We start from the raw sequence: 57,671 nt of genomic DNA, 5'->3' as shown, positions 1-57,671 counted from the left end.
CTGGTCCGATAATATATACTGATCTTACAGTTGCTGTCGCAGAAGCGTTCGGGTGAATCATTCCGTAAGCCTCTGCAATCTTCCTGTCCTTATCTGCGATAATCGGAAAATTAACTTCAACATGCTGAGTCTCATTAATATCTTTAACCCAGCCTTTATGATCTTCTATGTCATCTACGCTCAGCGCCAGCACCTTCACATTTCGCTTATCAAACTCCTCTTTCAGAGCTGCCGTTTTACCTAATTCAGTAGTACACACTGGGGTATAATCCGATGGGTGCGAATAAAGCACCACCCAGCTATTACCTGCATAATCGTAAAAATCGATATTTCCTTCTGTTGTAACCGCTTGGAAATTGGGAGCGGTATCACCTAATTGTAGACTCATTATATCCTCCTAGTTTAATTCATACAAAGTATATCAAATTAATCGACTTTTATTGACAATAACAAATTTAAGTCGCTAAATATTTAAGTCGCCTGTTATACTAATGTAAAAACTGCCCATCTAATCTAATTACGTTGTTAACTGCAAAAAAGCCTTATTCATTAGAATTCATCTTTCAATTTGATATATAAGCGTTCGAATACAATAAAATTCTCCATGTAAATTCGATGTCTATCCTGATCGGGGTAAAACTCGGCAATAGGGAAATCACTTTCGTCCCAAAGCTTAAAGCCGTCTATGAGACGTAATGCTTCCATCCCAACAATTGCCGCTCCCATTGCTGAACTTTCCACCGTCCTTTTGACACATACTTTTTTATTGAAAATATCTGATAACATTTGTATCCAAACACCGGAACGGGCAAAACCTCCGCTTGCTAAAAGCAGGTCAATCGCACCAACAGTTTCTTCCAGCGCTTTTCCTATACTATACATACCAAAAATGATTCCTTCCATAATTGCCCTAATGAAATGAGCCTTGCGATGATGCATCTGTATTCCAAAAAACACTCCTTTAGCTTTTGCATCCCAATAAGGGGCACGCTCTCCGGCTAAATAAGGCAGAAAAATAAGGCCTTCAGACCCTGCGCTTATGGTGCTCGCTTCTGCCGTGAGTAAAGGAATAGTAATATTAAGTGGCTGCTCATTATCGGAAATAAATCCATTTTGAAACCATTGAAGTATATTACCTCCGTTATTAACAGCCCCACCTAAAACAAAAATTTCCGGGGAAATGACATAACTGAAAATACGACCTTTTGGATCCGTAGAAGGTTCCTCAGATACGAGACGGATAGCACCACTGGTACCTATGGTAACAGAAGCAAGTCCAGCCGTTACAGCGCCTGCTCCTAAATTTGCCAAGCAGCCATCGCTCCCTCCTACTATGAATGGAACATTATCGTCTATTTGCATGAGATCTGCATAATATGGAACCAGCCCGTGTAAAATATGGGTGATGGGAACCAATGTAGAAAGTTGCTCCGGAGAAATCCCCGCAACTTCAAGCGCAGGAGCGTACCACCGCTGTGTACGTGTTTCTAATAATCCGGTTGCAGATGCTATTGAAAAGTCAATCACGTATTGTCCAAACAATTTAAAGAAAACGTATTCCTTTATGGAAATAAATTTATGTGCGCTATCAAAAGTATCTTTCATATGGACTTGCATCCAACCTATTTTGCAAAGGGGTGACATCGCATGAATGGGCGTTCCAGTGTTCATATAAATATCGTGTCCTATTGAGCTGGCTTTGAGGTCAGCAGCAAAAGGTTCACTTCTTGTATCAGCCCAGATAATACAATTTGTTAAAGGTGTTCCCTTTTGATCTACCACTATAAGGCCGTGCATGGCACTACTGAAACTTACTCCTAACAAAGAGGTCACTGAAAATCTTTGTTTCATTAATAGGCAAACCTGTGTTATACATGTCACCACAGCATCAAATAAACATTCGGGCTCCTGCTCACAATAGGTTGGTCCAGAAGATATAATAGGATACGTTACGCGGTATTCTACCAAGCTTTTACCAAATAAATCAAAAGCAATCGCCTTTGTACTTGAAGTTCCTATATCTACCGCAACTATATATTTCATTTATTTATTTTTAACATTAGCTCCTTAACATTAGCATGAGACTTTTATGTACCAACAGGCTTGTCTCTCCTTATCAAAAGTACCATCAGGTAATAAAAATAAGAGAAATACATCATTTACCGTTCTTTTAGAAAAGAAAAAAACTTTGTGTCCAAGAAGCAGCACCACCAAAAATGTATCAAAGATTATTTTTTTTGACATATTCATTATCCAAAAAACCATTTTCACCAGTAACTTCGCAAAGTTTTGTTCAAACACATATAATATCAAATGATGCAAGAGACGCAGCTGCTAAAATTAGAGCTAGCAATACGACCCTATAAGGAACAAATAGTTAACCATCCATTATACAAAGCTATTAAATCTATAGACGATTTAAATATCTTTATGGAATACCACATCTACGCGGTTTGGGATTTCATGTCGCTGCTTAAGGCTCTCCAACGAAATTTAACCTGTGTAGATCTACCTTGGTTTCCGACAGGTGACGCAGATACCCGATATCTCATTAATGAAATAGTGACGGGGGAAGAGTCTGATATTGACCATAAAGGAAGACGTAAAAGTCATTATGAGTTATATTTGGAAGCAATGGAACAAAGCGGCGCTGATAGAAAAGGCATGTTAGCTCTTGCACAACAATTAAAGGCAGGAAAAAACCTGGAAGAAGCGCTCGAAGATAAGCAGATACCCAACGCTGCAAACCTATTCATCAAGCATACATTCGATACTATCCGAAGTAGTAAAACGCATGTACAATCAGCGGTATTTACTTTTAGTAGAGAAGATCTGATCCCCGATATGTTTATCGCTATTATAAACGATCTAAATGCACAATTCCCGAAAAGTATCAGTATTTTTAAATACTATCTGGAACGACATATAGAAGTAGATGGGGACCATCACAGCAATTTAGCCTTGGAAATGACAAGCAAATTGTGCGGCGACTCGGACGCCAAATGGGACGAGGCCATAACAGGAGTAAAAGAGGCCTTATCTGTGCGTATCCGTTTATGGGATGATGCTTTAGAAGATATCCTGGCAAAAAGAACCGTGGAAATTTAAACTTCCAGCACTAAACCATCATACGCTAAACTCATATTGCTGGGCAGTTCTGTCAACACCTCTTGATGAAGCCCCAGTCGGTGACTAATATGGGTAAAATAAGTTTGGTCGGCATTAATTTGTTTGGCCAAAGCAATAGCTTCGTCCAAAGTAAGATGAGAAATATGTGGTTCTTTTTGCAAAGCATTCAATACCAACACTTTTGTTCCCCGTACCTTTTCCAAGGAAGCATCAGGAAGCGTTTTTACATCTGTTAGATAGGTGAAATCTCCAAATCGATAGCCTTTGATGGGTAACTTGTAGTGCATAACATCAATAGGTTGTACTTGAGCGTCTCCTATAGCAATGAGCTGATTACCTACATCCTTTAAGTTAATTTGCGGTATACCAGGGTATTTGTGTGGAGCAAAAATATAATAAAACTCACGTTTCAATGCGTCTTGCACTAAATGATCTCCATAAACGTCTATCGCCGTTCCTTGAAAATAATTGAATGCACGCACATCATCCAAACCTGCAATATGGTCTTTATGGGCATGTGTGTAAAGAACGGCATCCAAATGCTTTACTTCTGCTCTTAACATTTGATAGCGGAAGTCAGGGCCAGTATCTATCACCAACGTTTTCCCTTGTACATGAATTAAAATTGAGGAGCGAAGACGTCTATTGCGGGCATCATCTGACGTACAGACACGGCAATTACAAGCAATTACAGGTACCCCCTGAGATGTTCCGGTTCCTAAAAATTCAATTATCAAAGCGTTTGTTTTATTGTATAATAAAATTGCTTCTGCTTTTCATCAAGCTTAGAAGTATCTGGATCGATCGTTTTTAGCAAATCAAGCAAAGAATTTATTTTCACTTCAATATTAGAAAATCGATTTACAACAATAACCTTGCTGCTTTGCAACATGCAAGAACCAGTTCTAAAATTACCTTTTTCATAGCGAACTTTATAACCCATACGCTTAAACAAGGCTTCCAGTTTATCTAACGTATTTTGTGTAAAAGGCAACAATTTTAAAACGCTCTAGTGATTGTTAAATATACTATTTTGACTACCAATATTCCTCTAGATAACATTATGAAGTGTAATTATCTCAAATCTACCAATTCCATTCCGGGATAGTCGCCCTTGTCAAATATAAAAGTTTTCGCTGCAAATTGTTGATTAGGGTTTAATTTCACGATGGTATAGGTATACCTTGCTCCACTCTTATCAAAAACAGTGGCATCGTAAATCTGACTAATGGCCTTATCAATTCTCAATCTAACTTTAAAAAACTGTTTTTTACTATCTTCTGGTGTAAGTTCAATGACACTCAATGTCTTGTTGTTAACTTTTTCGTCTTGAGCTGAGGCGTATTTAAAACCTTTTCTATAGAATGTAAAAATATTTGTTGGTGTTAACGATTCTACTTCTTCGTTATTTACATTAGTTAACTGTACTTCCTGTTCTTCTTTTAACACCGTCCATTGTACCTTACCATCTGAAATCATTTCCTGATCCTGCATAGAAATACGGTACCTATTTGATTTCGGTTCTAAAAGCAATTCCCCCTTGTCATTTACCGTTACCTGCTGTTGATGGTTAGTCCCTTTTATAGCAAAATCAATTTTCACCGTACTATACGACTGGTATTTTTTGCTGACAGCGTTTAATAATTTTTGCGCTTCAGGATCATGCTGTGCAAAAGCCATCATAATACAAGAAACCAGTGTTACAACTGAGATTATACGTTTCATCTGTTTATTTTTTTTATCCAATGGTTAAGTACCTAACAAAGGCAGTATCCTTCGAGGATTCATATCCAAATAGATCAAAAATCCTTTTTACCCAAAGTCTCCAAAAACTGTTCCAAGGAATATTCATCCGGGTAAAGTACTTCCCTGGCTTTGCTACCTTCAAAAGGACCTACAATCCCCGCGGCCTCTAACTGATCGATAATACGTCCAGCACGGTTATAGCCCAGTTTTAATTTTCGTTGAATCAATGAGGTAGAACCCTGTTGATGCAACACAATCAAACGAGCGGCGTCTTCAAACAGGGCATCGCGGTCATTGACAAGATCAACGTCCCCTAAACCACTACCCTCTCCGTTTTCATCAATGTATTCAGGAAGCATAAATGCTGAAGCATAACCACGTTGTGCACCAATAAACTCCGATATTTCTTCTACTTCTGGGGTATCAACAAAAGCACATTGAATACGGATCAGATCACTCCCGGTAGAAAGTAGCATATCTCCCCTACCTATCAGTTGGTCGGCACCCCCCGAGTCTAAAATTGTCCGGGAATCAACCTTTGATAGCACCCTAAAGGCTAACCGTGCAGGAAAGTTGGCTTTAATAGTACCAGTGATGATATTCACTGATGGTCTTTGCGTGGCAATAACCAAGTGGATACCCACGGCACGGGCTAATTGGGCGAGGCGCGCGATAGGAGCCTCCACTTCCTTTCCTGCCGTCATCATTAAATCCGCAAACTCATCCACGATAAGCACAATAAACGGCATAAATCGATGTCCATCTTCCGGGTTCAACCTTCTGTTAATAAATTTGTTATTATACTCCCTTAAATTCCGTACCTGCGCATTTTTTAATAAATCATAGCGCTGATCCATCTCCACGCATAGCGAATTAAGCGTATTGATAACCTTTTTGGTGTCTGTTATAATGGCATCTTCCTCACCCGGTAATTTGGCCAGGAAATGGCGTTCGATTGTTTTAAATAGCGACAACTCTACCTTTTTAGGATCTACCAGCACGAACTTTAATTCTGCTGGATGCTTTTTATAAAGTAATGAAGTAATTATCGCGTTAATACCTACAGACTTACCTTGTCCGGTAGCTCCAGCTACCAATAAGTGAGGCATTTTAGCCAGGTCGGCAATATATACCTCATTTGATATGGTCTTACCCAAGGCAATAGGCAGGTCCATATCAGTATGTTGAAACTTCTCAGTAGCCAAAACCGAACGCATGGCAACCATCTCAGGTTTGGTATTAGGCACCTCAATACCTATCGTACCTTTACCTGGCATAGGTGCAATAATACGGATACCCAAAGCAGCCAGACTTAACGCAATATCATCTTCTAAGTTTTTTATCTTCGATATTCTTACTCCCGGCTTTGGTATAATTTCATAAAGCGTAACGGTCGGACCGATAGTAGCCTTTATTTTATCAATTTCGATATTATAATTGGCTAAGGTATCTACAATTTTATCCTTATTAGCCTCTAATTCTTCGTTATTAACCACAATCTTGCCCGACCCATAATCTCGTAAAAGATCGAGGTGAGGGTGTTGGTATCCCGAGAGATCTAATTTTGGATCGTACTGACCAAACTGTTCCACTAAGGTATCCGCTGCCGTTAATGTCTTTTCTTCCTTAACCTCCTCCACCATTAGATTAGGCGTCTCCTTTACCGCGTTCGACGGTGTGCTTTTCTTCGGTTCTTCCGCTTCCGATGGCATTGCTTCAAACTCAAAAGAAGGGCCTTTCTCTGGTTCAGCTGGCTCTTCGGTTGCACTTTTCGGTTTGACCGCTAAGTTCTGCGACAGTCTTTGTCCATCTTCCTCGATAGCTTTTTCTTCATTTTTCAATTGATTTCGATGAAAATCTGTCTGTTGATCCTGTTCTTTTACATCCATATGAATCTTTTCATCTTCCGAATCCAAAACTTCTCCATCCTCTTCATGAAGCATTACTTTCTTTTGCCGTTCTGGTAGCTTAAAATCAATATTAAAAGCAATTATCAATACTGTTAAGCCAACAAATAATAATAAACCACCAACGCCTGCCGAACCAATTTGGGCTTCTAATATCCTATTCGACCAAAACCCAAATGATCCCTCAAGAAAATGAGGATAATCTGTTATAAAACCATGAAAGAAACCAATGGTAACCGAAATAAAGAGCAAGAGAAAAAAACCATAGCTAAAAGTTTTATCTAAAGGCAATAATTTCACTTTAAACAACAATCGATAGCCTATCACAAAAAAAACACCAATAAACAAAAAAGAAGCTATGCCAAACCATTCAAAAATGAACTGATGAGCTAATAATGCTCCCAATTTCCCGAGCCAATTCTCCACCATTGCTTCCTTGAAGCCCAATATTTCCAATTCCTCACGTGTCTTGAACAAAGTCGACCACCCACCGTTAGCTGCAGAAACATAACTTTGGTCGTTTTGCCATGTAAACAGATAAGAAGTAAAAGCTATCAAAAAATAAAGTGATAACACCAAAAAAAACAGTCCTGCAATTTTTACCGCTTTACTTGTTTCAAAGTTTACTTTCTTTGAAAACAAACCTCCTTCACTTGGTTTTTCCTTGCGAGGCGATCTGGAAGAAGCCGAGTTTTTAATTTTCGCTTCGTTTCTCATCGCACTGGATCTAAACTGATTACCTTTTAAAGACATTAATCTATAATAATTCGTTGGTACAAACTTATGGATTTTTTCGGACGAAGAACCATTCCATTATTTAAAAAAATATCAAACGCTGTAGCACTTTCTGCCAATAAACCGTTAAACAACTAGCTATATAAAAAATATTAGTAAATAATGTTGCTTGTGTGAATGTATGAATATACACCTTTTATTTAAAAAATTTAAAAACAACTATCGATACATTTTTTTTATCGTCCTATTGCTTTCATTAAGTGCTTGTTTAAAAGATAATGACGCGCAACATGGAAGCATTCCCGGAACCTTAGTATCCATAGTCCATGCTTCTCCCGATGCGGGACCACTTGTAATGGGCATCAATGGTAGTAGAATAGATAATCAATCGTTTAACTTTGGTAACCGTATCATTTATCAATTATTATACCCGGGATCTTATCAGTTTCAAACAAACCGGGCAGCAGATAACAAAGCGCTAGACATTAAGCATTGGAGTCTTCAGGCTGGCATGTGTTATACCATCTTTGCGACAGATCGGGTAGACTCACTCGAATTATTAGGTGTTCGGGATTTTGAATACGGAGATCAGCCTTTAGAAAACCACTCAAAAGTGAGGTTTATTAATTTATGTCCTGATTCTCTTTCATTGGACTTAGAAGCGAGCAGTATAGACACTTTATTGGCCAATAATAAAAAATTTAAGGAAAACACCCCATTTGGTGATATTCCAGCCATCGACAGTAGTGCGGTCTATAGGCTCAACATACTAAATCACGAGAGCAACACCTCTTTGACGAGCCTGGAATTCAGGCCAAAAGAAGGAAAATATTATACCATAATGGCCAGTGGCTTTATGGAAACCGAGGATGATGCGCAAAAATTCAAAGCATTTATTCTCGAGCACGATTAGGTTGATTGAAGTCCATCGCTTTCCCCTTAAGATGGACTGCCGCCCTATCCCTGGGGCGGCTTTTTTTTGATATACGCGCTATTTTAACTATATTTGCAATCTTCGTATTAGGGGCCTTACGTATTAAGTAAAGTTCCGTCTTAAAGTTTCACCATTTAACTCCGCGAAAGATTGAAAAAAATTAGTGTGATTGGGGGCGGCAGCTGGGCCACTGCTTTAATTAAGATTTTTGCTGAAAACAAAATTGATATAGCCTGGTACCTACGAAAAAAAGAATACGTTGACAGCCTCTTAGAATCTGGAAGGAATAAGAATTACCTTAGTTATCTCCAACTTCCTATGCAACACATATCTGCTTCTCACCACTTAGATGAAGTAATCCAACAAGCTGAAATTCTTCTCTTCGCTGTTCCAAGTGCCTATTTAGCGGGAGTCGCGAGCGAAATAACTCCTGGGGATGTCGTGAATAAGAGAATCATCACTTCAATTAAAGGCACCTTAAATGGACAACATGTTTTGCCTTCCTCCTACCTAGCGGATCGCTTCGGAATAAGCATGGATCAACAAGCCATCATAGCGGGCCCTTGTCATGCAGAAGAAATTGCCATGGAACGCAAAACCTATATCACTATAGCGTCAAGAAACCAGAAATTTGCTCAGGAACTCCAACAATCCATCAATTCTTCCTATCTGGTAACACATACTAGCAATGATCCTATTGGTATAGAGTATGCTGCTATTTACAAAAATATTATCGGTATAGCCTGTGGAATAGCAAAAGGACTTAACTACGGCGATAATTTTCAGGCGGTGATTGTTTCGAATGCGATCAATGAACTGTCGCAATTTCTCAACTCCTTAAAACTAGATTCCATTAAAATAGCCACATCCGCCTATTTAGGCGATTTGCTGGTAACCGCCTATTCTAATTTCAGTCGTAACAGAACTTTCGGAGAAATGATTGGAAGAGGTTACTCTGTACAGCTGGCTAAATCACAAATGAGCATGGTTGCAGAAGGATATAACGCCGCAAAAGGAATTTATGAGGTAGCAAAAAAAATACGGGCGCATACACCTATTGTCTCTACAGTATATCGTATTTTGCATAATCATATTTCTCCCTACGTTGAATTTAAAATACTGGAAAGCCAGCTGCTGTAATACCTAATCTTCTATTGCAGCTTTAAAATTAAAACAAAAACAAATTTACCTTAAAAAAAAACAATATGATGTTACTTGCTACAGATCTAGACGGAACGTTTTTAGGTGGAAAGAATGTAGATCGATTAAACTTATATCGACTCATTCAAAAACACCAGGATATACGCCTGGCGTTTGTAACAGGCAGAGGGTTAGAATCGGTCATGCCGTTATTAAACGACCCTATCATCCCCAATCCTGATTATATTATATGCGACGTGGGTGCTACTATATTAAATGGTAGAACAATGGAGCCTATAGAACCTATACAGTCTCAAATTGAAAAGAAATGGCCTGGCATATTTACCTTTCGTGACGAACTACAGCACATCGAGGGCCTACAATTTCAAGAAGTACCGCAGCAGCGCCGATGCTCGTTCTACTATGAAAAGGATACCGACATCAAAGCTATCGAAGAAATTGCTGCTAAATACGGTTGTGATGTACTCCTATCAGCCGGACAATATTTAGATATTCTTCCCGGTGGAATTAACAAGGGGGAAACCTTAAAACAATTAGTTAAAACACTCAACTTTCCACCAGACATGGTATTGGTTGCCGGCGATACGATGAACGACTTGTCTTTATATGAAACTGATTATAAAGGCGTTGTCGTAGGAAGAGCAGAACCACTTCTGATAGATGCAACCGCACAATTAAAAAACACCTATCATGCAAAAGCAGAAGGCGCGGGAGGCATTTTGGAATCAATGTTACATTACCCAGCGTTTAAAAGTTATTATAGAGAAGCAAAAAAGGCAAAAAAAAGCAAGCAGGCGGGAGAACCTCAGCTATTGATGGTATACCACCGCCTACCATTTGATAAGGAAATTATAAATGATGAAGAAATAAGAGTTCCTCCCAAAAGTCCTAACGGCATTATACCTTCTTTACTGGGCTTTTTCGAGAATGGACGGCCAGGAGTTTGGGTTGGAGAAGAGGAAGAAAAGAATAAACATACTAGCCGCGCCGTTAAAAAACAATTCATTGATGAGAAAAAATATCCCAACTTAACAGCTTCAATTATATCACTTCCTAAAAAGGACATCGATCTTTTTTACAGAGTGTTCTCTAAAGAGGCCTTTTGGCCAACCATTTTTTCATTTATCGATCGGGCGAAATTCAATCATGAACATTGGGCACATTATGTAAGGATAAATAAGCTATTTGCCGAGCGCGTAGCTGAAGAAGCTGACCAAGGAGCACTTGTTTGGGTACATGAATATAATTTATGGATGGTACCTGCCTTTTTACGACAATTACGACCCGATGTTAAAATAGGTTTCTTTCACCATACAGCCTTTCCCCCTGCGGATATATTCAACATCATCCCCTGGCGTCGGGAAATAATAGGAAGTCTATTACAATGTGATTTTGTAAGTTTTCATATTCCGCGATACGTCGAAAATTTTGTAGATGTATTGCGTAGTCATTCTCCAGTAAACGTGATAAAGAAAATCAATGCAGCAAAACAATTCCTCACGTATAGCTGCGCCTTGGGCATCGATCAAATGACCAAAGAAATAGAGGTTGGCAACCGGCGTATAAGGCTTGGCGCGCAACCCGTAGGAGTCAATATTAAAAATATCACACGCATCTATCATCAGAAGAAAACACAACAACGTATAGAAAGCCTGAAAAAAAGAACACAGGGTAAACACATCGTCTTATCTGTTGAACGACTGGATTACGTCAAAGGACCTCTAGAAAAAATAGAAGCATTTGGTGAGTTTTTGGAAGAGTATCCGGAGTTTCATGGCAAAATAGAACTTATTAATATCTGTACCCCGCCCTCTCAGGGAATGAAAATCTATGAAAAAACGCAAAGAGAGCTGGAGCAGGCTGTTGGGGAAATAAACGGCAAATATTCAAGTCTAGAATGGACACCTATACGATTTTTTTTCCGATCGGTGCCCTTTGAGGAGGTAATCACTTACTACGCCATCGCCGACATCGCATGGATAACTCCACTACGAGACGGGCTTAACCTTGTTGCCAAAGAGTACGTAGCCGTTCAAGGACTAAATAAAGATGCTAACGGCGTACTGGTTATCTCAGAATTTGCGGGCGCATCGGTGGAACTTCCCTACGCGATCCTGACCAATCCTTACGATCCGAAAAACATGAAGGAAAGCCTGTTACAGGCTCTTACCATGGAGGCTGGCGACCGCAAATTACGCATCCAAAGGCTCTATGAGACTGTGAGCCATTATGACATTGAACATTGGGGCAAAGAGTTCATCCACGAATTGGAAGCTGCGGCAAAAGCATAAATAAAAGCAGGCTTTGTAAAATTATTTTGCATAAGCTTGCTTTTATTAATTATTAGCTTTACCTTTGCGCCTTCCTTAGGCAATGAAGCCTAACGTTTTTTGAATTTCATGAACCCATTTAGTCAATTGGGAATCCGTCATGATGTTGTTAATGCCGTTACAGAGTTAGGGTTTGAGAACCCAACTCCCATCCAGGAGCAAGCTATTCCAGCACTCCTTACAGGCAGCAGCGATTTTGTCGGATTGGCCCAAACAGGAACCGGCAAAACCGCAGCATTTGGCCTGCCGTTGTTAGAATTATTAGACTTTTCGCAAAATCTGCCCCAGGCACTGATACTTTGCCCTACGCGCGAATTATGTTTGCAAATCGCTAATGATTTAAAAAAATTCTCTAAAAATATCGATAATGTGCACGTCGTAGCAGTATACGGTGGAGCTAACATTAGCGATCAATTACGTCAGATTCGCCGTGGTGTACAAATTGTTGTAGCAACACCAGGACGGATGTTAGATATTATTGGCCGCAAAGCAATCGATTTTTCTGGAGTACGCTACGTAGTATTGGATGAAGCAGATGAAATGCTCAACATGGGCTTTCAGGAAGACATTAATAATATCCTTTCAACAACTCCCGAAGAGAAAAAAACTTGGCTGTTTTCTGCCACAATGCCGGCAGAAGTTCGTCGCATTGCGAAGAACTACATGACTGATCCTTTTGAGCTTACCGTTGGTACGAAAAATACCGGTAATGTAAACATCGATCACGAATATTATGTGGTTAAACCGCGTGATAAATATGCAGCCTTTAAACGTATTGTAGATTTTAATCCAGAAATATTTGGAATTGTTTTCTGCCGTACTAAAATTGAAACGCAGGAAATTGCGGAGGCCCTCATAAAAGATGGTTATAATGCTGACGCCCTGCACGGAGATTTGTCGCAACAACAACGTGATAAAGTAATGAAAAGATACCGCGAACGGAGTCTTCAGTTACTTATTGCTACCGATGTTGCAGCACGTGGTATCGACGTTAACAACGTTACCCATGTGATTAATTTTTCGCTACCAGACGAAATTGAGAATTATACCCACCGTAGTGGGCGAACAGCACGTGCAGGAAAAACAGGTGTTTCAATTGCCCTAATTACGGCGAGAGAACTTGGAAAAATACGTCAGATAGAACGTGTAATCGGCAAACAATTTGTAAAAGCTGAAATTCCCAGTGGATTCGACGTTTGCGAAAAGCAATTATTTGCATTAGTTCATAAGGTAAAGGCTGTAGACGTCAATGAAGATCAAATAGGTCAGTACCTTCCTAGAATTATGGACGAATTTGCTGAATTCAGCAAGGAAGATGTTATCAAACATTTTGCGTCGATTGAATTCAACCGCTTCTTAGATTATTACGAGAATGCTCCTGACTTAAATGCTGCGGCAATTGAGTCGAAAAGTAGTGATCGTGGTGCACGTGGTGATAAATTTGGACGTAATGGTTATAAATCGGATTACACACGTTTGTTTATCAATCTAGGCTCCGTTGATGAGTTTACCAGAGGTGACATGCTTGGATTTATATGCAACAATGCGCAAATCAGTGGCAAGTCTATAGGTAAAATTGACCTTAAAGGTGTCTATACATTCTTTGAGGTTGAAAACAGCATAGCCGATAAAGTATTAAATGGCTTTAATCAAGCAGATTTTAACGGCCGTTCGGTAAGGGTAGAATTAGCAGGTGATCGTGATGGCGGTGGCGGCAGCCGTGGCAGAAGTAGATCTTCTAGAGGTGGAGATGGCGGCCGTAGAAGTGGTAGCCGTGATCGTAGCGACAGTGGGTTCCGTGATTTTTCGGGCAAACGTCGCGAAAGAAAAGGCGAAAAAAAACGCTGGTAATCGGCCACAGGCTACTCCGATAGTCATTCATTGGAAATAGCTATAAAACATGAGTTACTTATTATGCATTAAGAGTAGGATACAAATCCTCATACTTAACACATAATAAGTAACTCATTTTCTTTAATACCCTAAAGCTACGTCATCACCTCTAGGATCGGCACCTCCTTGTAATGAGCCGTCTGCATTCACTAAAATCGCGTCAACCCGCCCTATACTACCTCTTGGCGTAAACTTGTAGTGTTTTGCTTCCAGTCTTTTTCGTACATCAACTCGAATTGCATCCTGCTCAACGTAAACTTCATCTGGCATCCATTGATGATGAAAACGCGGAGCACTGACCGCCTCCTGCATATCTTTGCCGAAGTCTATTACATTCAAAATGGTCTGAAACACAGACGTGATAATGGTAGACCCTCCCGGTGTACCTACAACCATAAATAACTTATTATTCTTAGTAAGAATAGTGGGAGTCATAGCGCTCAACATGCGTTTGCCTGGCTCTATGGCATTAGCTGCACCACCTAGCAAACCATATAAATTAGGCACCCCCGGTTTTATAGAGAAATCATCCATTTCATCGTTCAGCAAAAAACCGGCGCCTTTTACCACTACTTGCGAACCATACGAGTTATTCAGCGTCGTAGTAATCGCCACAGCATTACCCTCTTTATCTACTATCGAAAAGTGTGTGGTTTCCTCGCTCTCATATGTTTTAGGGTCACCCGCCTTAACCGCGCTGCTGGGCGTTGCCCTCGAAAAATCTATGTCACGCATTCGCTCTTGCTGATAATTACTATCTAACAATCCTGTCAATGGAACGGGATAAAAGTCAGCATCGCCCAAATGTTCCGACCGATCAGCATATACTCTACGTTCGGCTTCCACCATTAATTGAACTGTCGAATCACGCTGAAAACCCCATCGAGATAAGGGATATGGTTCAACCGCTTTTAATAACGAAACTAGCGCTACCCCCCCACTGGATGACGGGGGCATCGAAATAACCTCGTGATTACGATAACTACTAACTATAGGCTCCCGCCATTTCGCTTGATAGTTTTTCAAGTCGTCCGTAGTAATGATGCCATTACCCCTCCCCATCTCTTCTATAATTAAAGATGCTGTTCTTCCTTCATAGAAACCCGCCCTTCCTCGATCTTTAATCAATCTAAGCGTACGTGCCAATTCCCTTTGTACTAAGCGATCGCCTTCCTCCCAGTGGCCTTTCTTTTTTATAAGGGCCGTTCCCAGTGGGTTAAAGCGCTGAAAAATTTCTTTTCTCCTGTTGAGTTCGTCAGCCTGCATAGCGGTTATCGGGAAACCTTTCCGTGCTAGATCAATCGCTGGTTGCAGAAGATCTTTCCACGGCAACCTAGCAAATCGTTCATGTGCTTTCACCATGCCGTCTACCGTTCCAGGTGTTCCCACAGATAACTGCCCATCTAGACTTAAGCGCTCAATAGGATCCCCCGATGCATCTAAATACATATCTCGACTGGCTTTCTCAGAAGCCGTTTCCCTGAAATCCAGCGCAGCCCGTTCATTATTCGAAGAACGATAAACCATAAACCCACCGCCGCCGATATTACCCGCATTCGGGTAAACAACGGCAAGCGCAAATTGAACAGCGATAGCTGCATCTACGGCATTCCCTCCTTTTTTAAGAATATCAACACCTACTTCCGAAGCCAAAGGGTGAGCGGAGACAACTAGCCCATTTTTGTAACTGACAGGAGTTTGCCCATAAGCAGCAACTGAAATAAAAAAAGACAGCAGAAAGAGCTTTGTTTTTGTAACAAATAGTTGATCAAGTAATTTTTGCTTCATATAACACTGTTTTTAAACCATTATGTTAATAACTCGGCGAGCAGTTTCATCTCAATATGTGGCGAATGTTTTTCATATAATATGGCATATACGGCTCTACAAATAGGCATTTCTACCTGATAGGTTTTATTTATTTGATGGATACATTTCGAGGCATAATATCCCTCCGCAATCATATTCATCTCTAATTGTGCCGATCGAACAGTATATCCTTTACCTATCATATTCCCAAACGTACGATTGCGGCTAAACTGAGAATAAGCAGTTACTAATAAATCCCCTAGATAAGCAGACTCGTTAATATCCCGGTTAATTGGGTGAACATTTGCCAAAAATCTCGCCATCTCCCGAATAGCGTTCGAAATCAGTACTGCCTGAAAATTATCTCCAAACCCTACACCATGACAGATGCCACTTGCTACCGCATAGATGTTCTTCAGCACTGCGCCATATTCTGTTCCATAGATATCGTCAGACAGAACGGTTTTTATATACCGGGTATCTAATAAATCAGCAAAAGTTGTGGCCGTATCCAAGGAGTCCGAGGCAATGGTTAGATAAGACAATTTTTCCAATGAAACTTCCTCCGCATGACAAGGGCCGCTGATCACTGCTATATACTCAATTGGAACACCGAAAGCTGATTGTAAATAATCTCCAACAAGCTGATTTTCGTCGGGAATAATGCCTTTAATGGCACTGATAATATATTTACCCTTCAGATCTTCAGACTTTACTTCATGCATCGCATCTTTCAGAAAGGCCGCAGGCACATTTAATACAATTAATTCAGACTCTTGAATCACTTGTAATAAATTATCCGTTATTTGCTTGGCAGGAAGTTTGATCTCAACGGCACTTAAATAGTTGGGGTTATGGCGATATTGTCTAATATACTCAACTGTTTCTTTATTTCGCATCCACCAATAAATCGTCTTTTCCCTATCGTTATCGCTTAGCATTTTAACTATGGCTGTCGCCCAACTTCCCCCACCAACCACTGCTATCTTTCTAGTACGCATATAATAAAAAAAGTCCCTATTTTAATACAGGGACAAGTTAATTAAATTTACATTTAAAAAATACTTTTCAAGCCCATTTGTTGATGGGAACAACAACAAAGTTTAACTCTTCTTCTGTGTCACTTCCATTTTTTCAGCAAAATGATCGCAATAATCTCTTAAATCGCCAATAACGGCTTCCGCCAAGGGGTCAGTTCCTGCTGCTCGCAAGAAAGAATCACCCATTGTTTGCAGTGTTTCATAAAAAAAGCGTTTCATTTCATCTAATGGCATATCTTTAGTCCATAAATCTATACGTAAGGCGTTTTTATAATGATGATCCCATAATGCCAGAAACATTGCCTTAGTTGGTAGTGCTTCTTTATTCTCGCCTTCAGTTGATTCCCAGGTGATCTGTTGAGGGATATTCGCGTCGTCCAATTCAATCGTCAATTTAATCTCTGCTTTTCTCATATGTTCTCTATTATCAGGTTAACGAATTTCAGTAGTTTGCCTCCTTTGTACAGGCATCAATTTAATACAAAATTGATTAGACAAACGACTCTACTAATCTAAAATAACCATTTTATAACTTATATATTAACTATTCAAGATGACTAGCCACCAAGTCCAATGACCCAAACTACCAGCACTGTAAAAACTATAAAACCTATTTCGACCAACCAAATCTGTTTCATTTTTTTAAAGAAAAATCGAAAAAATTGATCAGCTACAGCGAGCACTAAAACCAAAATCAATCTCATTCCTGCCGCATGTAGTGCAACGTGACCAATGACAGACTCCCATAGGATCCACGCAGCAAGGGAGGCGCAGGCAATATTCAGTGGCGTTATTCTAATTTGCTTCATCGGTAGCGCTTAGCTTTCGTACCCGCTTTCTTTAATGTTGGCTTTCTGGCTGATGCCTTCTTCGTATTATTCTTCTTCAAATTAGCAGCCTTTTTTTCGTGGAAAGCACCCTTAAAATCGGGGTTCTCTTTTCGCTTCTGCGCATCTATTTCTTTGGCTATGGCTTGTTTTTCTTCTATACCTGTTTTTTCTATAACTACACCTTCCGGGATTTCCATTATCGGTATTGTCTGTCTAATCAGTTTTTCAACCTTATTAACATAATATTCTTCCGCAGGTGAACAGAAACTAATGGCCACTCCTGTTTTATAGGCTCTACCTGTCCTTCCAATGCGATGTACATAGTCTTCTATGACAATGGGTATGTCAAAATTAATAACATGACTTACATCACTAATATCAAGTCCTCTTGCCGCTACATCTGTAGCAACCAAAATCCGTACATCACCGTCTCTAAAAGCATTGATCGAGTTGATTCGGGTATTTTGTCCCTTATTTGCATGAATTACACGTACGCCCTCTTCACCGTATTTTCTAAGTAGAAAATGATACACATTATCTGCTGACACTTTGGTTTTGCAGAATACAATCAATCGATGTAATTCACTGTCATCTTTTAATAGATGCTGTAAAAGATTAATCTTTGTCTTGATATTCGGCACCTTAAAAAGCCGTTGTGATACGGTCGCCGCCGGGGTAGCCTGCGGTGCTACCTCTACGATTGTCGGAAAAGCCAGAAAATCTCCTGCTATTTTATGCACAAGCTCGCTCATTGTAGCGGAAAAAAGAAGGTTTTGTCTTTTACGTGGCACGATCTCCAAAACACGATGGATTTTGCTAATGAAACCCATATCCATCATTTTATCCGCTTCATCCATCACCATCACCTTTAATTGCTTGAGATTAATATGCCCTGCTAAATAAAGGTCTAGAAAACGTCCAGGAGTCGAAACAATGATATCGGTTCCTGCATCTAGTGCTGCTATCTGTGTTTTAGGACCTAAACCGCCATAAAGCACGGTTGTCCTCAGGTCCGTATACTTGGCAAAGAGCCTCACCTGTTCCTCAATCTGCATGGCCAGCTCACGTGTAGGTGATAAAACCAAAGCGCGGGGATCGTTTCCCTGTGCATATTTCAAATTCATCACGATAGGTAGCACATAGGCTGCGGTTTTGCCTGTTCCTGTCTGGGCAATCCCCATCACATCCTGCCCGGCTAGTATGGGAGTAATCGCCTTTTGCTGAATGGGTGTAGGCGTTGTATAACCCGCCTCCGCTATTGCGTTCAGTATTTGTTTATTGAATTTAAAATCCTCAAACGTTTTGTGCATAGCCTACAAAGATAGGGAATTATTGACGTTCTTATGCATCAATTGTTCCGTTAAAAAATCAGCAGTAGCCTCTGCTACCTTCAATGCGTTGGCATGACGCATCCAATGATGAGTATCGTCTGGTATGACCAGGTAACTGTAAGGAATTCCCTTCTGCTCGAAGCGACGCACCAAATCCACACTTTGATGAAACGACACATTCCGGTCATCATCCGCATGAATAATAAGCACGGGTGACTTCCATTGATCAAGCCATGTTACAGGAGAAGATTTTTGTACAGCACGCAAAGCTTCCTCTGTATCAGGAGCAAGCTCCGCATCTGTAGTCGATAGTCTTCCCATAAAGTTATGCACACCATGGATATCCACACCGGCAGCGAATATCTCGGAATCCCTGGCTAGAGCCATTGCCGTTAAATACCCGCCATATGATCCGCCATATACACCTATCTTATTTTTATCTATTCCCGCTTGGCGAGCAAGCCATGCTCCAGCAGCCTTAATATCTTTATATTCAGCGGCACCATACATGCCACCATGGGCTGGTTTATGTGCTTCGTAACCATAGCCAATTCCTAAGCGATAGTTCACCGACAATACCGTAAAACCCTGGTTTACCAAATATTGGTTGAGTGCATAGTTATACGCATAATAGTCCATATAATGCCATCCCAACAACATTTGTCGCTGTGGACCGCCATGTATATACACAATAGCAGGATGATCACCTGTTGAATTAACCGGTTCGTACAATTGCGCATGCACCAACATCCCGTCTTCTGCCTCAAAAGTAACTGCTTTTGGGGTAACCAGTTGGTTCAGAGGAAGGTCAGCCGGCAATAAATCTTCGCCTAAAATTTTAATATCAGATGCCCCGCCCTCTTCAAGCATTTTTACTGCGGGCAATAGCGGCTGTTCTGCCGTTGCTTTCAACATAAGCAAGGCCTTACCATCGCCCGTTATCTGCGGATAGGTTTCCATCCCTTTACCATCGGTCAGAAGTTCCATTCCTGGCTTATCCACAGCTACCCTACCTATGTGTCGACGGTGAAGATCCAGGCTGTCACTTCCTGTGTTTGCACTGAAGACAAGTGTTTTTTTATCAGGACTTAATGTTACGTGCTCAACCATAAAGTCTCCCGGCGTTAATAAAATAGGTTGTCCTTGCGGTTTCAAGGGAAGCGCATAAATATGCGGCCATCCATCGTGATAAGAAACAAAATTAAGATGGCTTTCCAAACCCCATTGCAAATTTGCCCCTCCCTGTGTAGTAGGCAAGGATCCCGCCAGTGTTTCCGGAGCTTTCCATACGCGCATTCCCTCCCCCGTTACACTTGAAGCCACCCAGATCTCCCAAGGTTGATGTTTTCTCGCAAGCAAAGAATCGGGCGCGCCGCCTTTACCGGGCGTACGAACGAAAGCTATCTCCGAACCATCAGGCGACCATACCGGATTGCTATCCCATGCAAAGGCCGGTGATAACCATACAATAGGTTGATCCAAGTGAGAAAAGACGCCAAGGAAAGCATGATCGTCTCTCAAGCAACTAAATGCTACCTGATCTCCAGAGGGAGACCAGCTAAAGGACTGCACATTCCCACGGATAGCAAACAACCGCTCTGCCGGAGAAGAAGCATCTATGGGTGCCACCCAAACCTGACCGTTCCTTAAAAAAGCCACACGATCATTCATTGGGGAAATTATAGGATAGTCGCCCTCACCGATCCGCTGTGGTTCACCACCCTCGAACGGAAGTGAAAAGATTTCAACCTTAGGTGCCACTGGTAAGGAAAGAGAGTTAACTGCTGCTCCGCCGCTCCCACCATGATCCCCACCACGCACGTACACCACCCATTCGCCATCATCGGAAACGGAAAGACTACTGATCTCTTGCCCGTCATCACTTGAATAATTTGTTAATTTTATCGGTGTAAAATTTTCATCATCAGAAACATATATATTTCTCTTACCTTCCTCGTTAAGAGCAAAAGCAATTTTTGATCCTGTTGCTGCACTGGTTAACCCAGTTGGGAAAGGAAAGCTGTAAATACTTTTCAATTCAAAATGCTGTGCTTGCATGGAAGCCCCCTTCATCAACAAGCAGAAAAGCAATAATCGTACAAGAACTAAATTATTCGAAGACATAACAAGTAATGTATTTAATATGTAAAAACAATCCCAAAATATGTACTTTTGGGAGAAAATACGACACATTCCTTATAAATAATACAAAAATATGCCAGCTATTCTAATTAAATCCGCAACGATCGTTAATGAAAATGAAATTTATACAGCAGATATATATATCAACCATGGTATCATCGAAATGATCGCTAATGAAATCAATCATCCGGCAGATAAAATAATTAATGCCGAAGGTCTGCACTTATTTCCGGGCCTGATTGACGACCAGGTACATTTTAGGGAACCGGGTCTTACCCATAAGGCAGATATTTGGCATGAAAGCAGGGCGGCAGTAGCGGGCGGCACGACCAGTTTCATGGAAATGCCCAATACGGTACCAAACACACTTACACAAACGCTTTTAGAAGATAAATACAACATTGCAGCGAAAAACTCATTGGCCAACTATTCTTTTTTCATGGGAGCCGCCAACGACAATATCGACGAAGTTTTAAAAACAGATCCAAAGAAGGTTTGCGGTATAAAAGTTTTTATGGGTTCGTCTACCGGGAATATGTTGGTAGATAACGAACAAACGTTGGAGCATATTTTTCGAAACGCGCCAATGTTAGTAGCCACTCACTGTGAAGACGAGGCAACTATCCGGGAAAATCTAGCCAGGTACAATACAACATACAATAATGAACTAACAATTGATATGCATCCGTTAATACGTTCTGCAGAAGCTTGTTATAAATCATCATCCCATGCCGTCGCATTGGCAAAAAAATACGGAACCAGACTTCATATACTACATATTTCGACAGCAAAAGAAACCAGTCTTTTCGAGAACAACAGCCCCCTGAGCGAAAAGAAAATAACAGCTGAGGCCTGCATTCACCATTTATGGTTTAGCGATGAAGACTATAAAGAAAAGGGGAACTTAATTAAATGGAACCCCGCGGTAAAAGGCAAGGAAGACAGAGACGAGATCTTAAAGGCTGTGTTAGATGACCGTATAGATGTTATCGCAACAGACCACGCACCACATACCCGAGAAGAAAAGTCCAGACCTTACAGTGAAGCCCCCTCAGGCGGGCCACTGGTACAACATGCGCTACAAGCCCTACTAGATCTTTATCATGATGGTAAGCTAACGTTAAAGGAAATTGTTCAAAAAACGGCTCACAATACGGCCACCTGTTTTCAGATTGAGCATAGAGGTTTTATAAGGGAAGGTTATTATGCCGACTTGGTTCTCGTTGATTTAAACAAACCATATAAAGTACTCCCGTCCAATATATTATCTAAGTGCGGATGGTCGCCGTTCGAAGAACATACTTTTAAATCCTCTATTACGCATACCCTAGTGTCTGGTAATTTGGTTTTTGAGAATGGCCATTTGTTAAACGATCTTCCCGGACAACGACTGACATTTGATCGCGGCTAAAATCATTCATAATTATCAAGTAATATGAACAAAAGAACCTTTCTCCGAACATTAGGTACGGGTTTAGCAAGTGCTGCTTTCTTAACGGGTAAAAATGATGGTTTTGCCAGGGACTTCCCTGTATCTACAAAACTACCCCTTATTTACCCGCCAAAATTGCAGAAAGGTGATACGATCGGAATTATATCTCCATCATCAGCTATTGTGGGCAACTTACCTTTTCAACTTGCTCAAGAAACGTTCGAGGCCTTGGGGTTTCGCGTAAAATGGGGTAAGTTTACACAAAGCAGATTGGGCCATTTGGCTGGTAGTGACGAAGGTAAACTGGAAGATATACACCAAATGTTTGCAGACCGGGAGGTGAAAGCCATTGTTTGTATGCGAGGTGGTTCCGGAGCTGCACGTTTACTAGATAAACTCGATTACCCTCTGATCAAAAAAAATCCCAAAGTGTTTTTGGGATATAGCGACATTACGGCTCTGCATGCGGCCATTCATAGTCAAACAGGTTTAATCACCTTTCATGGGCCAGTAGGTACGAGTTCCTGGCCATCCTTTGTTGTTGAACAGTTCGAAACCCTTTTTTTTCAGGGGGGAATGCCGCACTATGAAAACCCGCTTCTCAAAAAAGATGACTTAATTCCTCGCGAAAACCGTATACAAACCATCAATCCAGGTAAAGTAAGTGGTAAATTATTAGGAGGTAACTTAACCGTTCTTACGGGAATATCCGGCAGCAAGTATTTTCCAGACTTCGAAAACACCATTTTATTTTTGGAAGATGTGGCCGAAGAACCATATCGAATAGAACGCATGCTCTGTCAACTAAAATTAAACGGAACACTAGATCAAATCAAAGGCTTTATATTCGGTAAATGCACCAATTGTTCACCTAGCGGCGGATATGGCTCACTTACGCTCGACGAAATACTCGATGATTATATTAGGCCATTGAACGTTCCTGCTTATCAGGGAGCACTGATTGGACATATAAGCGAGCAATTCATTCTACCTGTGGGCGCTCCTATCCGTTTAAATGCGGATAATGGCACATTTTCGGTAGCAACAAACATATTCGGTCCTTCAATGGTTAAGTAGGCTTAAGGTCGTTGGAAATACATCATAAACAAGACACTTTTTTATTATGAATAACCCCTGTTTAAAATGTCATTTTCGTCAAGTAGTAAAAGATAAATTTAGAACATGTAGGCTCCCCAATTGCAGCAAACAGGGGGCTGATCGAAGGATAAAAAAAGCCACCGGCTCTTAATGCCCCAAAAGTAAAACATGAATGAAAAATTATTTACAGATGAAAAAGTCTATTTACTCCCTATTTATCTTAGCAATCATGTATTCTTGCCAACAAACAAATCCAGGTTCAACTAATAAAGCAAGCTATACTCCAGATACAACTATGTTAGCTACTGCTTTTGAGACCTATAAAGAAAAGACATTGACCCACCGTCGTTTCAAACACCAGGATATTGAACCGCTTATTTTGAAACGCAAAGCTCAAGATCTATTCAGCGTTAAAACATTGGGGCGATCGGTACAAAAAAGAATCTTGTATCAATTGAGCCATGGAAATGGCAAAAAGAAAATAATGCTTTGGTCGCAAATGCACGGCAATGAAAGTACAGCAACAATGGCTTTATTTGATATTTTTAATTTTCTTGAAGGTAAAGGAGATGGTTATGACAGCATCCGATCCCTACTTAAGGACAAGACGACGCTTATTTTTTTGCCCATGATCAATCCTGACGGAGCGGAAATTTTTAACCGGCGAAACGCTTTTGATATCGACCTGAACCGAGATGCTCGGCAAACTGCAAGTCCGGAAGCTGTTATTTTAAAAGCTGCAGCCGAGCAACATAAACCTGCTTACGGATTCAATCTACATGATCAGCACATCTATTATAATGTCCCCGGAACTCCCAACCCAGCAACCATTTCTTTCTTAGCGCCGGCATACAACCATGAAAAAGACGTTAATGAGGTTAGAGGACGGGCAATGCAACTCATCGTGGGCATGAATAAGCTATTACAGCAATATGTTCCAAATGGCGTAGCCAAATACGATGACACCCATGAACCGCGAGGTTTTGGCGACAATTTCCAGAAATGGGGAGCAAGCACCGTGCTCATAGAGTCTGGTGGTTATAAAGGCGATCCCGAAAAGCAGTACATTCGAAAACTGAATTTTATGATCATTCTGAATGCGCTGATTGAGATTGCACAGGAAAGTTATCTACAGTACGATCGCAATAACTATCAAGAAATTCCGGAAAACTCCTCAAAATTGGCTGATTTACTCATAAGAAATATAGAGGCAGAACGAGACTCACTTCGATATAACGTCGATTTAGCCATAAAAAGAGATGAAATCACCGCTCCCGACAGCATATTTTATATCAGGGGAAGAATTGATGATGTTGGCGACTTGCAAGACAGCTACGGTTATGACGAACTAGATGCTCAAGGCTTAACGTTCATGCGCGGCAAGGTCTATCCAACACCGTTTAATAGTATAAAAGAACTGACACCTCAAAGAGCGGTATCGTTGTTAAAGCAAGGCTACCTTGCCGCCCAATTAACCAATATAGCGGGGGGAAGACACCATCGGATACCACTACTATTAAGTAGTAGAGGTACTATCTATGGGAATAGCCCAACGTTGGGTAGTCAAGCCAATTTTTTCCTTGCCAGAGATGGTAAGCCAGTTTATGCCATCGTAAATGGATATTTAATTGATTTGAATAAAGAGCCGGAAGAGACGTACAAAAATTACGTGCAATAGCGCTGATACATGATGCTTTGTAAATGAATACCCGCAGTAAAATGAAAAGCGGCCGAAAATCGGCCGCTTTTCGCATGATATAGCCGATATCCTATTTAGGGTTGGTCCCACCATAAATGAGTATCTAAAGATACCTGATCGGGAACATTCGCACCATTGGAATTAATTTCGTCCTGTGGATAAGCTACCTGTCTTATAAATGTAGACAATGCTGCGTTAACGGGCATCTGGAAATCTTCGTATTCGTATTCATTTCTCCTCATGTCATTCCAAGCTTCAGGGTTAAGGTAAGTAACCACATATTTTTCTTTAAATATCAGGTCCAATGAGAGATTTGATGCACCAACTTCAACTGAAGAATGGGTTAAATATGCGGTTGCATCGGTAACACCCAACTTTTGCATATTAGCTTCTATGCCCGCTATATATGCCGCATATGCACGCTCCCTATCCCCCACTCGAAATGCAGCCTCTGCTTCGATGAATTTTACCTCGGCAAACGTAACTAAATATAGTGGCGATTGCTGACTGCTCAAAGGTGAGGTCATCGAGATGTAGCACTCGTCTCTCACGGTATTAGGCATCAAATTACCATTCGAGTCATAAACCGGTCGGTTACCTTCACCATTACGTGTACCGATATAGTCGTCATTAACCGTTCTGTCCGTAATATATTCAATCCTTGGATCAAAAACACCATACTTTGCACCATTCAAGTGGCGAATAATGTTATCAGAAAGCCATCCATTTAAGAGGTTCCTTGTATTTCCATCAGCTTGTTGCCACCATGGGTTGGCTGCTAAAAAGGTACCCATACCAGCATCATCTGTATTGGAAGTATAGGAGCTATCAATTGCCCCTAAAACAGCTTCGGCATCATAATTCGATTTTTTAGTAATTTTATTGAGCACACGGGCCTTCATCGCGTAAGCCGTTTTAAGCCATAACTCTTTAACTCCGGCATGAATTAAATCACTGCTTGCCGACAGTTGATAAACCTCCGCATCTTCAGCTTCCTTCAATAGCACGATTCCTTCTTCTAACAACTGTACCTGTACATTATACAGAAATTCTTCATCATCATATTGAGGATTTAGTGTTATCTCTTCTATAAAAAAAGCCTCCGTATAAGGAGCACTACCCCAAGTGTCGGCTATTAAAGCGATATGATATGCCGACAAAATATTAGCGACTCCAGCATATTCAGTAGCGCCAACTTCCATTGCTCGATTTTTCATATCAAAAAGATCGGATAACGCATAATATGCCTCATTCCACGCCAAAGAATTATCCGATATCTGATACGTATCGGAAACTCCATTAGCAGAAGGGCTTGCTAAATATTGCGTATAATAACTGATAAAATTAGAAAAAAGCTGACTGTTTAGTCCTGTTTTTTGCGTAACTGTGGCGAGCATTGCCTCCAATGGTGGCTCCTGAACCAAGTTTGGGTTATCGTCCAAATCAAAATATTTCTGACAACTTTGCATGGAGATAAAGCAACATACAAATAGTGAAACATATATATTTTTATTCATAGATTTCATATGTCTGTAAATTAAAATCCAACATTAAGGGTAAATAAGAAGCTACGTGTCGCAGGATGAGTGAATCCGGCAAAGCCATCGATATTCGATCCGCTTGGAAAAGAGCTCGCTTCAGGGTCATATCCAGTATATTTTGTCCATAACCACAAGTTGTTACCTGTGACACTTAAGGTGGCATTTTGAACAAAAGACCCCCTCAGCCATTCACTGGGAAAGCTATAACTGAACGTCGCTGAACGCAACCGTACCCAAGAAGCATCTTCCACCGAATGCTCCGAAACACCACGGTAAACATTTCGGTAATATCCTTCACCATAATTTCTACCACTACCTGGTTCATTTGGATCAACTGTCGTCGGATCGATTCCCTGACCGAGCCACACCAGTTGCGTATTCGGTGTACCATCCGCCAAGAGGCCTTCAAATACACGGTATTCGTTTCGATCTTCCGTATATTTAGCTAAGCCAAAAGCGGCATAGAAATTATTTAGTTGATTGTACTTATCTTGACCAATCCGGGCATCAAATAGTAGATTTAGCGACAGGTTTTTATAGTTAAGCGTGTTACTCCATCCTGCTATCCATTTTGGTTGCGCGTTACCCATAATACGCTGATCGGAAATCGGATTTCTAATCGGAAAACCATCTGCCCCTATTACCAATGGACGGGAATCATCAATAAAAATTCCCTGGTTTAACCCAGCGGCTAATTCTTCTGACGTATAATAACGTTGATAGGAGGTTCCGAACAACGCCCCATAAGGTTGTCCTTCTACTAATCGCATAGATACTGCAGAATTCAAATAACCAGACTGAGAAGCAACAGATATATGGCTGTCTCTGATATCCTCCCGCAGACTTACGATGAGATTTCGGTTTGCTGAAAAATTCAACGAGGTATTCCACGAGAAGTTTTCATTGCGTATAGGAGAGCCATGCACAGTAAGTTCTACACCCTTGTTTCTCATTGTTCCTACATTTAAAGCGGCCTCTTCATAGCCAGTAGCAGCAGAAACGGGAATATTTATGATTTGGTCTTTACTAGTGGCGTGATAATAAGTAAATTCAAAACCCAAACGATCATTAAGAAAAGACATATCCAAGCCAGCTTCGTAGGTATTGGTAAACTCAGGTTTGAGATTTGGATCTCCGAGCAAATTTGCACGGGTAAAGCCATTTATACCTGTCGGTAGCCCTTCATAACTTCTAAACCCTCGGCTTGTTGCGTACTCCGCCGCATCTTTTCCAATCGAAGCATAAGAAAATCGTGCTTTACCGGTGGTTATAAATGCGGGCATTGCGATATTTTCCGTGAAGATATAACTAAGAGTCGCTGATGGATAGAAAAATGAATTATTAGGTCTCCGGAGTGAGGATGTGATGTCATTTCTTCCAGTAAGTGTCAAATAAATAAATTGTTTATAATCTAAGGTCAATTCACCGAAAATCCCTCCGAGGCGATAATCCAATACATTTCTTTCGTCGCGAAGAACATTCAACACATTAGCATTACCTAAATCGAACCAGTTATATACGGTCAAATCGGCGCCCTCGACACCAGCATTTCGGATGCTTCTGTCGTATAACTCATGCCCTAAGCGGAGCGTTCCGTTTAAACCATTTTCAAATGAATGCTTCAAACTAGCCACAAATGTACTATTGATAGACCTGTAGTGTGTATTATAATCAAATACAAACCCTCGTCCATTTGCTCCAAATGCGCCATTTTCAGACACTAATAGTTCTCCAGGCAAACCACGGAAGCCGGGTGCCGTCCGCAGCCGGTGCTCATTGTAGGTATCCATCCCTATACGATAACTGAAATCGAGCCATTCAAAGGGCTTATAAGAAAAATTGAAATTGCCAATAAATCGATCCAGATTATTTGTCAATCGATTGGTGTTCGCAACATACATCGGATTGGTTGTTTCCCCGTATGACTGCATGGTACCATCTTCCTTCATATAATCTCTAATATCATGCCGTGGCGACCAGTAGGTGAGTTGTTCATTATACCTGATCGCGTTATAATTAGATCCTCCCGTATTTCCAAAGCTCATATTCACACCTGCGGAAATTTTTTCACTGATTTTTGCATTTAAATTTAATCTCGCCTGATAATTTTTGAAGTCAGTACCGGGCATAATACCATTATGGTTAAATTGCGTCAGGGAGCTCAAAAAAGTAACTCTTTCTGAGCCTCCCGAAATAGATAAGTTGTTTCGGAACTGATATCCGGTATCAAAGGCATCTTCCAAATGACTATATAACCTCGTAGGATGTGTTGGGTCAATACGCCTGGCTTCCTCTATAGTAGGACCAAAAGAAGGCCAAAAACTATTTGGATCATATACTCCCGTATTACCTTGTGTATAAGTGGTTTGTACCTCCGGAAATTTATTGACATTTTCAAAACCGTAAGTGCCACTATAATTAATACTAATTCGGCCTGCTTTCCCCGTTTTTGTTGTTATCACGATAACGCCATTCACCCCGCGTAAACCATAAAGTGCAGTCGCCGCACCTCCACGTAATACATTTATGGACTCAATATCATCTGGATTAACGTCAACAGCACGGTTACTCATCCCACGTAGCTCTGCCCCATCTCCAAATGTAGATGTACTATTATCCATCAGTACGCCGTCGATTACGAATAACGGTTGATTATCCCGTCCGGGATCGATAGAATTAATACCACGGATTTGGATGCTAGAGCCTTGTCCGGGCGCACCACCAGTGCTACTAATCGTCACGCCGGCAACCTTCCCCTGCAAAGCATTTACCATATTGGGTTGTTTATTGAAATTCAATTCCGTAGCATCTACCTTTTGTGTGGCATAACCCAAAGAGCGTTCGGTTCGCTCTATACCCATGGCGGTTACTACCACCTCAGAAAGTTGCGATTGATCTTCACCTAAACTAGCGTTGATGGTGGTTTGGTTGTTTACATTTACCTCGTAGCGGCCGTATCCAACCAAACTAAAAACTAATGTAGCATTACCATTGGGTACGTTAATACGATAGGTTCCGTTCTCAGCCGTGCTCGTGGCGGTACTTGTCCCCGTAACCGTGACGGTCACGCCAGGCAGCACGTCTCCTGTAGTGGCATCTTTAACCACGCCACTTACTTCCATTTGTTGAGCAAACAAACTTTGCACACCGAGGAACATAAGGAGCGTAAAACACCAAAAATGTAATTTTTGTCTCATGTCTTAAATATTTGATGATTAATACTGGATGGTTGTTTTTGTTTATCTTGTTTGTAAAGTTTTTCTCATAGATTTCATATAAAATTTTGCCTTATTGGCATTGATAACTCATAACTTACTGATGCCTATCCCCGGTCTGGGCGGCAATATCACCTTTCCCTCCTGTACCAACATGCCTTGATAAACATCATTTCCGATGAGCAAAGCACCATCTAGATCAGCCCAATCTACCACTGGTGATAATTGTGCCGCCGCCGAAATTGCGCACGAAGTTTCTGTCATACAACCAAGCATCACCTTCATATCAAGTGCTCTAGCCAATTCAGCCATCTTATGCGCTTCCCGCATTCCTGTGCATTTCATTAACTTAATATTGATGCCGTGGTATACACCATATGCTTTCTGAACATCGGGCAGACGCTGTACAGCTTCATCTCCGATAGTTGGAATAGGACTTCTTTCGGTTAGCCAGGCATTATCATCCACTTGTTCTTTGGGCATTGGTTGTTCTAGAAAGACAACACCACGCTCCGCCAACCAGTGTGCCATCTCCAGTGCAAATGCCTTCTTTTTCCAACCCTGATTCACGTCCACACATAAGGGCTTATCTGTGACCTCGCGGATGGTCTCAATCATCATTTTATCGGTATCGAGACCTAGTTTCACCTTCAATATCTTATAAGGCGATGCTTCACGTACTTTTTCTCTGACCACCTCAGGCTCGTCGATGCCGATCGTAAACGAAGTGTCTGGTGTATGTTGAGGGTTATACCCCCATATACGGTACCATGGTTGCTTGATCATTTTGCCTACGAGATCATGTAAAGCAATATCTATAGAGGCCTTTGCGGCAGGATTACCCGCCTCGATGTGATCCACATAGTCCAAAAGTTGTTCTACTAAAAAAGGATCGTTAAAAGCAGACAGATCAACTTTAGCCAAAAAAGACTGCACGCTTTCATGCGATTCTCCCAAGTACGGAGGCATGGAAGCTTCCCCATACCCAACGATACCATCAAATTCCAATTCGGTCAACACAACCGGCGTTGTGCTACGCGATCCGGCAGCAATGGTAAACACATGCTTCAGTTCTAGGGTATAAGGTTTATATCTGAGCACAAATTTTCCTGTACGGTGTGTGGTAGTTTTTCCCGCAGCCAATAAGGTAGCATAGGGACTAAATGAAAAAGCTGCTGCCATCGTACTGCTTTTTAAAAAATTGCGGCGATTGATCATGTATTTTAATTATTGTGCTAATTGTCGAATGATATTACTTTTCTATAATTACAGCTTTTGGATACCCTCAGTCCCTACATAACCTATATATCTTCTAGCGGCAACCAAGGTGCGTGTTTGAAAATCATCATAATTTTCTGCATTATTTAACATACTGTTAATACGAACCTTACCAGCAGCATGTATAAACTCTCCATCCCCCATATAAAGCGCCACATGTGTAATGCGGGCGTCTGCATTTCTGTCTTTACCACTAGCAAAAAAAAGCAAGTCACCTGCCCGTAAATTCTTCAGAGCCATTGCGGTATCAAGCTTTCCTCCACTAAGAATAGCTACTTCATTGCCCACCATTACTTGCTGTGAAGCGTCTCGGGGAATGACTAAGCCGTTCATGAAATAAGCTATTTTTGTAAAGCCGCTACAATCCACTCCTTTTATAGAAGTCCCTCCCCATAAATAGGGAACTCCCATCATTCGCTTGGCTACTTGCAAAATATTTTCTGCGGTCACCTCACCTGCCTGCTTCCACTCATCATAATCCAGCATACTTTGCTTTTTCACATAACCTGTCCTGCCATCGGGAAACCCTACCCGATAATAACTTCCGTCTTCTTCTACGTAGTGGAGGATATTTCCCATTACGAGATCCGACACACGCAGTGCTTCGTCATCAGGCGCACTATAAACATGATCATAATCTGCTACACATATCAACCGTTTACTGTTCCATTGTTTAATTTCCATTGCATTTTTAATACTAACTGCAGAAACATCCAGCCAGCTGATATACTTATCGGGGGTACGCACGAGGTAGTATCCATCACGCTTCTTTAAAATATCCAACTCCCAGCCCAGCAGTGCCTGCGTAGCCATCTCAGCAGTATTTTTGGGTAAACTCCGAATATTACCTACAGAAACATTCACCAGTCCCAACGTATCCTTAATAGAAGTATCCGGAAGCAAATTAATTTTTAAAGGTAGATAGGCCTCTTTTTTATCATAATAATGATATAGGTCCATTGCTATTGTCTTATCGGTTGTTTCCAACACCAAATTCCCCAAAGTATCTTCCCTCAAATTGAAAACCGTTGTTCTTCTGTCTAGCGATCGTCGTTCTTTCAAGCTATCCAATACAAACTCCATTTTTTTTAACAGTGTTGAATCGCTCTTTGCCCTTAGGCAATGAACAAATAACAAACTAAAGAAAAAAAACAGACCAATACTTCTCATAGCGTTTAGGAAGGAGTTATATACGACCAAGATAAGATGAAACATCCCGAAAACAAAATTATTTATGCATTTTTTTGCCGTAAAAATGCATAATACCGCATAAAATTGATTAACGTATTAAAATAAGGCTACTTATTAGTGAAAATTACGCCAACTAAAGCAATATTTGTAACAAAATATTCGCCATGTTTATTTATGTTTGCCGATAATATAGGACAATAACAGATGATTAACAGAAGGAAATTCATTTACCATAGTATCGTTGGAGCAACTACCTTACATTTTGTCGACACGGCTTACGCGGCCTCTCAAAAACAGCAAAAAAACAATAAAAATGGCGGACCAATTATTGTTTCAACATGGGATTTTGGAATAGCAGCTAATTTAGCTGCCTGGGAAGTCCTTAAAAACAATGGACGTGCGTTAGATGCTGTAGAAGTTGGCGTCAAAGTGCCTGAGGCCGATCTAAAAAATCTTACTGTTGGTAAAGGCGGTTACCCAGATCGCGATGGGCATGTCTCCTTAGACGCATGCATTATGGATGAAAATGGCAATTGCGGTGCGGTATTAGCCATGGAACATATTACCCATGCTATTTCGGTTGCAAGATTAGTAATGGAAAAAACACCACATGTAATGCTCGCAGGCGAAGGCGCTCTACAATTTGCCCTGGAAAACGGATTTCAAAAAGAGAACCTTCTCACGGAAGAGTCCGGAAAAGCATGGCAAGAATGGCTGAAAGATGCCGAGTATAAGCCTATCATGAATATTGAGAATCAACATTTCTCTCCCAACAAACTACCGGGAAACCAATACAACCACGATACTATCGGTATGTTAGCACTTGATGCCAATGGAAATCTCAGTGGCGCCTGTACAACTAGCGGGATGGCTTTTAAGATGCGCGGTCGCGTGGGAGACAGCCCGATTATAGGGGCAGGCCTCTACATAGACAACGAAATAGGTGGAGCCACTTCTACAGGTGTTGGCGAAGAAGTTGTAAGAACTGTTGGTAGTTTTCTTGTGGTTGAGTTAATGAGACAGGGTTTTTCTCCAGAAGACGCTTGCAAAGAAGCAGTAGCACGCATTGTAAAAAAGAAACCTGAAAAAGCAAAAGAAATACAGGTAGGCTTTTTAGCCCTAAATAAAAAAGGGGAATATGGCGCCTACGCATTACAGGAAGGTTTTTCGTTCGCCGTATGCCATGAACAACAGCAAGATTTACTAATTCAAGGAAAAAGTATATTTTAACGAAAAACGAGCAGCATCGCCTTAACTATTAAAATATAAGAAATGAAACTGGAAATATGTGCGAACTCTTTTGCTTCGGCCTTAGCAGCACAAAATGGTGGAGCACATCGGGTCGAGCTCTGTGAAAACTTAAATGAAGGTGGCACAACACCATCATATGGTACCATCAAAAAGGTACGTGAACAACTACATATACAGGTCTACGTATTGATTAGACCGAGAGCAGGCGACTTTAACTATACAGACGAAGAATTTGAAATTATGAAAGCGGATATCCTCAACTGTAAACAGCTAGGTTGCGACGGTGTAGTCATTGGCCTGTTGGACGAGGAGGGTAACGTAGCCAGCATACGTACCAAAGAGCTAGTGAAATTGGCTTCTCCAATGGGAGTAACATTCCATAGGGCATTCGACTGCTGTAACGACGGTTTAAAGGCTTTAAAAACGATCATCTATTGCGGATGTGAACGTATTCTGACTTCAGGAATGCAGAACACTGCAATAGACGGTGCCAATTTCTTAAAAGAATTGGTAGACAAAGCTGGAGACAACATTATCATTATGCCAGGTTCCGGAGTAAATGAAAACAATATTCAGGAACTAATCGAAAAAACAAATGCAAAAGAATACCATACTTCTGCAAAAGTACCTGTAGCAAGTACCATGAATTACCAAAACCCGGCCATACGAAATATGGGAGGTATGATCGAAGTAAGTAGTGAAGAAAAAATCAGAAAGATAACTGCCTTGTTATAAAAAAGCCCATCCAGGTTATTTGCTGGACGGGCTCTTTCCACTCTTTTATCTATGTTATAGTTTACCGATCTCCTGTACCAGATCAATTAATTTATTGGAGTACCCCCATTCGTTATCGTACCAAGAAACAACTTTAACGAAATTGTCATTCAACGCGATACCTGCTTTTGCATCAAAAATAGATGTACGCGCATCTCCTTTAAAATCTTCAGAAACTACATCTTCATCAGTATAACCCAAAATTCCTTTCAACTCTCCTTCTGAAGCTTCTTTAAATGTTTGTTTAATTTCCTCGTAAGAAGCAGGCTTCTCTAAACGCACCGTTAAATCAACTACCGATACATCAGGAACAGGCACACGGAAAGACATACCCGTAAGTTTGCCTTTGATAGAAGGAATAACCAAACCAACAGCTTTAGCTGCTCCTGTTGATGAAGGGATAATATTTTGGTACGCTCCACGTCCACCTCTCCAATCTTTCACCGAAGGGCCATCTACCGTTTTTTGAGTAGCAGTAACCGCGTGTACAGTGCTCATTAAACCTTCTATGATACCATACTTATCGTTTAAAACTTTCACAACTGGAGCTAAACAGTTCGTTGTACAGGAAGCGTTAGAAACAATGTGTTGATCAGCTTTTAACTCTTTATGGTTAACACCCATAACGAAAGTTGGTGTGTCATCTTTTGCAGGTGCAGACATTACAACCTTCTTTGCTCCGGCATCAATATGTTTTTGGGCGGTTTCTTGGGTTAAAAACAGACCTGTAGACTCCACAACTACCTCAGCTCCTACATCGCCCCATTTCAAATTAGCAGGATCTTTCTCTGCCGTCACACGGATCGTTTTTCCGTTAACCACTAAATTTCCGTCTTTCGCCTCTACTGTACCATCAAAACGACCGTGCGTAGAGTCATATTTCAACATATAAGCCATGTATTCGGGGTCAACTAGGTCATTGATCCCTACCACTTCGATACCCTCACGGTTAATTGCTGCTCTAAAAGCAAGACGTCCGATACGCCCGAATCCATTAATTCCAATTTTCATTTTAATTAATTTTTATTTAAATAATAATTTAAAAGGTTCTGAATAGGCTCTTTAATTACAACTTCAACCTCCATTTCATAATGGCGAGCTGTTTGCCGTAACCAATCTTCATAACCGGCAGCCACACTTCCGGTAAAATTTATTTTGTTAAAATCAAATTTATCTCTTAGTGGTACGAAATACGTTTCGAATAATGATCGAAACCCTTCAATCACCATATCGTGTATGAAAACATGATTTTTTTGTTCAGCCACAAAATCAGCAAACGAGCTCAGAAAAAGTGCCGCATTTGAATTACGGTACACTTTATCCATAATTTGTTTTCTATCTAGCGGATAATAACTTACAAACTTACGTTCTAGATCTGCCGGTAAGGTTTCGGAAAGATAGTTACGCAACAGAAACCTTCCCATCCAATTAGCAGAGCCTTCATCAGCTAAAATATATCCCAGACCGTAATTTGTTTCAAGCACCTTCTTCCCGTCATAATAAGCTGCATTAGAACCGCTACCCAATATGCCTACCAAAGATTTTTCGTTTCCTCCGGTAGCTAAAGCTGCTGCCAACATATCGTGTTCTACAAAAACCTTACTATAGCGAAAAAAGTTTTTAAAAGCTTGCTTTACCGTTGATTTACGTTCCTCAGACGATGCTCCAGCTCCAAAAAAATATATTTTCTTTATCCTCTCCGCGTAATTAATGAGCGTATTGTTCTTATGAAGTACCTGACTAATAAATCTGTCGTCGTTATGATAGGGGTTAATACCCATAGTCTTAAACCCAGCCACAATCTTCCCTTTTTCGGCTAACCTCCAATCGGCAAATCTTGATCCACTGTATACTACTGCTATCATATATCAATTAAATAGCCAACACGTTAGTCATTTCTATCATATCATCAGCCAACTTAAATTCCTTGCTACGCAGGGCCTCCTCTAATGGTGTCGTTACAATTTCATTTCCTCTTAACCCCACCATAATTCGCGTTTTTCCTTGCAGCAGGTTTTTTACTGCAGCAAATCCCAGCCTACTTGCCAAAACACGATCAAAGCTACTTGGAGAGCCACCACGTTGTAAATGTCCCAAAATTGTTACCTTCGTATCATAGAAATCAAATTTTTCCTGCACGCGCTTAGCCACATTATAAGCGCCTCCGTTTTTATCGCCTTCAGCAACTATAACTATGGTAGAAGTTTTCTTGTCTTTAGCAGCATTTTCAAGCTTTTCAATGAGCTCGTCAATACCGGTTTCTTTTTCAGGCAATAAAACGGCTTCCGCTCCTCCCGCTATTCCACAATTTAACGCAATACATCCCGAATCTCTGCCCATAACCTCTATAAAAAATAAACGGTCGTGAGAAGCCGCCGTGTCTCTAATCTTATCAATAGCATCAATCACTGTATTGTTTGCTGTATCATAGCCTAAAGTAAAATCAGATCCATAAAGATCATTATCAATAGTACCTGGCACCCCAACAACTGGTATATCAAATTCCCTGGAAAAAACTTCTGCTCCTGTAAACGTACCATCTCCTCCTATCGCTACTAAAGCGTCTATTCCCTCTGCGTTGATATTGTCATAAGCTTTCTTACGTCCCTCCGGAGTTCTAAAATCAAGACAACGGGCTGTTTTCAATATGGTCCCCCCCAATTGTAAAATATTACTTACTGACCGGCTATTCATATCGATAATATTACGGTCAATCATACCTTGATAACCATGTAATATGCCACTCACTTTTTTGCCTTCGTAAATTGCTGTTCGCACAGCAGCACGAATACAAGCGTTCATTCCCGGTGCGTCGCCTCCCGAAGTAAATACGCCAATACGCTTAATTGAATTATTCACAGTAAAATATCTCTATAGGTTTCAAATGAATTTTATTTCTGTTATGGAAGTAGCCACTATCATCAACACCTCCACAAACAAGCCACAAGACCATTACACAGGCGCATAGGCCCCTATCCATATCCAACCACGAATATAAGGTGTATTTTTTACACCATTGCTATTTATTTGTATTTTTTTTTAATTTTTTTCCGTTTATTACTGCTTATTTGTTGACATGTTCTTAAATCGTAAAAGAAGACACACATACTGCCACGGAAGTTTTGCATTTATGGTTTTCTTCTATAATTTTGAGTTTATTAGTTGACGCAGCATAAAATTTTTGCCCTCATCGTTTAATGTTCATTTTTTTATGTTAGGTTTATGCTGCTATATAAAAGTTACTGAAATATTGTAGAACCTTAAAAATAATAAAAATTTTGCAAGCTAATTTACCACATTTACAATCTATATTTACTGCCGACTGTGTGATATTCGGTTTTAACGAAGGTGAACTAAAAGTACTGTTGATCGAAAGAAATGAATACCCTTTCAAAGACTGGTGGGGTTTACCCGGTTTTTTTGTAGAACACAACGAAACTATTGATGATGCCGTAAAACGCATTTTATTGGAACATACTGGTTTAAAAGGTATATACATGGAGCAGCTTTATACCTTTGGCGATTTAAGAAGACACCCACAAGGAAGAATCATAACGGTGGCTTATTACGCTATGTTGAGATTGGAGGCTGTTAATAATAATTTAAAGCCCAGTACTGATTACGTGCGAAAAGCTCAATGGCACCCACTGAACAGTCTTCCCGAGCTGGCCTTTGACCATAAAAATATCATTGAGAAAAGTATCGAGAAAATTAGACGAAAAATAAGCCATAGCCCAATAGCCTTCGAACTCCTCCCTGAAAAATTCACCTTAACGCAACTTCAGCAGCTTTATGAAGCCATTTGGGACAAAAAACTGGACAAAAGAAATTTTCGAAAGAAAATGCTTAATTACAATGTATTAAAAGAGCTCGATGAAAAACAGAAAGGGGTTTCTTACCGCGCCGCCAAGTTATATAAGTTTGACAAACGTAAATACAATAAGATCTTCAAAAATGAGCTCAGTTTCTCGAGATAGTATAAAACAAAGGTAGAAGACAAAAACTTCTACCTTTAACCGCCTAAACAATTAGGCATTAATTTTATCTTGGTGGAACTTTACAAGATCGTCTATAGGAGACCGTACTATTCTTCCAAATTCCATCTCAAACTCCTGCGCCGTTTCTTCCAATACATTTCTAAAATTATAAGCGACTGAACCTATACAGTTGAAAGAATACTTCTGGTAGTCGGGATAGTGTACAACTAAGTTTTTAAAGAAGTCTTCAAAAGAGCTTTTTACCAGGCCTCTAGAGTATTCCATATTTACATTAATATCGTACACAAATTTGCTAAAACTTGCACAAAATCGATTGGCCAAAGGCTTTGTATAAACAGCATCCATCACATCATCCGGAGACAATTTAAAGGTATCCCAAAAAACCTCTCTCACATCCTGAGGCATATAACCTCTCACGTAATCTGTTAATAATTTCTTACCGATATAGCAACCGCTACCTTCATCACCTAAAATATATGCCGCAGAATCGATATTTTTAACAATATCTTTTCCATCATAAATACAGGTGTTCGTTCCAGTCCCCAAAATAGCGGCAAAACCGGGTTTGTCTTTCAACAATGCTCTTGCAGCGGCCAATAAATCATGCCCTACAAAAACTTCGGAAGATTTAAACACCTGCTTGATAGCCATTGCTACTATAGCAGCTTTCTCTTCATTGTGAACCCCCGCACCATAATAATTTACTTCTTTAACTTCCTCAAACGGTAAGTCTTTAGGTAATCCTCTTTTTAAGGAACTCACAATATAATCGCTTGAAACAAAATAAGGGTTGTATCCTTCAGTGTTAAAATAGATTTTTTTTCCGGAGTCATTGATCAGGCACCAATTTGTTTTGGTTGAACCGCCATCTGCAATAATGATCATGTTATTGGTTTTAGTTAATATTGATTTATATCTTTCTTAATTTAATTCCCATCTGTTTTTTCTACTTCTTAAAATGGTTAAAATTTCCTTGTATAGGAAAATTGTGGCACAAAATACACGTTTCAATATATTAATACAAATAAATACATTAAAATAAATAAATAAATTATGTATACCGTTTTTTGTTTCAGTTCAAAAACAACAATAAAATAACCTAAAACCATTATTTAGAACTAGCGCATGTGTGAAACATATAGTGTACTTTTTACAATTAGCTGTTTAAAAAAACAATTTGACTTTTCTTGATTTAAGTAAGGAAGGCTACCTTTGTCAAAAAATCACAGCAAATGTTTACAGGAATTATAGAAACCGTTGGAATCGTCCAAAATATCGCAAGAGAAAACACCAATCTTCACCTAACTATTCGCTCATCTATCTCAGACGAGTTAAAAGTAGACCAAAGTGTTTCTCATAATGGTGTATGCTTAACTGTAGTGGGCGTTGCTCCGGGAGAACATACCGTAACAGCTATTCAAGAAACACTGGCAAAAAGTAATATTGGCTCCCTAACGATAGGCGATAAAATAAATCTAGAACGTTGCACGATCGCCGGAGACCGCCTGGACGGTCATATTGTGCAAGGACATGTTGATCAGACAGCCGTTTGCACTAATATAGACGACCAGAATGGAAGCTGGGTCTATACTTTTAATTACGATGAAACGATAGGAAATATCACGGTAGAAAAGGGATCAATAGCCGTTAATGGCGTGAGCCTAACCGTCCTTAATTCGGACAGCAATCAGTTCTCGGTAGCAATTATTCCCTATACCTATGAACATACTGCTTTCCACATGCTCAAGCAGGGAGATGCTGTCAACCTTGAATTTGATATCATTGGAAAATACGTGGCAAAGCTGTTTTCATTAAAAAGTTAAGGCTTGGCATGCTCCAATTCTGAAATTCTCTGATGAACATATTTGCTATATATTTTGGCATCTTTATCCGAAGGTTTCTCATTTAAATAGCTTCTATAGTACCGAAGGGCTGTTTTCTTATTATTAAATTTATGGTCATATAGTAACCCTAAACTATAATACGTGATAGGCATCACCGTAAACTGCAAACTTTTTTGGTAAGCGTGAACCGCTTTAAGGTTTTGAGAAAGTTGTTCATGCTGGATTCCTTTTTCCACATAATAATTGGCAACATTAGGAGAAATTGCGGTTTCAATTGCCTTATCGAAATAAATGACCGCATTTTTCGACCTATTTAACTTCTTGTAGCTCATGGCCATATAATATAATTGCGCCTCTTTTAAATCATCCCGATCTTCCAGCATTTGCAATATACCAATGCATTTTTCATACTTATTTTCGAAATAATATGCTAGAGCCAATAGATTTAATAGCATATCCGATTGATCTCCGTGCGTTAACAAGCGCTCTCCGATCTTGACAACCTCACCATATACCTGCATACCATATGTTGCTTGCGCTTTTGCCTTTAGTAGCAACATGTTCGTGGTGTCTGCAGTTAATGCTGTTGATAAAACCGCATCAGCCACACGATAATCCTTCGAAGCGATATACAGTTGTGCCAGCTCATAAGCTATGTCGATGTCGAAAGGACTCAACACATTGGCTTTTTCTAGAAAAGTATGCGCAGTTTCCAATTCGCCATTTACTTGAGCGATATTAGCAAGTGCTTTATAACTACCGATATGGACACTATCCTGAGCTAGCACACGAAGGTAATAAGCCCTGGCTTCGCGGTTTTTCCCACGTTGAAAGCTAATGCTAGCTAGGTTTAATAACGTCTTAATATTCACAGTATCCAAGGCCAACAAGGCTAAGTAATACTGTTCAGCGGCCATATAATTACCTGCCATTCTATTAGTGTAAGCCAAACCGGCTAACAAATCCTCATCCGTCGTGCCTTTAACATAAAATTCACTCAGATATGTGGCAGCTTCATCGTAACGCTGAGATTGGTAGAAATCTACCAATTTTTCTTTAGACGGGCTCATATGCTGCCCATACAAGCTCACAACATGCGTTAAAATCCCAATAATAAATAGCAACTTCTTCAACCAATAAAAATTCATAAACCATCTCTTTATTGTAACATTTCACTAAAATAACTAAAAAATTAATTATATCAACTATTTTATTAGTTTAATAAAGCTGTACAACATCAAAACATCGCGATTATTAATCTTTAAAAAAACCTATGGCTTTAAGTTGGGCAAAATAGTCCATAATCTGAATAATATCATCCTACCAGACTTAGCGAATATTCCCGTAATTTGTAACATAAACTATATCAATTATGGAGGCGAAAACGATAGATTTACCGATTTTAGACGATTTGAAACCGGTTTCTCCCGAGCAAGTGAGTGAGTTCCAACGCAACGGTCATATCATTACCTACGACTTACTTTCAAAAGAAGAGGTACGCGCTTTTCAGAAAGTTATTAGCAAAGCAGCCGATGAATTTAATCAGGAAAAGCGGCAATTATCTGAGCGCGACACTTATGGAAAAGCATTTTTACAGATCATGAACTTATGGCGAGTGAATGAACAGGTAAAACGATTTGTACTGGCAAAACGTTTTGCTGGTATTGCGGCCAGCTTACTTGGCGTAGACAATGTTCGTTTATATCATGATCAGGCCCTGTTTAAAGAACCCGGCGGTGGACCAACACCTTGGCATCAAGACCAAAATTATTGGCCACTAGACACTAAAAATACCATTACCATGTGGATGCCAATGGTAGACATTCCACATCCAGATATGGGGATGCTTACATTTGCCTCGGGCTCACATCTGCAAGGTAATGTTTTCGACTATGTCATCTCCGACGAATCGGAAGATGCCTTTGAGCAATACGTAAGGGAAAAACGTTTTCCACTGGTTAAACCTTCGGCCATGAAAGCAGGCGACGCAACCTGGCACAATGGATTTACCATACATCATGCACCAGGCAATAATTCAACTGACATGCGGGAAGTGATGACCATTATTTATTATGCCGATGGTGCCAGAATAACCACCCCGCAACACGCCTATCAAGAGAATGATCTAAAACAGTGGTTAGGGAGTAAGGAGCCGGGCACCTTAGCCGATTCTGAAATGAATCCATTATTATTATAATTTACAATACCCTTTATAAGCCTAAATAATGGTTCAACTAAAAAACCTTTGCCTGTGCTTTTTCTACTGCCTCTTATTCTTGGTAGGCTGTAAAAGTATTCCCAAAAGAGACAAAATACATAACGAAGTCATCTACCACGTTTTCCAACGAAGCTTCTATGACAGTAATGGCGATCAGCATGGAGATCTTAATGGCATACGGCTAAAACTGGACTACCTCCAGAATTTAGGCGTAACATCTATTCTTCTTACCCCGCTTTATGAGTCTGTTTACTATCACAATTACTATGCAACTGATTTCGAAAAGATCGACCCCCAATATGGTACGGAAGAAGATTACATCGCTCTGGTTAAAGCTATTCATGAAAGAGGGATGAAGATCTATATGGATATGGAAACACAGTACATAACCGAAGATCACCTCTGGTGGCGCGATTCTTATAGTAACCCCGCTTCTGAATACAGTGATTATATTATTTACAATGATTCTGCGCAAACCAAGCCCGAGTCTATCGTATTCAACCTTACGGAGTTATTGGGCTATGACGGCACTGTGCGAAAAATCACCACCGTCAACCTTAAGGCAGAAGCGGTTAAAGATTACAATATAAAACTATTTAAGTATTGGTTGGATCCTAACGGTGACGGTAATTTCGATGATGGTGTAGATGGCTTTAGGTTAGACCATATGATGGACGATCTCGACAACAAAGGTATATTAACCAATCTTTTTGAAACCTTTTGGGTCCCGTTGATAACCGAACTGAAAGCGGTAAATCCAAACCTTCGGATTATGGCCGAGCAGGCCGACTGGTTGTCATACGGTTTTGACTATTTGGAAAGAGCTGGCGTAGACGCTGTATTTGCTTTCAGGGTGCAACAAGCCACCAGAACTTTGGATAAAGCTAAAATCGAGGCTTTTGCCGACACAACTTTCGGCAACACCCCGAGGAACAAGGCACAGATCATGTTTATAGAAAACCATGACATACCTCGTTTTGCAATAGTTGTTGATCGTGATCCAGGAAAATTGAAAGTGGGCGCGGCGATCAATACGCTCATCGGTGGGATCCCCTCTATTTATTACGGACAAGAGATTGGCATGTTGGGGAATGCCGAATTTGGAAAATATGGAAAGGTCATTACAGATGCTAATGAGATTCCTTCCCGTGAAGCTTTCGAATGGTATGCGGGTAATGCAGGTGAAGGAATGGCTATTTGGTACAAAGACAGTGGACCTTGGTGGGATGAATCTAAGCTAAAACCTCATGACGGTATATCATTAGAGGAACAAGAAAATGATAGCCTATCCATTTGGCGTTTCTATCAGACCTTACTAAATTTACGGAAAGACAATCATGCACTAACTAATGGTGATTACATTGGTGTATCAAACGATAATAAGGAGGTGTTAACATTTTTACGTTCGTCTATGGAGCAAACGGTACTCGTTGCCGTGAACCTATCCAGTAGTAATCAAAAATGCACACTTGATAGTTCCAGCATGCGCGGTCAAAATCTCCGCGGTATATTTGAGAGTCCTGAAAATACAACAATAACGGCGAAAAAAAAGAGACTTTCCCTTCCACCCTATGGCCTGCAAATATACGAAGTCAAGTAATTCTTTCTTCTGTATTTAGCTCACCAACAAATGTTTTGCGATAACTCAACGGGCTTATTCCTGTTTTCTTTTTAAATGATCTATAAAAATGTGAAACATCAGAAAAACCACTATCAAAAGCAATTTCAGCAATGGGTTTATTTGTCTGAATAAGCTGATTGGTTGCGTAGTTTAAGCGATATTCCATTATCGTCTCGATAAAGGTTTTACGTGTATTTTTCTTAAAAAATTTGCAGAAAGCTGTCGAGGTCATACTTGCTATGGAGGCGGCTTCCTTCAATGATACTTCTTTTCTGAAATTCTCAACTATATAGGCCCAAACTGCATGAATACGAGCTTGTTCAGTAGTTGCTGTATAATAATATGGCTGTTCTCCGGCAGCAAGTATGCTAATTTTTTTTGTTAACGCTAATTGATACAGTAATTCCAGAAAAGCCATTAACCGCCGAAAACCATCTTTACATTCTAGCAATGCAAAGTGAGCTGCAGCTTCCTCTTGCACTTTCTTTCCAAAACTTATACCATAAATACTTTTATCCAACATCCGTTTGATGATCGCAAACTCGTCTTTATTAAGCAGATCCTCTCCCAGTGAGCTCCTCGTAAACTGTAATACTAATGCTCCCACCTTCGCATGGTCAGAATCAGCAGGGTCTAGCTTCCAACAATGAGGTAGATGAGGGCCTAATAGTACCAGATCTCCGCTTTTAAAATCCGCCATATGGCTCCCAACATACCGTTTCCCTATACCTTCCGTAATATATGTAAGCTCATATTCCTGATGAAAATGATAAGGAGCGTTAAAAGCTTCCCTTCCAAACTCCCTCAACAGAAAACTTTGGTGATGCTGCCGCAATATCTCTTCTGACGCCTTCAACATAGCTTTTCTTGGTTTAATTTCAAATATACGAAATAAAAAAGGCTAAGATAATCCATTAATACAGTAATTTACACCATAGCTATTTATAAAAAAACAGCTATTTTGAACACGAAAATAACTATTATGAACATATAGCGAGTGGAAAATTATGTCAATATTTTGCAAAGCAGCGATTACCATTGGTAATGGCGATTTTTTTATTGAACAGATTGAAATAAAAGATCCGGCGCCAGACGAAATACTTGTTAAAGTAAAAGCAGCAGGCATCTGCCATACCGATTTTGATTCGCTCAGTTGGGGCAGCCCATTGGTTTTAGGCCATGAAGGTGCTGGAATAATAGCAAAACTGGGTAAGTCTATTAAAGGTTTTGATATTGGCGACTCGGTATTACTTAATTGGGCTGTTCCCTGTGGCCGCTGTTACCAATGCCAAGAGGGAAACCTTCATATATGTGAACGGCATTCACCGGTATGTGGTCCTCCGGGTTTTGAATCCAATGGTCACGCTTCGAAAAATAGTACCTTATGGAATGGTCGTCCAATAGCGCGATCGTTTCACCTGGGTACATTAGCAGAATATGTTCTTGTAAAAGAAGCCGCGGTTGTAAAAAACGACTCTCCAAACATGTCATTTGAAGCGGCCAGCTTGATAGGTTGTGGTGTGATGACTGGTTATGGTTCTGTGGTGAATGCCGCCAGAGTAAAACCGGCCTCATCAGTTGTTGTATTAGGCTCAGGCGGTGTTGGTTTAAGTGTTATACAAGGAGCTAAAATAGCGGGAGCGTCAAAGATCATTGCCGTTGATATCAACAGAAATCGATTAAAGTTGGCTGAAAAATTTGGAGCAACCCATACGATACAAGCAAATCGAGCGGATGAAGGACTTCTAACGGTCGCTGCCGAAGTAAAAAGAATAACGCAACAGCGGGGAGCTGACTATGCTTTCGAATGCACGGCGGTTCCGGCGCTTGGCGCGGCACCATTGGCAATGATACGAAATGCCGGAACCGCTGTACAGGTTAGCGGCATAGAACAAACCATTACTTTTGATATGAACCTATTTGAATGGGATAAGGTTTATATCAATCCTTTATACGGAAAATGTAGACCACATATCGATTTCCCGAAAATCGTGCAACTATATGATGGTGGCCAGTTTTTGTTAAACGAAATGGTTTCAAAGACTTATGCTTTAGAAGAACTAACACAAGCCTTCGCCGACATGCTAAACGGCAAAAATGCTAAAGGAGTCATCACCTTTAAATAAAAATAAAATGTCGACATTCAGAACACTTGAACTTTCTAATCCACAATTTGAAAAAGCCCATCTTCGTTTCATAACGATCAAGTCGCCACACCTCAAAGGCCGGGGAGATATTACTGTCTTTGTTCCTCCAAATATAATGAATTATAAAAATCTACCGCTTGTCATTTTACTCCACGGTGTTTATGGCAGTGCTTGGAGCTGGCCCTATGGAGCAGGTGTCCACATACAAGCACTTGAGATGATAGAACAAGGAACATTACCTCCCATGATTATTGCCATGCCATCTGATGGATTATGGGGCGACGGCTCAGCCTATCTTGCGCATCACGATAAGAACTTTGAGCAATGGATCGTTGAAGATGTTCCTTTGGCTGTAAGGGAGATAGTTCCGCAAGTAAGTAATCGCTCTCCGCAATTCATTGGTGGTCTATCCATGGGTGGTTATGGTGCTCTACGCTTAGCTGCTTTATATCCTAACCTATTCGTCGGAGTGTCCGCACATTCATCAATTACTGCTTTTAACCAGATGAAATTATTTATTGAAGAAGATTTAACAACCTTTACAGTTACTGATGAGCAATATCCAGATGTTATCGCTGCCTTATTGTATCACCGGGAAAAACTTCCGGCCATACGTTTCGATTGTGGAAAGGAAGACTTGTTGATCGAAGAAAACAGGAAATTACACCAGCAAATGCAGCAATACAATATCCCACATCGCTATTTTGAATATTCAGGAGGACATGAATGGAATTATTGGACCTTACATATTAGGAAATCACTTTTGTTTTTTGCCGAACTCCTTTAATTTTGTTTGTTTTTTGGCTTTTTTTTCTGCCTCTCTTTTGAAACGTTTTATTTCATTCAATATATCTTTAGTTCTAGACTCGAGCCCCCACCGTTCACCGGTAGGTTTATCAAAACCCTGTTTAACGCTGTTTTCCGCTATTTCATTTGTTACATGAAAAGCCTTTAGTATAACGTTGGGATTAAAATCCTTGTCATATATGTATTGATTTTCGTTCAACCAACTCTTCGTGTAATAACGTAAGCTCATACCTACTGCTACTATGCTATCTTCGTATAATTCCTGTTTGCATTCCCAGTTGATTGCTATAACATTATTTGAAGTGTTTTCAATATCATAACTAAACGTATCATATACTTGTACATAGTTTTTATGAAAGTCGAATGCTACCACTACAAAGTTTATTGAGGCGTGGGGAGTATTTTTTTTTCCTTTTGGGTAAGACAGGCCCTCAACCGCATCAAATGCGGGTATTTCTAACAGAATAGCGCCATCTTCACACACTTCGAGTTTTGGAAATACGGATAGCAGTTTTTCAAAAGCGGCATCAATATTAAATGAAAAACCATTTAAAAAACTGATATCACCCGTGTGCAGATCACGTTCGCCTATGGGCACCTCTGATGAGCGGATGCATCTCCGAACGACACCATTTGTTCGCACTTGCATACGACCATCGGTAACCAGCGAAAACAACTTAAAAAATCTGGCGATCGTATTTGCCTGTGTGCTCGCTAAACCAAATTCCAAGGCGTTTAGCTTAGTGGCATCCGTTTGTTTTACTTTTCCAGGTGCCCCCTGCAAAATCTGCTGATTGCGATAACCACGATATACAATATTGTTAATTTTACCTTTTATCTTACCATTTTTATCTTGTCTTGCCATTATACTGAAATTCAGGTTATTACTATTACTTAATACTCATTTACTATATTCGGATATAGGTTTTACGAAATCCACCCCCACTTATCAAATTCCTCTGTGCTCCCTTATGGTCTAATTTACTACTACTTTCATATGATACTTTTATATCTCCATAGTTAATCCAATATAAGTCCAGTTTTTATAAGAAAAAACTGGACTTATATTGGATTCATACTGGACTCATACTGGACTCATCTAGAATAAAATACCTATAAAATCCCCACTTTGTCTTATTATGATACAACTAACTGGTTATTGAATTAAATTTAAATTGACTATACACGCAAATTTGTTAATCCTTTTTGAGTTATACAAGTTGATCTTCCACTTTTTATCTCTCGTATGTTTGCGCACATCTATTAAACCAGCCGATACCTTATGTTCCTTGTATCAAGGCACCCAGCCTCCTCTCAGATCAAAACCCTGCAACCGGATATCTCCCGGGGCTACTTCATTTCATATTTTATCTTCATCCGGTATACCACCTACACCGCCTGTATTTTTTTTGTGCTGCTTGACATTCACAGCCAACTGCGCGACTCCAACTACCCATCATAACAACCTGATTATAAACAAAAAAGGCTTCCCGAAGTAGAGAAACCATTAGAGAAAAATTCTTCAAACCCATTCTGCGGAAAGTGAGGGATTTTTCGCTCGCACCTACCTTACCCTATACCTGCTCAAGAGAAAGTTCGAATCCGGATAGTACAAAAAAAGCACCTTTAAAAGGTGCTTTTCTAGCGGGGTGGATGAGAGTCTATTAGAACACCTTGAGGGTGTTTTAGAGGAAATTGGTAAGATGAAAGACACCCTATTCGGTGTCTTTCATTCTTTCAATTTGCTTTTCAGTTTTTCAAGTTTTATTTCTTCAACTTTCAATGGCACAAAACTATATTCTGCATTATTTCCGTCGAGGTCGGAGTAATATCCTGTATAAAGCCAAACTTCCTTAAATGGAAGAGTTTCAAAATAGTTACCTAATTTGTCAAGATAATTTACTACGTCTTCAAGTTCATAGGTTACAGTGTTTGTAAGTTCATTTATCGGTTTCATTTCTTTAGTATTTATGTGAATAGATTTATAAGAGATGAGATATGCGTTTTAGGCTGTCGGGTTTGATGACCTTGCACCCATACTTTAATCTCGTCCAAAGACATATTACTGCCTGCCCTGACTTTAAACATATCGCTACGGTAATACCAAGCCTGTTTTTTCTTGGCAAAGAACAAACCTGCTTCCCTTAGCTCAACCTCGAATTTATCCAAGTTGGAAATGGTGTCTAAAAGTCGGTCACGCTGTACTTTCCTGCGGTGCAGTTCGGCAATCTTGTTATTGACTGCTGTCGTTTTCATGATATTAAAATTTATGTGTAAAAAAATATTGTTTAAAAAGTTCCGATAAATAGGCTATCAGAGGGGGCGCACGTGAGGCTAATATTTTTGTCAAATTTTCCATATCCAAAATTTTTAAGCGAAACCCGAGGACACAGCCCTCTGGCTTTTTGTTAGAAGACCGCTCCTTACAATCCCACAGTAAGGCAAGGCTTTGGGCAAAAAAATACCTCCGGAGCGAAGCGAGCAGGGAAGATTTTTTTGAACAAACCCCTTGGGGCTTGGCCTTTACGACTGAGGGATTGTGGGGGAATTTGCCAACGAAAAGGCCAAAGGAAATTCGCCTACTGCTGATAGCGAAAACTTATCAGGTAGGGTTGGATTGGAAAGAAATTAGGTTGGCGAAAAACAGGTGGAAACTTGGTTTGGGAATGGACAGGCTTGGAAAGTAGAAAGGTTAGGAAATAGTATAGATAGAGAAATTATGTAACTTTACAGCTAAAACAACTATAATAATGGAACTTAGTTACGAATTGGCAAGGAGATTTAGAGAAGTGGTTTTGAATGGAACTTTTATAGCGAACACCAATTATAGAGACCAATTAGACGGTTTTGACTGGAAATTGGCAACGAAAGAATTGGGTGATCTAAATTCAATTGCTACCCTCGCACAACATATTCATTACTACGTAAAAGGAGTTAAAAATGCTTTTAAGCAAGGAACTTTAACCATAAGTGATAAATATAGCTTTGATTTTCCGGCTATAACCTCGAGTGACCAATGGGAAGGTTTTTTAAGTGTCTTTTGGAACGATTCCATTGAATTTGCTCAAATTATTGAACAAATGCCAGAAGAACGTCTACAAGAGATGTTTATAGATGAGAAATACGGCACCTATCTTCTAAACATAGAGTCGATGATCGAGCACTGCTATTATCACTTAGGGCAAATAGTATTATTGAAGAAGCATTTTGTTTTAAAAACCTGACTTGACTACAGGTCATCCCGATAAACGGCATTTCCCAACATGAGGTTGCCCGCCTGTTCTTTGGTAAAGCCTTTTCCCGAATCAATGTAAAAGGTCTGCGGTAGTGGTGGCTGGCTGTACGTTTGACGGAACGAACGCTCGGTGTAAATCATTTTCGAGTTTTCAATCTGTGCAAGTTTCGTCCTGCTTCTCACGTCCTTTCCGATGGCAAGCTCGCTGTTCGGCTGTTACTTGAAATAATCAATGGCTTCGTATGGGGTCTCAAACTCATACGAAAGCTTTTAGAACATTGAGCAATGAGCTGGATCTTTTGACGGATATGCGGTACGTTTATACGTCATCTAATACGATTGGCAAGCAACAGATCGTAAACATGGTGTTCGACTCAAATCTTTACTACAAAGAAGGCATCTATCGAACACACACAATGATGGAGATCTTCACACATAACACACAAAAAATGAAAGAAAAAGGATTGATGATTTACGAAAAAAAAGAGGGTCTTCTTGATGAAGACCCTCTCAGCGGAAAGTGAGGGATTCGAACCCCCGGTCCTGTTACAGACAACGGTTTTCAAGACCGCCGCATTCGACCACTCTGCCAACTTTCCAGCGGCAAAGATATAAAGTCTTCACAAACCCCCAAACATAAATTTAAATTAAATGAAAACCTATATATAAGCCGATAAGCAAAAAACTATCTGTACCTTTACAGATTAATCACCATATGCTATGGACTGCCACACAATAGTAACCAGAACCTCAAGCTTATCAGGCACTATATTAATTAAATAATGTAAAGAGATAGCTCTACAACCTTAATCCGTCAGTATTATTCTAAGCAATTCCGTAACGATGCAACCTAACCTGTCTCCTATCTACACCCTCATTCTTTTTTCATTATTTTTGTTATCCTGTAGTGAAAACAACAATAGACAGAGAAAGGACGATATCCTTATAGGAAAATGGAAAAGCTTATCATTTAAAACTGAAATCTTTAATAACGGGCAGCTAATGGAATCGTTTGAATTAGCGTCTGATGAGCGGAATTTCAGTATAATGGATTTTAAGTCAAATGGTGAATTCATTTCTTCTGGACAGTTTACCATTCATCAACAAGGTACAGATCATCCAATCGTGATGGACGATCAAAGGGGTACCTATTTCACATCAAATGACACCATATTTGCTAAGGTTTTGGGGTTGCAAAATGAAATGATCATGAAATACAGATACACAAACAATAAATTAATTCTTCAATCGGAACCCATGATTCTGCCTGAGCATAGCAAGTTCACCGCCAATCAGACCTTCATCACCATCAGTACCTATATAAAAAGCGATTGATGTTCTTTATCGCATCGTACATCTATTGTCACAAACCGGGTCATAAAACGAGAACTGGCCTTTCTTGTTGTATTCCCGACAGCGGTTGTCAAATAGACGCTATCGGGAATACAATCAATGTATAATAAAATTAGTTATAACCGGGGTTTTGCGGGAAACTACTAGTGCCTCCTTCTGTGCGGTCAATCTGGTCTTGCGGAATAGGTCGTAGCACATGATGTTCCCGAATATTGTTTCCGCCATCCGGATTATACTGTTGTACTCGGTCGACCAACTGGTGCGTTCTCACCAAATCATACCAACGAAGCTGCTCACCCAGTAATTCTCTTCCACGCTCTTCAAGAATGAAATCAATCGTTAATTGACTGGCGTCAATTAACATTGCTTGGCGATGTGTTTCATCTTCAGCCTCATCAAGACCATTATAAGCCGCTCTGGCACGAACCATATTTATATATTCGACGGCCTTGTCCATATTACCACTATACATAAACGCTTCAGCTGCAATCAGACATGTCTCCGCCAAGCGGAAAGCTAAAAAGTCTCTTGACCCCTGCTCGTAATTCATATCAGGCCTTTCGGGGTCTAAAAACTTTGTTAATGTGGGGTATAATCTTTGCGTATAATTACTAGGCTCTATTACCAAAAAATTCTTGGAAGCTCTGACTTCAGGGTCTAACTGATAACCAGGCAACCAAACAGCGGTATCTCCTAATTGATAGGTTACTTGCTTATTATTGACATTATAAGTTCCCGGGCGGCTGCAATAAAAGACATCCTTAAAGCTTTTTTTATACCTTGTGTCATTAACACGATCTTCGAAAAGGATTTCTAGGGTATAATCTGTTGGCATAAAACGTTTCCAAGGCTGCCCGTCCGTTACGTTTCGATTCATACCCGGCAATATGTCGTATTCCATGAGGAAATACCGATGTGCTGCATTTCCTGTACCATCAGCGTCAGCATTGGCGCCATTTGTAATAGCATTTCTAGTATACTGAACAGCCCATATGACTTCCTCGCTGCGTTCACCAGTCCCTTGCTCAAAAACCGAGGCAAAATCATCTAGAAGACGGAAGTTGTAATTATTGATCACCTGTTCTGCCAGTGCTGCCGCATCCGCGTAATCACTATCCTGAGCTGCCTCGGAGCTGGCTCTAGTAAGTAAAACACGTGCCAATAAATGTTCAGCGGCAGGCTTCGTGGCCCTTCCATAGTCGTTTTGCGTATCTGGAAGATTTGCTATAGCCGTACGTAAGTCGTCTTCGATAAGTTGATAAACTTCTGCAACAGGTGTTCTAGAAGCTTCCGTTGTAGCTTCTGTCGTACCGGTTGTTGTAAGATGCACCGCCCCGAACTGTTGTACCAAGGTAAAATAATAATAAGCGCGCAGAAACATCAATTCGCTTGTTCTTACATTTTTTTGTTCTTCTGGCAGCCCTTCAACATCCGCAGATCGATCGATGACCGTGTTACAGGTATTGATTCCAATGTAAAGGTCATTCCATAGGTTCCCCACAAAATCAACACGTGGATCAAATTGTGAAGTATATTCGTTAATAAACTTATAAGAGCCATCAGAACCCATCGTGTAGGTATCTGTTCCGAATACGGTTAATGTCATTCCCATTTCATTAGCATGGAAGGTACGTAAGGTAGAATACGCAGCTCTGACCCCATCCTCAAATCCCTCTGGAGTAGATATATATTCGTCACTCACCTGCGAGCGTATTTCTTCATCCAACATGCGTTTACAAGAACCAAATATTCCTACACATAATGTTATGAAGCCTATCAATATTTTCTTATTCATCATTCTAAAATTTAACGTTCAAACCAAATAACCATGTTCTGGAAGGCGGGGTATCTACCGGCAAATTTTCATTATCGGCGTTAAAGTCAATTCCCTCGGGGTCTATTCCCTGATGCTGATTAATATAAGGAGAGAAAATCAGCGGCTGCTGCGCCGTCACGTATAAACGTAACGACTGCGCACCAATCTTTGCCGCCCAGCGTTCAGGAAAGTTATAGCCGAGATTAATATTTCTTATTTTAACAAAAGAACCACTAAAGTAAGCCATAGACGTGCTATAAACAGGTCTTTCCTGATTCATATTAGGCCGTGGGTAAGCGTTCGTTGGATTATCAGGTGTCCAGTAATCCACGTTTAAGTTGTTATACCTCCCGAACAGCGTGTTATGCGCTTCATGGAACGTACTGTAAATCATATTTCCGAAGTTAAAGTATAAAAATACGGAAAGGTCAAAGCCATGATAGGCAAATCTATTCGTCAAACCTCCGGTAAGTGTTGGCCTATTGTTACCTAAGATTACACGATCATTATCATTAATCACACCATCTTCGTTCTGATCCCTAATTTTCAATTCACCGGGCACTCTTCCATAACTGGCCGCTTCTTCCGCTTCGTGACTTTGCCAAATACCGATTTTTTCGAAGTCATAGTACACCTGAATAGGTTGACCAATAAACCATCGGTTACCTACATCATCCTGTGTACCCCCGTACAATTCCAAAATACTTTCCCTATTGGTGGCAAAATTCAAGTCGGTAGACCAACTGAAACCATTCTCGTCTTTAGGCTGTATATTGATGGATGACAAGCTGAATTCGAACCCTGTATTCTTGGTAGAACCCACGTTCTCCATTATGGAACCAAAGCCACTGGTAAACGGAAGTTGCCGCTCCATTAGAAGGTCCCGCGTGGTTTGTATATAGAATTCTGCTGCTCCAGATAAACGTCCACCCCATAGCGCATAATCAAACCCCGCATTAAATTGTGAAGTCGTTTCCCACTTCAGATTATCATTCCGAAGTTGGTTAGGCCGAAATCCGAAACCTGCTGCTTCATCAAAAGCATAAAATGTTCGCTGCAACAAGCCTTGGGTACCGTATGGATCGATCCCCGTATTTCCTGTTTCCCCATAAGTAGCCCGTAATTTCAAGAGATCAAACACACCATTGTCCTGCATAAAAGATTCGTTGCTTATGTTCCAGCCCAGGGCTACTGAAGGGAAAAAACCATAGCGGTGATTTCTGCCGAAACGGGAAGAACCGTCTACACGTGCCGTTAAGGTGGCTAGAAACCGATCGTCGAAAACATAATTTACTCTTCCCATATAGGATATGATATCCCAACGATTAAAATCACTACCGGTAGCCAAAATTTCTTCGGCAGCGCCAAAATTAAAATACCGCATCTGTTCAACCGGTATGCCCCTGACACTAATATTGGTGGCTTCCTGCTGTCGATGCTGTAAACCCTGTAATGCCGTGATCTCCAATGCGTGTTTATCCTGAAACACCTTATTGTATTTCAGGATATTTTCTAAGGTATAGTTAAATACCAGGTCTTCTTCTCCTTGTGCGGCTGCAGTACCTCCCAATCGGGCGTTTGTGAACTTACCTTGAAAATTCCCGGTACGACTATGAATCAGATCCGGACCGAAATTCAATCGGTAAGTTAAGCCTTCAGCAATTTTTACTTCACCATATATACTGGTAAACAGCCGCATCCGACGATTTTTGTTAACTAATGCGTCAGGAACCAATTCACTTAAAGGGTTGCTTCTTAAACCATCGGTTGTTGGCAAGAATATAAGTCCGCCATTTTCATCATAGGGTACGCCTAAAGGGTTTTCCAGCAATGTATCATCATAAGGGTTCAAGTTCTGGCCATCCCTGATGCTATAATTTCCGAGTATAGAAGTACCGATACGTATACGATCACTGATATCATGATCGAGATTCACCCGCATGGCATAGCGATTAAATTCCTGAATTGGTATTATACCTTTATCCTTCATATAGTTAAAAGACACGTTGAACCGTGTTTTTTCGGAACCTCCAAGGACGCTTAGCGAGTGATTTTGCGCATGCCCCGTCTCCAGCATTAAATCCTGGTAATTGGTACTTCTACCTTGTGCTATAGAGGCCAGCTCTACGGGATCAAACAGACCTGGAGTATTTTGATCGGCATTGGGGTCACTATCATCGTATTGGCCAGCCGCTCTTCTAGACTCCCGTTTATATTCCGCGAACTGCTCTCCATTCATCATATCGATTTTATTATACGCCTGGGAAAACCCGAACCAATTATCGTAACTGACCGTTGTTTTTCCCGGTGTACCTCTCCTAGTGGAGACGATGATCACACCATTAGCTCCTCTTGAACCATAAATAGCCGTAGCAGACGCGTCTTTGAGCACTTCCATTGACGCAATGTCTTGTGGCGGGATATCTTCGAGGCCTCCTGTTATGGGGATACCATCAATTACAAATAGCGGGTCATTACCAGCTGAAAAAGACCTATTGCCCCTAACACGTACAGTTGCGGCGCCACCGGGTTTATTATTGGTATTTGTAACGAAAACACCTGCGGCACGCCCCTGCAATGCCTGTGATGGCTGCGTTACCGGTACTTCAGCAATTTCTCTGGAGCTCACTGAAGATACAGCTCCTGTTACATCCTGCCTTCGCTGGGTACCATACCCAACGACCACCACTTCATCAAGCGACGTTTCTTCATCGGGTTTAAGAGTAATGACAACTTCAGTACTGAGGTCTTTGCCGGCAAGCGGATATTCACTAGGCTCATAACCAATATAGGAAACCACTAATACATCGGCGTCAGAGGCCGACTCTATCGCAAATATCCCATCATCGTTTGTAGAAACACTCGTGGTAGTACCTTTAATCGATACTGTTGCACCTCCTAAAGGTTGTTTATTTTCATCCGTCACCCTTCCCCTAATCTCTTGTGCTTGCGCAGATATCACTGCGATATTTCCTACAGTAAATGAGGTTTCGGAGCTGAATGTTGGCAATGGATGAAGCAATGGTGATGAAAGCAAAATAAACGGCAACACATACTTCTTTACTTTTCTTTTGGATATCATTCTCATCAATTTAAGTTAATGTTAAATACTGGTTAGATAGCTCGTTAGTCGTTGTGATGAATCAACGAAAACGATGATTGGCAAAACAGTTTTTTAGTTATTGTTTATAACATAGATAACAGAACAATAATAGCAATATGATTTCTTAAAAGGGCGGGCTCCCTCTTTTTTTTTTACGAAAACGTTATAGTAATACCTTGAAATAAATATCTATAATAGATTCATACACAATATATTACCACGGTAATATACCGTATAACATGAAACTGGCATTTCTTTCTTCCCTAAATTGCCAGACCATGAATGGTGCGACGACCTTTGATATAGCATTCTGCAACATTAGAATTCTCTAATAATAGCAGTTATTTTTCCACATATCAAGGTGCTACCTTATTTTTGTCAACTTATCATATGTGAGCATGCTGTATTGTGAGAATTAAAAATATAATCATCCAGACTTTCTTGCCCTGTATACCTTTTTTTGCGATTGCACAGCAAAAAGAACGACCTAAAATAGAGCACGCCGAACCGCTTTATATTGATCTTATTAGAGATTTAGGTGCAAGAAAGGGTGAAAAGGAATGGAACTTTGCTTTTGGACTGACTGACAAAAGAAAATATGACAATTATCAAGCATTGGTTGAATACGAATTTGCTCCCGCAGACCGGTTAGGTTTAGAATTTGAAGTACCCGTGACCTTTTATACCGCGGCAGCAGATAGGAGCAGTGGGCGTTCATCGAAAATTGAAAGCTTCAAAAGTGCTATACAATGGACATTTTTAGTATCCGAGAAATATCAGTCTAGTTTTGCCCTTGGCTATATCAATGAAATACTGTTAACTGATTTTGATAATTACGGTAAAGAGCCACTTGTAAGTGGTAATCTGTTTAATCCGTTTCTGGTAATGGCTAAACGTTTGGGCGCTCAATTTCATAGTCTCGTGTATACCGGACCTAGAATAGAACGAGCATTCCGCTCTCCTGCTTGGAACACAAGTTTTGAAATCAATACCAGTTTTCATTACATGGTTCCCAATACCAGAAATTTCGTCGGCATTGAATTCAACAAAGACATTGATAATG

Annotated in this window: 49 protein-coding genes and 1 tRNA gene (2 of these 50 only partly in view); 21 read left to right on the top strand and 29 right to left on the bottom strand. The window is 40.4% G+C overall.

The features are described from left to right. Positions 1-388: the 5' portion of a peroxiredoxin gene (locus tag H8S90_RS16260; RefSeq protein ID WP_187338902.1), read on the bottom strand. 248 nt of this gene lie to the left of the window's left edge; the window shows 388 of its 636 coding nt (coding positions 1-388); its start codon is at positions 386-388; its stop codon lies off the left edge, out of view. A gap of 161 nt (positions 389-549) precedes the next feature. Further along, complete coding sequence (locus tag H8S90_RS16255) at positions 550-2,043, bottom strand: gluconokinase (RefSeq protein ID WP_187338901.1); 1,494 nt, start codon at positions 2,041-2,043, stop codon at positions 550-552. A gap of 270 nt (positions 2,044-2,313) precedes the next feature. Here H8S90_RS16255 and H8S90_RS16250 point away from each other — a divergent pair, with 270 nt between their 5' ends. Further along, on the top strand, positions 2,314-3,108 hold the full coding sequence (locus H8S90_RS16250) for a DUF3050 domain-containing protein (protein ID WP_370525652.1): 795 nt from the start codon (positions 2,314-2,316) through the stop codon (positions 3,106-3,108). On the opposite strand, the gene H8S90_RS16245 is transcribed toward H8S90_RS16250, so the two are convergent. The 4 genes from H8S90_RS16245 to H8S90_RS16230 form a co-directional block, all read right to left on the bottom strand. Beyond that, entirely contained in the window at positions 3,105-3,866 is a 762-nt protein-coding gene (locus H8S90_RS16245) for an MBL fold metallo-hydrolase (RefSeq protein WP_187338900.1), read from the bottom strand. The genes H8S90_RS16250 and H8S90_RS16245 overlap by 4 nt on opposite strands. After that, the gene (locus tag H8S90_RS16240) at positions 3,863-4,072 is read right to left on the bottom strand and encodes a hypothetical protein (RefSeq protein WP_370525651.1); all 210 of its coding nucleotides are present in this window, start codon (positions 4,070-4,072) and stop codon (positions 3,863-3,865) included. The genes H8S90_RS16245 and H8S90_RS16240 overlap by 4 nt, the downstream gene beginning before the upstream one ends. A 131-nt stretch (positions 4,073-4,203) precedes the next feature. Further along, entirely contained in the window at positions 4,204-4,854 is a 651-nt protein-coding gene (locus H8S90_RS16235; protein ID WP_187338898.1) for an outer membrane lipoprotein carrier protein LolA, read from the bottom strand. Positions 4,855-4,928: 74 nt separating this feature from the next. Beyond that, a complete protein-coding gene (locus H8S90_RS16230; RefSeq protein WP_370525650.1) occupies positions 4,929-7,499 on the bottom strand; it encodes a DNA translocase FtsK 4TM domain-containing protein in 2,571 nt (856 codons plus the stop codon). A gap of 199 nt (positions 7,500-7,698) precedes the next feature. On the opposite strand from H8S90_RS16230, the gene H8S90_RS16225 reads away from it, so the two are divergent. From H8S90_RS16225 to H8S90_RS16210, 4 genes are all read left to right on the top strand, one after another. Continuing rightward, on the top strand, positions 7,699-8,430 hold the full coding sequence (locus tag H8S90_RS16225; protein ID WP_187338896.1) for a DUF4397 domain-containing protein: 732 nt from the start codon (positions 7,699-7,701) through the stop codon (positions 8,428-8,430). Positions 8,431-8,601: 171 nt separating this feature from the next. Further along, positions 8,602-9,591: an NAD(P)H-dependent glycerol-3-phosphate dehydrogenase gene (locus H8S90_RS16220; protein WP_187338895.1), complete on the top strand. Its 990-nt coding sequence runs from the start codon at positions 8,602-8,604 to the stop codon at positions 9,589-9,591. Positions 9,592-9,656: 65 nt separating this feature from the next. Beyond that, on the top strand, positions 9,657-11,903 hold the full coding sequence (gene ggpS / locus H8S90_RS16215; RefSeq protein ID WP_255501633.1) for a glucosylglycerol-phosphate synthase: 2,247 nt from the start codon (positions 9,657-9,659) through the stop codon (positions 11,901-11,903). A 108-nt stretch (positions 11,904-12,011) separates the two neighbouring features. Beyond that, a complete protein-coding gene (locus H8S90_RS16210) occupies positions 12,012-13,793 on the top strand; it encodes a DEAD/DEAH box helicase (protein ID WP_187338894.1) in 1,782 nt (593 codons plus the stop codon). A gap of 123 nt (positions 13,794-13,916) precedes the next feature. On the opposite strand, the gene ggt is transcribed toward H8S90_RS16210, so the two are convergent. The 6 genes from ggt to H8S90_RS16180 form a co-directional block, all read right to left on the bottom strand. Then, entirely contained in the window at positions 13,917-15,623 is a 1,707-nt protein-coding gene (gene ggt, locus H8S90_RS16205) for a gamma-glutamyltransferase (RefSeq protein ID WP_187338893.1), read from the bottom strand. A gap of 20 nt (positions 15,624-15,643) precedes the next feature. Further along, positions 15,644-16,645 carry an NAD(P)H-dependent glycerol-3-phosphate dehydrogenase gene (locus H8S90_RS16200; RefSeq protein ID WP_187338892.1) on the bottom strand — a complete coding sequence of 334 codons (1,002 nt, stop codon included), beginning with the start codon at positions 16,643-16,645 and terminating at the stop codon, positions 15,644-15,646. 102 nt (positions 16,646-16,747) lie between these two features. Further along, entirely contained in the window at positions 16,748-17,098 is a 351-nt protein-coding gene (gldC, locus tag H8S90_RS16195; protein ID WP_187338891.1) for a gliding motility protein GldC, read from the bottom strand. A gap of 143 nt (positions 17,099-17,241) precedes the next feature. Beyond that, entirely contained in the window at positions 17,242-17,493 is a 252-nt protein-coding gene (locus tag H8S90_RS16190) for a hypothetical protein (RefSeq protein ID WP_187338890.1), read from the bottom strand. Then, complete coding sequence (locus H8S90_RS16185; RefSeq protein ID WP_187338889.1) at positions 17,490-18,824, bottom strand: DEAD/DEAH box helicase; 1,335 nt, start codon at positions 18,822-18,824, stop codon at positions 17,490-17,492. The genes H8S90_RS16190 and H8S90_RS16185 overlap by 4 nt, the downstream gene beginning before the upstream one ends. Before the next feature lie 3 nt (positions 18,825-18,827). Then, positions 18,828-20,969, bottom strand: coding sequence for a prolyl oligopeptidase family serine peptidase (locus H8S90_RS16180; RefSeq protein ID WP_187338888.1), 2,142 nt, complete (start codon positions 20,967-20,969; stop codon positions 18,828-18,830). 91 nt (positions 20,970-21,060) lie between these two features. On the opposite strand from H8S90_RS16180, the gene H8S90_RS16175 reads away from it, so the two are divergent. The 3 genes from H8S90_RS16175 to H8S90_RS16165 all read left to right on the top strand — a co-directional run bounded on the left by H8S90_RS16175 (position 21,061) and on the right by H8S90_RS16165 (position 25,195). Beyond that, positions 21,061-22,398, top strand: coding sequence for a dihydroorotase (locus H8S90_RS16175; protein WP_187338887.1), 1,338 nt, complete (start codon positions 21,061-21,063; stop codon positions 22,396-22,398). Positions 22,399-22,422: 24 nt separating this feature from the next. Further along, entirely contained in the window at positions 22,423-23,496 is a 1,074-nt protein-coding gene (locus H8S90_RS16170; protein WP_187338886.1) for an LD-carboxypeptidase, read from the top strand. A gap of 211 nt (positions 23,497-23,707) precedes the next feature. After that, the gene (locus tag H8S90_RS16165) at positions 23,708-25,195 is read left to right on the top strand and encodes a M14 family zinc carboxypeptidase (protein WP_187338885.1); all 1,488 of its coding nucleotides are present in this window, start codon (positions 23,708-23,710) and stop codon (positions 25,193-25,195) included. A gap of 95 nt (positions 25,196-25,290) precedes the next feature. Here H8S90_RS16165 and H8S90_RS16160 read toward each other — a convergent pair whose 3' ends face one another. The 4 genes from H8S90_RS16160 to H8S90_RS16145 form a co-directional block, all read right to left on the bottom strand. After that, positions 25,291-26,733 carry a SusD/RagB family nutrient-binding outer membrane lipoprotein gene (locus H8S90_RS16160; protein WP_255501632.1) on the bottom strand — a complete coding sequence of 481 codons (1,443 nt, stop codon included), beginning with the start codon at positions 26,731-26,733 and terminating at the stop codon, positions 25,291-25,293. Between the two features lie 20 nt (positions 26,734-26,753). Beyond that, a complete protein-coding gene (locus tag H8S90_RS16155) occupies positions 26,754-29,954 on the bottom strand; it encodes a SusC/RagA family TonB-linked outer membrane protein (RefSeq protein ID WP_187338883.1) in 3,201 nt (1,066 codons plus the stop codon). Between the two features lie 108 nt (positions 29,955-30,062). Beyond that, positions 30,063-31,154: a dipeptide epimerase gene (locus H8S90_RS16150; protein WP_255501631.1), complete on the bottom strand. Its 1,092-nt coding sequence runs from the start codon at positions 31,152-31,154 to the stop codon at positions 30,063-30,065. Positions 31,155-31,238: 84 nt separating this feature from the next. Beyond that, the gene (locus H8S90_RS16145) at positions 31,239-32,333 is read right to left on the bottom strand and encodes an NlpC/P60 family protein (protein WP_187338881.1); all 1,095 of its coding nucleotides are present in this window, start codon (positions 32,331-32,333) and stop codon (positions 31,239-31,241) included. A 312-nt stretch (positions 32,334-32,645) separates the two neighbouring features. On the opposite strand from H8S90_RS16145, the gene H8S90_RS16140 reads away from it, so the two are divergent. Together H8S90_RS16140 and H8S90_RS16135 are read left to right on the top strand one after the other, a co-directional pair. Beyond that, positions 32,646-33,671, top strand: coding sequence for a N(4)-(beta-N-acetylglucosaminyl)-L-asparaginase (locus H8S90_RS16140; protein WP_187338880.1), 1,026 nt, complete (start codon positions 32,646-32,648; stop codon positions 33,669-33,671). Between the two features lie 42 nt (positions 33,672-33,713). Continuing rightward, positions 33,714-34,427: a copper homeostasis protein CutC gene (locus tag H8S90_RS16135; RefSeq protein WP_187338879.1), complete on the top strand. Its 714-nt coding sequence runs from the start codon at positions 33,714-33,716 to the stop codon at positions 34,425-34,427. A gap of 54 nt (positions 34,428-34,481) precedes the next feature. On the opposite strand, the gene gap is transcribed toward H8S90_RS16135, so the two are convergent. Genes gap through pfkA form a run of 3 tightly spaced genes read right to left on the bottom strand, consistent with a single transcriptional unit; the run spans position 34,482 to position 37,325 of the window. After that, complete coding sequence (gene gap / locus H8S90_RS16130; RefSeq protein WP_187338878.1) at positions 34,482-35,477, bottom strand: type I glyceraldehyde-3-phosphate dehydrogenase; 996 nt, start codon at positions 35,475-35,477, stop codon at positions 34,482-34,484. Positions 35,478-35,482: 5 nt separating this feature from the next. Beyond that, complete coding sequence (locus H8S90_RS16125) at positions 35,483-36,331, bottom strand: hypothetical protein (protein WP_187338877.1); 849 nt, start codon at positions 36,329-36,331, stop codon at positions 35,483-35,485. 7 nt (positions 36,332-36,338) lie between these two features. After that, complete coding sequence (gene pfkA, locus H8S90_RS16120; protein ID WP_187338876.1) at positions 36,339-37,325, bottom strand: 6-phosphofructokinase; 987 nt, start codon at positions 37,323-37,325, stop codon at positions 36,339-36,341. A 419-nt stretch (positions 37,326-37,744) separates the two neighbouring features. Here pfkA and H8S90_RS16115 point away from each other — a divergent pair, with 419 nt between their 5' ends. Next, positions 37,745-38,443, top strand: a complete 699-nt coding sequence (locus H8S90_RS16115; RefSeq protein WP_187338875.1) for an NUDIX domain-containing protein — start codon at positions 37,745-37,747, stop codon at positions 38,441-38,443. Positions 38,444-38,494: 51 nt separating this feature from the next. Here H8S90_RS16115 and H8S90_RS16110 read toward each other — a convergent pair whose 3' ends face one another. Beyond that, positions 38,495-39,349, bottom strand: coding sequence for an N-acetylglucosamine kinase (locus tag H8S90_RS16110; protein WP_187338874.1), 855 nt, complete (start codon positions 39,347-39,349; stop codon positions 38,495-38,497). A gap of 347 nt (positions 39,350-39,696) precedes the next feature. On the opposite strand from H8S90_RS16110, the gene H8S90_RS16105 reads away from it, so the two are divergent. Then, the gene (locus H8S90_RS16105; protein ID WP_187338873.1) at positions 39,697-40,287 is read left to right on the top strand and encodes a riboflavin synthase; all 591 of its coding nucleotides are present in this window, start codon (positions 39,697-39,699) and stop codon (positions 40,285-40,287) included. Here H8S90_RS16105 and H8S90_RS16100 read toward each other — a convergent pair. Beyond that, positions 40,284-41,456, bottom strand: coding sequence for a tetratricopeptide repeat protein (locus H8S90_RS16100; RefSeq protein WP_187338872.1), 1,173 nt, complete (start codon positions 41,454-41,456; stop codon positions 40,284-40,286). The genes H8S90_RS16105 and H8S90_RS16100 overlap by 4 nt on opposite strands. A 224-nt stretch (positions 41,457-41,680) precedes the next feature. Between H8S90_RS16100 and H8S90_RS16095 the strand changes: the two genes are divergently transcribed. Continuing rightward, positions 41,681-42,505, top strand: coding sequence for a phytanoyl-CoA dioxygenase family protein (locus tag H8S90_RS16095; RefSeq protein WP_187338871.1), 825 nt, complete (start codon positions 41,681-41,683; stop codon positions 42,503-42,505). 28 nt (positions 42,506-42,533) lie between these two features. Further along, entirely contained in the window at positions 42,534-44,126 is a 1,593-nt protein-coding gene (locus tag H8S90_RS16090; RefSeq protein ID WP_187338870.1) for an alpha-amylase family glycosyl hydrolase, read from the top strand. On the opposite strand, the gene H8S90_RS16085 is transcribed toward H8S90_RS16090, so the two are convergent. After that, on the bottom strand, positions 44,119-45,006 hold the full coding sequence (locus H8S90_RS16085) for an AraC family transcriptional regulator (RefSeq protein WP_187338869.1): 888 nt from the start codon (positions 45,004-45,006) through the stop codon (positions 44,119-44,121). The two genes, H8S90_RS16090 and H8S90_RS16085, sit on opposite strands and share 8 nt — an antisense overlap. A gap of 148 nt (positions 45,007-45,154) precedes the next feature. Here H8S90_RS16085 and H8S90_RS16080 point away from each other — a divergent pair, with 148 nt between their 5' ends. After that, positions 45,155-46,273, top strand: a complete 1,119-nt coding sequence (locus H8S90_RS16080) for an alcohol dehydrogenase catalytic domain-containing protein (protein ID WP_187338868.1) — start codon at positions 45,155-45,157, stop codon at positions 46,271-46,273. Positions 46,274-46,280: 7 nt separating this feature from the next. After that, the gene (locus tag H8S90_RS16075; RefSeq protein ID WP_187338867.1) at positions 46,281-47,081 is read left to right on the top strand and encodes an alpha/beta hydrolase family protein; all 801 of its coding nucleotides are present in this window, start codon (positions 46,281-46,283) and stop codon (positions 47,079-47,081) included. Here H8S90_RS16075 and H8S90_RS16070 read toward each other — a convergent pair. From H8S90_RS16070 to H8S90_RS16060, 3 genes are all read right to left on the bottom strand, one after another. After that, the gene (locus H8S90_RS16070; RefSeq protein ID WP_187338866.1) at positions 47,052-47,966 is read right to left on the bottom strand and encodes a hypothetical protein; all 915 of its coding nucleotides are present in this window, start codon (positions 47,964-47,966) and stop codon (positions 47,052-47,054) included. The two genes, H8S90_RS16075 and H8S90_RS16070, sit on opposite strands and share 30 nt — an antisense overlap. An 864-nt stretch (positions 47,967-48,830) precedes the next feature. Beyond that, positions 48,831-49,058 carry a hypothetical protein gene (locus tag H8S90_RS16065; protein WP_187338865.1) on the bottom strand — a complete coding sequence of 76 codons (228 nt, stop codon included), beginning with the start codon at positions 49,056-49,058 and terminating at the stop codon, positions 48,831-48,833. 11 nt (positions 49,059-49,069) lie between these two features. Further along, the gene (locus tag H8S90_RS16060; protein ID WP_187338864.1) at positions 49,070-49,357 is read right to left on the bottom strand and encodes a hypothetical protein; all 288 of its coding nucleotides are present in this window, start codon (positions 49,355-49,357) and stop codon (positions 49,070-49,072) included. 149 nt (positions 49,358-49,506) lie between these two features. On the opposite strand from H8S90_RS16060, the gene H8S90_RS16055 reads away from it, so the two are divergent. Both H8S90_RS16055 and H8S90_RS16050 read left to right on the top strand, forming a co-directional pair. Next, a complete protein-coding gene (locus tag H8S90_RS16055; RefSeq protein ID WP_187338863.1) occupies positions 49,507-49,788 on the top strand; it encodes a hypothetical protein in 282 nt (93 codons plus the stop codon). 63 nt (positions 49,789-49,851) lie between these two features. Further along, positions 49,852-50,325, top strand: coding sequence for a DUF1572 domain-containing protein (locus tag H8S90_RS16050; protein ID WP_187338862.1), 474 nt, complete (start codon positions 49,852-49,854; stop codon positions 50,323-50,325). A 5-nt stretch (positions 50,326-50,330) separates the two neighbouring features. On the opposite strand, the gene H8S90_RS16045 is transcribed toward H8S90_RS16050, so the two are convergent. Beyond that, the gene (locus H8S90_RS16045) at positions 50,331-50,477 is read right to left on the bottom strand and encodes a hypothetical protein (protein ID WP_187338861.1); all 147 of its coding nucleotides are present in this window, start codon (positions 50,475-50,477) and stop codon (positions 50,331-50,333) included. 101 nt (positions 50,478-50,578) lie between these two features. Here H8S90_RS16045 and H8S90_RS16040 point away from each other — a divergent pair, with 101 nt between their 5' ends. After that, the gene (locus H8S90_RS16040) at positions 50,579-50,860 is read left to right on the top strand and encodes a hypothetical protein (RefSeq protein WP_187338860.1); all 282 of its coding nucleotides are present in this window, start codon (positions 50,579-50,581) and stop codon (positions 50,858-50,860) included. Here H8S90_RS16040 and H8S90_RS16035 read toward each other — a convergent pair. Beyond that, positions 50,851-50,935, bottom strand: a tRNA-Ser gene (locus H8S90_RS16035). The two genes, H8S90_RS16040 and H8S90_RS16035, sit on opposite strands and share 10 nt — an antisense overlap. 403 nt (positions 50,936-51,338) lie before the next feature. Here H8S90_RS16035 and H8S90_RS16030 point away from each other — a divergent pair. Then, positions 51,339-51,671 (top strand): hypothetical protein, encoded by a 333-nt coding sequence (locus H8S90_RS16030; RefSeq protein WP_187338859.1) that lies wholly within the window; start codon positions 51,339-51,341, stop codon positions 51,669-51,671. A 130-nt stretch (positions 51,672-51,801) separates the two neighbouring features. Here the strand turns inward: H8S90_RS16030 and H8S90_RS16025 are convergent, their stop codons facing one another. Then, positions 51,802-53,487, bottom strand: a complete 1,686-nt coding sequence (locus tag H8S90_RS16025; protein ID WP_255501630.1) for a RagB/SusD family nutrient uptake outer membrane protein — start codon at positions 53,485-53,487, stop codon at positions 51,802-51,804. A gap of 1 nt (position 53,488) precedes the next feature. Further along, on the bottom strand, positions 53,489-56,587 hold the full coding sequence (locus H8S90_RS16020) for a TonB-dependent receptor (RefSeq protein WP_255501629.1): 3,099 nt from the start codon (positions 56,585-56,587) through the stop codon (positions 53,489-53,491). A 429-nt stretch (positions 56,588-57,016) separates the two neighbouring features. Between H8S90_RS16020 and H8S90_RS16015 the strand changes: the two genes are divergently transcribed. Continuing rightward, positions 57,017-57,671, top strand: partial view of an HAEPLYID family protein gene (locus H8S90_RS16015; protein WP_222852115.1) — the 5' portion only. The gene runs 152 nt beyond the window's last position; the window shows 655 of its 807 coding nt (coding positions 1-655); it begins with the start codon at positions 57,017-57,019; its stop codon lies beyond the right edge, outside the window.

The organism is Olivibacter sp. SDN3, from assembly GCF_014334135.1.
In the GTDB taxonomy this organism is placed as follows: domain Bacteria; phylum Bacteroidota; class Bacteroidia; order Sphingobacteriales; family Sphingobacteriaceae; genus Olivibacter.
This window is presented reverse-complemented; position numbering and strand designations above follow the sequence as displayed.

What these genes read in the sequence shown, in the direction of transcription:
- H8S90_RS16255 (WP_187338901.1), bottom strand. Translation starts at nt 2,043, where the DNA reads ATGAAATATATAGTTGCGGTAGATATAGGAACTTCAAGTACAAAGGCG.
- H8S90_RS16250 (WP_370525652.1), top strand. Translation starts at nt 2,314, where the DNA reads ATGATGCAAGAGACGCAGCTGCTAAAATTAGAGCTAGCAATACGACCC.
- H8S90_RS16240 (WP_370525651.1), bottom strand. Translation starts at nt 4,072, where the DNA reads ATGGGTTATAAAGTTCGCTATGAAAAAGGTAATTTTAGAACTGGTTCT.
- H8S90_RS16235 (WP_187338898.1), bottom strand. Translation starts at nt 4,854, where the DNA reads ATGAAACGTATAATCTCAGTTGTAACACTGGTTTCTTGTATTATGATG.
- H8S90_RS16230 (WP_370525650.1), bottom strand. Translation starts at nt 7,499, where the DNA reads ATGAGAAACGAAGCGAAAATTAAAAACTCGGCTTCTTCCAGATCGCCT.
- H8S90_RS16225 (WP_187338896.1), top strand. Translation starts at nt 7,699, where the DNA reads ATGAATATACACCTTTTATTTAAAAAATTTAAAAACAACTATCGATAC.
- ggpS (WP_255501633.1), top strand. Translation starts at nt 9,657, where the DNA reads ATGATGTTACTTGCTACAGATCTAGACGGAACGTTTTTAGGTGGAAAG.
- H8S90_RS16210 (WP_187338894.1), top strand. Translation starts at nt 12,012, where the DNA reads ATGAACCCATTTAGTCAATTGGGAATCCGTCATGATGTTGTTAATGCC.
- ggt (WP_187338893.1), bottom strand. Translation starts at nt 15,623, where the DNA reads ATGAAGCAAAAATTACTTGATCAACTATTTGTTACAAAAACAAAGCTC.
- H8S90_RS16200 (WP_187338892.1), bottom strand. Translation starts at nt 16,645, where the DNA reads ATGCGTACTAGAAAGATAGCAGTGGTTGGTGGGGGAAGTTGGGCGACA.
- gldC (WP_187338891.1), bottom strand. Translation starts at nt 17,098, where the DNA reads ATGAGAAAAGCAGAGATTAAATTGACGATTGAATTGGACGACGCGAAT.
- H8S90_RS16190 (WP_187338890.1), bottom strand. Translation starts at nt 17,493, where the DNA reads ATGAAGCAAATTAGAATAACGCCACTGAATATTGCCTGCGCCTCCCTT.
- H8S90_RS16185 (WP_187338889.1), bottom strand. Translation starts at nt 18,824, where the DNA reads ATGCACAAAACGTTTGAGGATTTTAAATTCAATAAACAAATACTGAAC.
- H8S90_RS16180 (WP_187338888.1), bottom strand. Translation starts at nt 20,969, where the DNA reads ATGTCTTCGAATAATTTAGTTCTTGTACGATTATTGCTTTTCTGCTTG.
- H8S90_RS16175 (WP_187338887.1), top strand. Translation starts at nt 21,061, where the DNA reads ATGCCAGCTATTCTAATTAAATCCGCAACGATCGTTAATGAAAATGAA.
- H8S90_RS16170 (WP_187338886.1), top strand. Translation starts at nt 22,423, where the DNA reads ATGAACAAAAGAACCTTTCTCCGAACATTAGGTACGGGTTTAGCAAGT.
- H8S90_RS16165 (WP_187338885.1), top strand. Translation starts at nt 23,708, where the DNA reads ATGAAAAAGTCTATTTACTCCCTATTTATCTTAGCAATCATGTATTCT.
- H8S90_RS16160 (WP_255501632.1), bottom strand. Translation starts at nt 26,733, where the DNA reads ATGAATAAAAATATATATGTTTCACTATTTGTATGTTGCTTTATCTCC.
- H8S90_RS16155 (WP_187338883.1), bottom strand. Translation starts at nt 29,954, where the DNA reads ATGAGACAAAAATTACATTTTTGGTGTTTTACGCTCCTTATGTTCCTC.
- H8S90_RS16150 (WP_255501631.1), bottom strand. Translation starts at nt 31,154, where the DNA reads ATGGCAGCAGCTTTTTCATTTAGTCCCTATGCTACCTTATTGGCTGCG.
- H8S90_RS16145 (WP_187338881.1), bottom strand. Translation starts at nt 32,333, where the DNA reads ATGGAGTTTGTATTGGATAGCTTGAAAGAACGACGATCGCTAGACAGA.
- H8S90_RS16140 (WP_187338880.1), top strand. Translation starts at nt 32,646, where the DNA reads ATGATTAACAGAAGGAAATTCATTTACCATAGTATCGTTGGAGCAACT.
- H8S90_RS16135 (WP_187338879.1), top strand. Translation starts at nt 33,714, where the DNA reads ATGAAACTGGAAATATGTGCGAACTCTTTTGCTTCGGCCTTAGCAGCA.
- gap (WP_187338878.1), bottom strand. Translation starts at nt 35,477, where the DNA reads ATGAAAATTGGAATTAATGGATTCGGGCGTATCGGACGTCTTGCTTTT.
- H8S90_RS16125 (WP_187338877.1), bottom strand. Translation starts at nt 36,331, where the DNA reads ATGATAGCAGTAGTATACAGTGGATCAAGATTTGCCGATTGGAGGTTA.
- H8S90_RS16110 (WP_187338874.1), bottom strand. Translation starts at nt 39,349, where the DNA reads ATGATCATTATTGCAGATGGCGGTTCAACCAAAACAAATTGGTGCCTG.
- H8S90_RS16105 (WP_187338873.1), top strand. Translation starts at nt 39,697, where the DNA reads ATGTTTACAGGAATTATAGAAACCGTTGGAATCGTCCAAAATATCGCA.
- H8S90_RS16100 (WP_187338872.1), bottom strand. Translation starts at nt 41,456, where the DNA reads ATGAATTTTTATTGGTTGAAGAAGTTGCTATTTATTATTGGGATTTTA.
- H8S90_RS16095 (WP_187338871.1), top strand. Translation starts at nt 41,681, where the DNA reads ATGGAGGCGAAAACGATAGATTTACCGATTTTAGACGATTTGAAACCG.
- H8S90_RS16090 (WP_187338870.1), top strand. Translation starts at nt 42,534, where the DNA reads ATGGTTCAACTAAAAAACCTTTGCCTGTGCTTTTTCTACTGCCTCTTA.
- H8S90_RS16085 (WP_187338869.1), bottom strand. Translation starts at nt 45,006, where the DNA reads ATGTTGAAGGCGTCAGAAGAGATATTGCGGCAGCATCACCAAAGTTTT.
- H8S90_RS16080 (WP_187338868.1), top strand. Translation starts at nt 45,155, where the DNA reads ATGTCAATATTTTGCAAAGCAGCGATTACCATTGGTAATGGCGATTTT.
- H8S90_RS16075 (WP_187338867.1), top strand. Translation starts at nt 46,281, where the DNA reads ATGTCGACATTCAGAACACTTGAACTTTCTAATCCACAATTTGAAAAA.
- H8S90_RS16070 (WP_187338866.1), bottom strand. Translation starts at nt 47,966, where the DNA reads ATGGCAAGACAAGATAAAAATGGTAAGATAAAAGGTAAAATTAACAAT.
- H8S90_RS16065 (WP_187338865.1), bottom strand. Translation starts at nt 49,058, where the DNA reads ATGAAACCGATAAATGAACTTACAAACACTGTAACCTATGAACTTGAA.
- H8S90_RS16060 (WP_187338864.1), bottom strand. Translation starts at nt 49,357, where the DNA reads ATGAAAACGACAGCAGTCAATAACAAGATTGCCGAACTGCACCGCAGG.
- H8S90_RS16050 (WP_187338862.1), top strand. Translation starts at nt 49,852, where the DNA reads ATGGAACTTAGTTACGAATTGGCAAGGAGATTTAGAGAAGTGGTTTTG.
- H8S90_RS16045 (WP_187338861.1), bottom strand. Translation starts at nt 50,477, where the DNA reads ATGATTTACACCGAGCGTTCGTTCCGTCAAACGTACAGCCAGCCACCA.
- H8S90_RS16040 (WP_187338860.1), top strand. Translation starts at nt 50,579, where the DNA reads ATGGGGTCTCAAACTCATACGAAAGCTTTTAGAACATTGAGCAATGAG.
- H8S90_RS16030 (WP_187338859.1), top strand. Translation starts at nt 51,339, where the DNA reads ATGGAATCGTTTGAATTAGCGTCTGATGAGCGGAATTTCAGTATAATG.
- H8S90_RS16025 (WP_255501630.1), bottom strand. Translation starts at nt 53,487, where the DNA reads ATGATGAATAAGAAAATATTGATAGGCTTCATAACATTATGTGTAGGA.
- H8S90_RS16020 (WP_255501629.1), bottom strand. Translation starts at nt 56,587, where the DNA reads ATGATATCCAAAAGAAAAGTAAAGAAGTATGTGTTGCCGTTTATTTTG.